The 55,974-nt window shown below is 60.0% G+C and carries 51 protein-coding genes and 2 tRNA genes (2 of these 53 only partly in view); 34 read left to right on the forward strand and 19 right to left on the reverse strand.

Features of this window, described 5'->3' with window-relative positions:
- Positions 1–180, forward strand: the 3' end of a protein-coding gene (gene gatB / locus NW812_RS01840; RefSeq protein WP_414393526.1) for an Asp-tRNA(Asn)/Glu-tRNA(Gln) amidotransferase subunit GatB. It extends 1,293 nt beyond the left edge of the window; the window shows 180 of its 1,473 coding nt (coding positions 1,294–1,473); the start codon falls outside the window, past its left edge; it ends in the stop codon at positions 178–180.
- Here the strand turns inward: gatB and NW812_RS01845 are convergent.
- A complete protein-coding gene (locus NW812_RS01845; RefSeq protein WP_414393528.1) occupies positions 177–770 on the reverse strand; it encodes a Maf family protein in 594 nt (197 codons plus the stop codon). The genes gatB and NW812_RS01845 overlap by 4 nt on opposite strands.
- Before the next feature lie 218 nt (positions 771–988).
- Here NW812_RS01845 and NW812_RS01850 point away from each other — a divergent pair, with 218 nt between their 5' ends.
- The 4 genes from NW812_RS01850 to NW812_RS01865 all read left to right on the forward strand — a co-directional run bounded on the left by NW812_RS01850 (position 989) and on the right by NW812_RS01865 (position 3,367).
- Positions 989–1,195 (forward strand): hypothetical protein, encoded by a 207-nt coding sequence (locus tag NW812_RS01850; RefSeq protein ID WP_414393529.1) that lies wholly within the window; start codon positions 989–991, stop codon positions 1,193–1,195.
- A complete protein-coding gene (locus tag NW812_RS01855; RefSeq protein WP_414393530.1) occupies positions 1,189–1,680 on the forward strand; it encodes a hypothetical protein in 492 nt (163 codons plus the stop codon). Before NW812_RS01850 ends, NW812_RS01855 begins: the two co-directional genes overlap by 7 nt.
- Before the next feature lie 80 nt (positions 1,681–1,760).
- Positions 1,761–2,171, forward strand: a complete 411-nt coding sequence (locus NW812_RS01860; protein ID WP_414393531.1) for a PH domain-containing protein — start codon at positions 1,761–1,763, stop codon at positions 2,169–2,171.
- 2 nt (positions 2,172–2,173) lie between these two features.
- Positions 2,174–3,367 (forward strand): glycosyltransferase, encoded by a 1,194-nt coding sequence (locus NW812_RS01865; RefSeq protein WP_414393533.1) that lies wholly within the window; start codon positions 2,174–2,176, stop codon positions 3,365–3,367.
- Here the strand turns inward: NW812_RS01865 and NW812_RS01870 are convergent.
- Positions 3,361–4,845, reverse strand: a complete 1,485-nt coding sequence (locus NW812_RS01870) for a hypothetical protein (protein ID WP_414393535.1) — start codon at positions 4,843–4,845, stop codon at positions 3,361–3,363. The genes NW812_RS01865 and NW812_RS01870 overlap by 7 nt on opposite strands.
- A 168-nt stretch (positions 4,846–5,013) precedes the next feature.
- Between NW812_RS01870 and NW812_RS01875 the strand changes: the two genes are divergently transcribed.
- Positions 5,014–5,424, forward strand: coding sequence for a hypothetical protein (locus NW812_RS01875; RefSeq protein ID WP_414393537.1), 411 nt, complete (start codon positions 5,014–5,016; stop codon positions 5,422–5,424).
- A gap of 18 nt (positions 5,425–5,442) precedes the next feature.
- On the opposite strand, the gene ssuE is transcribed toward NW812_RS01875, so the two are convergent.
- Positions 5,443–5,988 carry an NADPH-dependent FMN reductase gene (gene ssuE / locus NW812_RS01880; protein WP_414393539.1) on the reverse strand — a complete coding sequence of 182 codons (546 nt, stop codon included), beginning with the start codon at positions 5,986–5,988 and terminating at the stop codon, positions 5,443–5,445.
- Positions 5,989–6,066: 78 nt separating this feature from the next.
- Here ssuE and NW812_RS01885 point away from each other — a divergent pair.
- The 4 genes from NW812_RS01885 to NW812_RS01900 all read left to right on the forward strand — a co-directional run bounded on the left by NW812_RS01885 (position 6,067) and on the right by NW812_RS01900 (position 9,110).
- Positions 6,067–6,138: transfer RNA gene (locus tag NW812_RS01885), tRNA-Gly, on the forward strand.
- 227 nt (positions 6,139–6,365) lie between these two features.
- Positions 6,366–6,707: a hypothetical protein gene (locus tag NW812_RS01890; protein ID WP_414393541.1), complete on the forward strand. Its 342-nt coding sequence runs from the start codon at positions 6,366–6,368 to the stop codon at positions 6,705–6,707.
- Positions 6,708–6,893: 186 nt separating this feature from the next.
- Positions 6,894–8,723 (forward strand): BamA/TamA family outer membrane protein, encoded by a 1,830-nt coding sequence (locus tag NW812_RS01895; RefSeq protein WP_414393543.1) that lies wholly within the window; start codon positions 6,894–6,896, stop codon positions 8,721–8,723.
- Positions 8,724–8,768: 45 nt separating this feature from the next.
- Entirely contained in the window at positions 8,769–9,110 is a 342-nt protein-coding gene (locus tag NW812_RS01900; RefSeq protein ID WP_414393545.1) for a hypothetical protein, read from the forward strand.
- On the opposite strand, the gene NW812_RS01905 is transcribed toward NW812_RS01900, so the two are convergent.
- Positions 9,107–10,189 (reverse strand): Mrp/NBP35 family ATP-binding protein, encoded by a 1,083-nt coding sequence (locus NW812_RS01905; protein WP_414393547.1) that lies wholly within the window; start codon positions 10,187–10,189, stop codon positions 9,107–9,109. The genes NW812_RS01900 and NW812_RS01905 overlap by 4 nt on opposite strands.
- Positions 10,190–10,336: 147 nt before the next feature.
- Between NW812_RS01905 and NW812_RS01910 the strand changes: the two genes are divergently transcribed.
- Genes NW812_RS01910 through NW812_RS01920 form a run of 3 tightly spaced genes read left to right on the forward strand, consistent with a single transcriptional unit; the run spans position 10,337 to position 14,343 of the window.
- Complete coding sequence (locus NW812_RS01910; RefSeq protein ID WP_414393548.1) at positions 10,337–10,894, forward strand: N-acetyltransferase family protein; 558 nt, start codon at positions 10,337–10,339, stop codon at positions 10,892–10,894.
- 42 nt (positions 10,895–10,936) lie between these two features.
- Positions 10,937–12,277 carry a competence/damage-inducible protein A gene (locus NW812_RS01915; RefSeq protein ID WP_414393550.1) on the forward strand — a complete coding sequence of 447 codons (1,341 nt, stop codon included), beginning with the start codon at positions 10,937–10,939 and terminating at the stop codon, positions 12,275–12,277.
- Positions 12,274–14,343 (forward strand): M48 family metalloprotease, encoded by a 2,070-nt coding sequence (locus tag NW812_RS01920; protein ID WP_414393552.1) that lies wholly within the window; start codon positions 12,274–12,276, stop codon positions 14,341–14,343. The genes NW812_RS01915 and NW812_RS01920 overlap by 4 nt, the downstream gene beginning before the upstream one ends.
- Here the strand turns inward: NW812_RS01920 and typA are convergent.
- From typA to glpX, 4 genes are all read right to left on the reverse strand, one after another.
- Positions 14,340–16,157: a translational GTPase TypA gene (typA, locus tag NW812_RS01925; RefSeq protein ID WP_414393554.1), complete on the reverse strand. Its 1,818-nt coding sequence runs from the start codon at positions 16,155–16,157 to the stop codon at positions 14,340–14,342. The genes NW812_RS01920 and typA overlap by 4 nt on opposite strands.
- Positions 16,158–16,281: 124 nt before the next feature.
- The gene (gene psb30 / locus NW812_RS01930) at positions 16,282–16,389 is read right to left on the reverse strand and encodes a photosystem II reaction center protein Ycf12/Psb30 (protein ID WP_099812430.1); all 108 of its coding nucleotides are present in this window, start codon (positions 16,387–16,389) and stop codon (positions 16,282–16,284) included.
- Positions 16,390–16,472: 83 nt separating this feature from the next.
- Entirely contained in the window at positions 16,473–17,768 is a 1,296-nt protein-coding gene (locus NW812_RS01935; RefSeq protein ID WP_414393556.1) for a glutamyl-tRNA reductase, read from the reverse strand.
- Between the two features lie 311 nt (positions 17,769–18,079).
- Positions 18,080–19,123, reverse strand: coding sequence for a class II fructose-bisphosphatase (glpX, locus tag NW812_RS01940; protein WP_414393558.1), 1,044 nt, complete (start codon positions 19,121–19,123; stop codon positions 18,080–18,082).
- Between the two features lie 252 nt (positions 19,124–19,375).
- On the opposite strand from glpX, the gene NW812_RS01945 reads away from it, so the two are divergent.
- Positions 19,376–19,651 carry a DUF1830 domain-containing protein gene (locus NW812_RS01945; RefSeq protein WP_414393560.1) on the forward strand — a complete coding sequence of 92 codons (276 nt, stop codon included), beginning with the start codon at positions 19,376–19,378 and terminating at the stop codon, positions 19,649–19,651.
- A 117-nt stretch (positions 19,652–19,768) separates the two neighbouring features.
- On the forward strand, positions 19,769–20,377 hold the full coding sequence (locus NW812_RS01950) for a peroxiredoxin (RefSeq protein ID WP_414393562.1): 609 nt from the start codon (positions 19,769–19,771) through the stop codon (positions 20,375–20,377).
- A gap of 124 nt (positions 20,378–20,501) precedes the next feature.
- On the opposite strand, the gene NW812_RS01955 is transcribed toward NW812_RS01950, so the two are convergent.
- Positions 20,502–20,936, reverse strand: a complete 435-nt coding sequence (locus NW812_RS01955; protein ID WP_414393564.1) for a photosystem I reaction center subunit II PsaD — start codon at positions 20,934–20,936, stop codon at positions 20,502–20,504.
- Positions 20,937–21,093: 157 nt separating this feature from the next.
- A complete protein-coding gene (locus NW812_RS01960; RefSeq protein WP_414393565.1) occupies positions 21,094–22,068 on the reverse strand; it encodes an acetyl-CoA carboxylase carboxyltransferase subunit alpha in 975 nt (324 codons plus the stop codon).
- Between the two features lie 216 nt (positions 22,069–22,284).
- Between NW812_RS01960 and NW812_RS01965 the strand changes: the two genes are divergently transcribed.
- The 3 genes from NW812_RS01965 to NW812_RS01975 all read left to right on the forward strand — a co-directional run bounded on the left by NW812_RS01965 (position 22,285) and on the right by NW812_RS01975 (position 26,237).
- Positions 22,285–24,732, forward strand: coding sequence for a DUF3656 domain-containing U32 family peptidase (locus NW812_RS01965; RefSeq protein ID WP_414393566.1), 2,448 nt, complete (start codon positions 22,285–22,287; stop codon positions 24,730–24,732).
- A gap of 9 nt (positions 24,733–24,741) precedes the next feature.
- A complete protein-coding gene (locus tag NW812_RS01970) occupies positions 24,742–25,398 on the forward strand; it encodes a polysaccharide deacetylase family protein (protein ID WP_414393568.1) in 657 nt (218 codons plus the stop codon).
- 86 nt (positions 25,399–25,484) lie between these two features.
- Positions 25,485–26,237 carry a PspA/IM30 family protein gene (locus tag NW812_RS01975; RefSeq protein WP_414393570.1) on the forward strand — a complete coding sequence of 251 codons (753 nt, stop codon included), beginning with the start codon at positions 25,485–25,487 and terminating at the stop codon, positions 26,235–26,237.
- A gap of 25 nt (positions 26,238–26,262) precedes the next feature.
- Here NW812_RS01975 and secA read toward each other — a convergent pair whose 3' ends face one another.
- The gene (gene secA / locus NW812_RS01980; RefSeq protein WP_414393572.1) at positions 26,263–29,118 is read right to left on the reverse strand and encodes a preprotein translocase subunit SecA; all 2,856 of its coding nucleotides are present in this window, start codon (positions 29,116–29,118) and stop codon (positions 26,263–26,265) included.
- 194 nt (positions 29,119–29,312) lie between these two features.
- On the opposite strand from secA, the gene NW812_RS01985 reads away from it, so the two are divergent.
- From NW812_RS01985 to NW812_RS02010, 6 genes are all read left to right on the forward strand, one after another.
- Positions 29,313–29,651, forward strand: coding sequence for a TatA/E family twin arginine-targeting protein translocase (locus NW812_RS01985; protein ID WP_011429652.1), 339 nt, complete (start codon positions 29,313–29,315; stop codon positions 29,649–29,651).
- A gap of 297 nt (positions 29,652–29,948) precedes the next feature.
- Positions 29,949–30,806, forward strand: a complete 858-nt coding sequence (gene purU / locus NW812_RS01990; protein ID WP_414393574.1) for a formyltetrahydrofolate deformylase — start codon at positions 29,949–29,951, stop codon at positions 30,804–30,806.
- Positions 30,807–30,900: 94 nt separating this feature from the next.
- Complete coding sequence (gene ftsY / locus NW812_RS01995; protein WP_414393576.1) at positions 30,901–32,361, forward strand: signal recognition particle-docking protein FtsY; 1,461 nt, start codon at positions 30,901–30,903, stop codon at positions 32,359–32,361.
- 34 nt (positions 32,362–32,395) lie between these two features.
- Entirely contained in the window at positions 32,396–32,650 is a 255-nt protein-coding gene (locus NW812_RS02000) for a hypothetical protein (RefSeq protein WP_414393577.1), read from the forward strand.
- Entirely contained in the window at positions 32,622–34,031 is a 1,410-nt protein-coding gene (locus tag NW812_RS02005) for a DUF2254 family protein (RefSeq protein WP_414393579.1), read from the forward strand. Before NW812_RS02000 ends, NW812_RS02005 begins: the two co-directional genes overlap by 29 nt.
- A 79-nt stretch (positions 34,032–34,110) precedes the next feature.
- Positions 34,111–35,829: an ArnT family glycosyltransferase gene (locus tag NW812_RS02010; RefSeq protein ID WP_414393797.1), complete on the forward strand. Its 1,719-nt coding sequence runs from the start codon at positions 34,111–34,113 to the stop codon at positions 35,827–35,829.
- A gap of 57 nt (positions 35,830–35,886) precedes the next feature.
- Here NW812_RS02010 and NW812_RS02015 read toward each other — a convergent pair.
- Positions 35,887–35,966 (reverse strand) — tRNA-Leu (locus NW812_RS02015).
- Between the two features lie 214 nt (positions 35,967–36,180).
- Here NW812_RS02015 and NW812_RS02020 point away from each other — a divergent pair.
- Complete coding sequence (locus tag NW812_RS02020) at positions 36,181–36,432, forward strand: hypothetical protein (protein WP_414393580.1); 252 nt, start codon at positions 36,181–36,183, stop codon at positions 36,430–36,432.
- 106 nt (positions 36,433–36,538) lie between these two features.
- Positions 36,539–37,096, forward strand: coding sequence for a carboxymuconolactone decarboxylase family protein (locus NW812_RS02025; RefSeq protein ID WP_414393582.1), 558 nt, complete (start codon positions 36,539–36,541; stop codon positions 37,094–37,096).
- Positions 37,097–37,116: 20 nt separating this feature from the next.
- Here the strand turns inward: NW812_RS02025 and NW812_RS02030 are convergent, their stop codons facing one another.
- Positions 37,117–37,428, reverse strand: a complete 312-nt coding sequence (locus NW812_RS02030) for a DUF3288 family protein (protein WP_414393583.1) — start codon at positions 37,426–37,428, stop codon at positions 37,117–37,119.
- 142 nt (positions 37,429–37,570) lie between these two features.
- Here NW812_RS02030 and NW812_RS02035 point away from each other — a divergent pair, with 142 nt between their 5' ends.
- The 4 genes from NW812_RS02035 to ndhI all read left to right on the forward strand — a co-directional run bounded on the left by NW812_RS02035 (position 37,571) and on the right by ndhI (position 40,839).
- Positions 37,571–38,755, forward strand: coding sequence for an NAD(P)H-quinone oxidoreductase subunit H (locus NW812_RS02035; protein ID WP_414393799.1), 1,185 nt, complete (start codon positions 37,571–37,573; stop codon positions 38,753–38,755).
- Positions 38,756–38,784: 29 nt separating this feature from the next.
- A complete protein-coding gene (locus tag NW812_RS02040; RefSeq protein ID WP_414393585.1) occupies positions 38,785–38,988 on the forward strand; it encodes a hypothetical protein in 204 nt (67 codons plus the stop codon).
- A gap of 61 nt (positions 38,989–39,049) precedes the next feature.
- Positions 39,050–40,171, forward strand: a complete 1,122-nt coding sequence (nuoH, locus tag NW812_RS02045; protein ID WP_414393587.1) for an NADH-quinone oxidoreductase subunit NuoH — start codon at positions 39,050–39,052, stop codon at positions 40,169–40,171.
- 35 nt (positions 40,172–40,206) lie between these two features.
- Entirely contained in the window at positions 40,207–40,839 is a 633-nt protein-coding gene (gene ndhI / locus NW812_RS02050) for an NAD(P)H-quinone oxidoreductase subunit I (protein ID WP_414393588.1), read from the forward strand.
- 644 nt (positions 40,840–41,483) lie between these two features.
- On the opposite strand, the gene NW812_RS02055 is transcribed toward ndhI, so the two are convergent.
- The 3 genes from NW812_RS02055 to ppsA all read right to left on the reverse strand — a co-directional run bounded on the left by NW812_RS02055 (position 41,484) and on the right by ppsA (position 46,894).
- On the reverse strand, positions 41,484–42,653 hold the full coding sequence (locus NW812_RS02055) for a right-handed parallel beta-helix repeat-containing protein (protein WP_414393590.1): 1,170 nt from the start codon (positions 42,651–42,653) through the stop codon (positions 41,484–41,486).
- 437 nt (positions 42,654–43,090) lie between these two features.
- Positions 43,091–44,359 carry a dihydrolipoamide acetyltransferase family protein gene (locus NW812_RS02060; protein WP_414393592.1) on the reverse strand — a complete coding sequence of 423 codons (1,269 nt, stop codon included), beginning with the start codon at positions 44,357–44,359 and terminating at the stop codon, positions 43,091–43,093.
- Positions 44,360–44,428: 69 nt separating this feature from the next.
- Positions 44,429–46,894 (reverse strand): phosphoenolpyruvate synthase, encoded by a 2,466-nt coding sequence (gene ppsA, locus NW812_RS02065; protein ID WP_414393594.1) that lies wholly within the window; start codon positions 46,892–46,894, stop codon positions 44,429–44,431.
- Between the two features lie 312 nt (positions 46,895–47,206).
- On the opposite strand from ppsA, the gene NW812_RS02070 reads away from it, so the two are divergent.
- From NW812_RS02070 to NW812_RS02080, 3 genes are all read left to right on the forward strand, one after another.
- Entirely contained in the window at positions 47,207–48,160 is a 954-nt protein-coding gene (locus tag NW812_RS02070) for an RluA family pseudouridine synthase (RefSeq protein WP_414393595.1), read from the forward strand.
- Positions 48,161–48,338: 178 nt separating this feature from the next.
- A complete protein-coding gene (locus tag NW812_RS02075; RefSeq protein WP_414393596.1) occupies positions 48,339–48,800 on the forward strand; it encodes a PhoD-like phosphatase N-terminal domain-containing protein in 462 nt (153 codons plus the stop codon).
- Between the two features lie 291 nt (positions 48,801–49,091).
- Positions 49,092–49,511 (forward strand): hypothetical protein, encoded by a 420-nt coding sequence (locus NW812_RS02080; protein ID WP_414393597.1) that lies wholly within the window; start codon positions 49,092–49,094, stop codon positions 49,509–49,511.
- Here the strand turns inward: NW812_RS02080 and NW812_RS02085 are convergent.
- The 3 genes from NW812_RS02085 to NW812_RS02095 form a co-directional block, all read right to left on the reverse strand.
- Positions 49,508–51,802, reverse strand: a complete 2,295-nt coding sequence (locus NW812_RS02085) for a glycosyltransferase family 2 protein (protein ID WP_414393598.1) — start codon at positions 51,800–51,802, stop codon at positions 49,508–49,510. The two genes, NW812_RS02080 and NW812_RS02085, sit on opposite strands and share 4 nt — an antisense overlap.
- Positions 51,803–51,862: 60 nt before the next feature.
- Complete coding sequence (locus tag NW812_RS02090; RefSeq protein ID WP_414393600.1) at positions 51,863–53,797, reverse strand: cellulose biosynthesis cyclic di-GMP-binding regulatory protein BcsB; 1,935 nt, start codon at positions 53,795–53,797, stop codon at positions 51,863–51,865.
- 119 nt (positions 53,798–53,916) lie between these two features.
- Positions 53,917–54,318: a cupin domain-containing protein gene (locus tag NW812_RS02095; protein ID WP_414393601.1), complete on the reverse strand. Its 402-nt coding sequence runs from the start codon at positions 54,316–54,318 to the stop codon at positions 53,917–53,919.
- A gap of 276 nt (positions 54,319–54,594) precedes the next feature.
- Between NW812_RS02095 and NW812_RS02100 the strand changes: the two genes are divergently transcribed.
- Positions 54,595–55,974: the 5' portion of a hypothetical protein gene (locus NW812_RS02100; protein ID WP_414393603.1), read on the forward strand. It continues 240 nt past the right edge of the window; 1,380 of the gene's 1,620 nt are visible here — the first part of the coding sequence; it begins with the start codon at positions 54,595–54,597; its stop codon lies off the right edge, out of view.

Below are 55,974 nucleotides of genomic sequence, written 5' to 3' on the forward strand. Positions count from 1 at the left end.
CGCCTGCTGGAGCAGCTCATTGCCGAGGTGCTGGCGGAAAACCCCGAGCAACTGCAGCAGTATCGGGGGGGCAAAACCAAGCTCTTTGGCTACTTTGTTGGGCAGTTGATGAAAAAAACCCAAGGACGGGCCGATCCTAAGCTGGCCAACGAGCTGCTCAAGCGGCATCTAGATGGCTAGTTCCAGGCTTCGGTAAGGGAATAGCCCAACTCCTGCAGCATGCGCCGCAAGAGAGGAAGGCTTAGCCCAATTACGTTGCCTGGGCACCCTTCGATCCGCTCCACGAACAGGCTGCCACGGCCATCGATGGCAAAACAGCCGGCACAGTTCAGGGGCTCGCCGGTGGCTACGTAGGTGCGGATCTCCTCGTTGCTGGGCTTGGCAAAAAACACCCGCGTTACGGCGTAGTGGACGAGGCGGCGGTTTTGCTTCAGGTCAATCAAGGCATGGCCGGTGTAAAGTTCTCCCACCTCGCCCCGCATTTGGCGCAGGCGCCGCTCTGCCTCCAGGGCATTGGCCGGCTTACCCAGGATCTCCCCATTGAGGTAGAGGACAGAGTCCGCTCCGATAACCAAGACAGGCTCCCGCTGCTGGGCTGCCACCACTTCCGCTTTTGCCAAAGCCAGCTTCTGGACGAGCTCCACCGGATCTGAGCTTTTGATTTGGCTTTCGTCAAAATAGCTGGGTTGAACGCGAAAAGGAATCCGGGCAGCTTCCAGCAGTTGGCGCCGGGCAGGAGATTGCGAAGCCAGGACGATGGGAGGCAACATCGATTCAAAACTCAAGCCTAGAGTTTGCAGGATCAAAGTTCGCTCTACTACTAGTTTCCCTTAGCCTAGGCAAGGTAGGCCCGCTAGGCGCTGACAGGAAACAACTGGATCCAGCTCTCCTAGTCTCCTAGCCCCTCCTCAAGCCGAGCTTGTCCCTGCTTCCTTCGCAGGTGCGCCTTGGCCTAAAGCTGCTGATAGTGCTGAGGATCTCGAGGGTCGTGGCCCTCCTCCCTTGGCAGGTGGGAGAGCTAAAACCGGCACTGCAGGAGGCCTGCCCAGGCTGTGGCCTCTCCCAGCACGATGGGGATGCCCAGTTTTGTAAGCGCTGGGGCACGCTGCTCTACTCTCAGGCCGCTGGCCCATCTCCCCGTTGGGGGCAAAGCCAGGATAGGCTAGGACGGGATCCAGAGAACCTGGAATGTTAGCCATCCCTGGCAAGCTCAATGTAAAGGCAGGAGTGGCGATGCTGCTGGCAGCCATCGTCCTGGGCCTCATCCTTAGCCAAGTGCAGCCGTTGCCGCTGGCTCCGCCGGAGGCGTCAGGGATCCCTGCCCGGCCCCTCTCCTGGCAGGAGGTGCCCAAACAAAAGTACGCCTGGCACATTTGCTACGCCTTTTTGGGCAACATGGGGCTAGTCAACATTGGCGGCGGACTGGCCCTGGTGGCGCTGGGATCCCGCTTTACGGCTGGGCGACTGCTTTCCCAAATTCTCCTCTTGGGGGGAATGCTGCACCCTGCTTCTTGGGCCTTGGTGGCTCTGACGGGATTGGAGGGGTGGAATTGGCTGGGCAATATTGGGGCAGCCGCCGTGGCGCTGGTCGTGGTAACCCTGTTTGTTCACCTGCTCTGGGCCACCTACTGCTCAGGGCAAGCCCTTCAACGGCAAACCCGATCCCGCCTCTCCCGCTAACTTTCCGGGCAGTTGGGAAAAGCTGAGAAGCTGTTTAAGATTGTTAGAGTCGTCCCTGTTAACACTCAACTAGGCTAGGCATGGCTATCAAAGAGGAGGTTTTCTTCGAAGGCGGGCCTCATATAGGCGATCTAGTGCTGAACTCCTTTATCGGCCTTACCGTTGTTGGCTTGCCTCTATTTGTGGGGGCGCTGGTGCGCAGGCTGTGGGTTCACTACCGGATTACCAATCGCCGCATTACCGTCATTGGCGGCTGGGGGGGCAAGGAGCGCTCTGATGTCATTTACAAAGAAATTGCCAAGGTGGTAACGGTGCCACGGGGCCTGGGCACATGGGGCGATATGGTGCTCACCCTTAAAGACGGCAGCCGCCTAGAGATGCGGGCAGTGCCGCGCTTCCGGGAGATCTACGCCTACATTAGCGAGCGGCTGGACGAAAAAGCCAGACAGGTCAGCGGGCCCATTGGCAAAAGGCCTCCCGCCGCCTCCTAACCATGCCTGCTGGGGATCCCGCTTGGCCACAGCGCCTAGCGTTGGTGCATGAGTACCTCATCTGGCCGGGGGGATCGGAAAAGGTTTTGCAGGAGCTGCTGGCCTTTGCCCCGCAAGCCCCTCTCTACGTCAGCCTCTTCTGGGCGCACACGCTGCCGCCGAGCTGGCAGGATCGGCCGATCTACACCTCATTTTTGCAAAGCTGGGCCAAGGGGCTAGGGGTGTTGCGCCGCAACTACCATGGGCGCCTTAAGTACCTCCTGCCCTGGATGCCCTTGGCCTATGAGAGCTTCGATTTCTCCGCCTATGACTGCGTCATCTCCAGCAGCCATGCTTTCGCCAAAGGGATCCTGACAGGGCCTTCCACCCTGCACCTAAGCTACATCCACAGCCCGCCCCGCTACCTCTGGGAGAACCGGGAGCTCTATCTTGAGCGAGAGGGGTTGACAGGGATCCGCCCCCTTGCCGCCCTCAGCCGGTGGCTGATGCACCACCTGCGCCAGTGGGATTTTGTAGCAGCCCAGCGACCAGATCTCTTGATTGCCAACTCGCAGCACATCCGCCGGCGCATTGCCAAGCTCTACCGCCGCGAGGCCGTGGTTATCTATCCGCCGGTGCCGCTCCAGGGGTTTGAGCCGGTGGCCGCTCCCACAGCCGATTACGACCTGGTGGTGGGCCGGCTGGTGCCCTACAAGCGGGTGGATTTGGCCATTGCTGCCTGCAAGCAACTGGGCCGCCGTCTGGTGGTGGTGGGGGAAGGGCCGGAGCTGCCACGGCTAAAGCAACTGGCAGGGCCACAGGTGGAGTTTTTGCCCCACCAGCCTCTAGAGCGTCTCCAGGAACTGCTGGCCCATTGCCGGCTGCTGCTGTTTCCCTGGGAGGAAGATTTTGGCCTGGTGGCAGTAGAGGCCCAAGCGTGTGGTCGACCTGTCGTTGCCCTCAACCGAGGGGGCACTCGCGAGACCGTCCGCCACGGCCAGACTGGGATCCTCATCCCCGAAGCCAGTGTGGAAGCCCTGGTGGAAGGGCTGCGCCAAGCGGATCGCCGGGAATGGGATCCGCAGCAGATTCGCGCCCATGCTCTGCAGTTTGCGCCGGAGCGGTTTCATGCCCAACTGGGATCCCTGCTGCGCTGGGCCTGGCCTCGTTTTCAAGCTGGGGAGCCGCTGGATCCAAGAGGCTGGAGCGCTCAGTAGAGCCGTCGCTGCACAAAAGTTGGCAACTCGATGCGGCTGCGCTCACCACCTTCTCCGCTGCCGCGGCCAGTGGCCAAGAGAGAGCGCTTCAGCAGCCTCTCTGTGCGATCCTCCCCTTCCTTGAGGGTAAGGGGTGGGATCCCGCCGACGGGCGTTCTCTCCCTGGGGGACTCACCGCTGGTGGAGACGGCGGCCACCTCCGGGGAGGGAGCAGGCTGGGCAGGGAGGGCTTGCAGCCGTTCCTGATGGCGCCAGCAATGCGCAGCCCCAGTTGGATGGCTCGACCTGAGCTCGACCCCTGCCCGGCTTGGAGCTGACTGGCGCAGGGCAGCCAGTTGCTCCTCCAGCTCCCGGTTGCGCTGCTGCAACAGAGCCACCTCCTTTTCTTGCGCCTGCGCGTGGGCTTGAATTTGCGCACACTTAGCTTGTAGGGCCGCCACCTGCTGCTGCAGCTTCTCAATCTCTTTTTGGCCGAGTAGATAGCGGGCCTCCGCCACCTCCCGCGCCCGCTGGGCTTCTTCCAGCTTTTCCTGCGCCGGTCGCTGGGCCAGCTCTTGGAGGAGGTGATCCCGCTCAGCCCGCAGGGTGTCCACCTCACGGGAGAGAGCCTGCACCTGCTCCTCCAGGGCAAGATCTCTACCGCTGCCGGGTTCAGCTGGCGGCTGTTCAGAGCGCAGAGCCTGTAGCTGGGCCTCCAGTTGGGCAATTTGCTGAGCCTGCTCTGCCTGTTGCTGCCGGCTCTGCTGCAGTTCTTCCAGCAAGCTAGCCCGCTCCGCCTTGGCAAAGGAGGCCTGCTGGCGCAGATGCTCCAACTGGCGAAGCTGTTGCCAGGCCTTGTTCAGCTCAGCCTCGAGGTGGGCTTTTTCGCTCTCTAGCTGCGTCTTCAGGCTTTGCCATTCTGCCTCGGCCTGGCGGTGGGCAGCTTCCAGCTCCGCCCGCTGGGTTTCCAACTCCCGCACCTGCGCCTGCAACTGCTCCTTTTCTTTCTCCAACTCCTGGATGCGGAGCTGGAATTGGGCTTGCAAAAGCTGCACCTGGGGCAACTTGGCGGCGTACTCCCCCAGCTGGTTGGCTTGCTGTTTTAGCTCCCAGAGCTCCTGCTGCAGTTGATAGAACCGAGCTGGCTCGATGCGCCGCTGCAATTCTGCCTTGAGGGTTTCGATTTCCGCTTGGCTGGTTTGCAACTGCTGCTGCAGGAGCTGGTAGTGCTCTAGGGTGGGGCGACGCTCCATCTCCCAGAGGAGATTTTGGAGCTCCTCAATGTGCTGCTGCTGTTGCTGAAAAGCTTCCAGGGTAGGACGTTGTTCCAGCCGAGCCTTCTCTTCTTGACACGCTTGCAACGCTCGCTCTTGATCCTGCAGTTGCCGTTCCAGGCGCTGGATACACTCAATCTGCTGCAGCGACAGCGCCTCTGACTCGGCCACGGCCCGCTCCAAGTCACGCACGCGCGCCCGCAAAGTTTCTAGTTCCCCTTCCATAGCCGGGCTGCTCGAGAGGTTATGGGCCCTACTGTAGCAGATGCTGTGGGGGAAGATCCAGTGCAACCACCACATATAGCGTAAAAACTTTTGGGTTCTCGAGAACTGGCGCTAGAGATGTCCAGCTTGCCGCCTATACTGGGAGAGGGATTTTCAGGGGAAAGTCCAGTGGGATCCAAACTTTGGCAACTGACGTTGGCCCTGCTGGGAGTAGCCGTAGGGGGTTGCAGCAGCGCAGCTCTGGCTCCTAGCACCCCCTTGCCACCGCTAATCCTTAGCAGCGACATTCCTTCCGTAATTAGTCGAAGCGGATTTTTGGAGGTGGGGGTTGCGGTGTCAGTGCCAGGGCGGCTCCCGGCAGAGCTGGCGTTTCAGCTCTCGTGGTCCGGGATCGAGGTGCAAACCCTCTCGGCAGCCCAGGTAAACTGTGTTGCTGGCGAGGTATCCTGCACCACTCGCTTCCGGCTCCGCCCGCCTTCGAATCTAGCGCCCGGCTCGTACCTGCTCAGTTTGCGGGTCTTCGACCGGCTGGGACAAAGTACTGCTGTGAGCAAACCGGTGCTGCTGCGCGATTCCTAGGAGGGTCGGGACTGGCCTTTACTGCACTGCCTGGGCAAGGGCCTGGATCCCCGCCTGCAGGCGTTCGGCAATCTCATCTTCCAGCCGCAGGGTGCCGTCGGCCTCAAACTGAATCTGCGAGCTGAGGATGTAGATCCCTTTCAAAATGTGGGTTGCGCCCATCACAGCCAGCACTGGCTTCATGGCAAAGTCGATGGCCAGTAGGTGGGCCAGCGTTCCGCCAGTGGCGATGGGGAGAATCACTTTGCCAACAAAGGCATCCTGATCCAGTAAGTCCAGCAGCGCCTTGAACACGCCGGGATAGGAAGCCTTGTACACAGGAGCCGAGAGGACGATCCCAGCGGCTTGGGCCACCTTCTCTTGGATCTGCTTTAGGTGAGGGCTCTCAAAGTTAACCCGCACCAGGTCCTCCGCCGGCAAATCCCGCACCGAAGCAAACTCGCTGCTTAGCCCCAACTGGGATAGGATCCCGGCAACGTAGTGCAAAATTGCTTCCGACCGCGGCGGTGGGCCAGCAGACTCTCGAGGACCAGGGCTACCGGAGAGCAGAAGGATAGAGGGCATCGGCCAAAGGCAGAACGCTGCTTCTGTTGTACCAGGGATCCCGTCCAGAAAGTGCTAGTATAGTGTCTGGTGTTAACTGCGGGCGTAGTTCAGCGGTAGAACGCCAGCTTCCCAAGCTGGATGTCGTGAGTTCGAGTCTCATCGCCCGCTTCTTGAGAGCTACAAAGCTTTCCCCCTTTGCTCCTCCCCTGGGTCTGAGGCGGTGTTTGCTCAGGTAAAGACTCTGTCCTGCTGGCGCAAGCAGGATGAAAAGTCCGCCTTTTAGGGCGAATAAGTTTGCCCTGAGGCGCAGCCTTTTTTGCGGCAAGGGAGGAGAGCCTTTTCGGCGGGACAAGCTAAGGTGCTAGCATCCCACTGCTATGGGGAGAACGTTGAGGATGCTGGCCAAGCTCTTCCCTGCGGTAGCAGCTCTGTTCTGCCTAGGTCTAGCTCCAACCGCCCTGGCCCAGACCTTCTCTGCCCAGCAGACGGTGCTCCTCGACAGCAAACAGAACAGCGCCACCCCTTTCCAAAGCAATGTCCTGCAAAACCTCGTCTTCGTCGTGCCCAATCCCCCAATGCGGCCCTTCGCTGGCAGGTGGGGTTGGCACAGCAGCCCCTTACCGCCCCCTGCTCCCATCACAATTCTAATTCTCAACTCCCAAGCCAACCTGTCCGCCGAGCAGGTCGAGTCCCAGAGCTGTGGCCAGCGCTGCCAGGGATCCCTGCGCCTGCCCTGAGGAAAAAGCTGACCAAGGTCTGCAGTCCGGCCCGCGGCAAGGCTCGGATCCGCTAGGGAGGGAGTTGATATAATTCAGGCCAATTGTTCACGGCTGGGCGGAATCTTTTTCTCTTTAGGGGTGTGAGGGATGAGGAACCGTTCCAGGCAACTCGGGCTCCAGCTTACTGCCGCGCTCACTTGGGGGATGAGCCTGCTGGCGGGAACTGCAGCTTGGGCGCAACCCCAGCCGGGCACCCTGGATCTGCACACCGGTGGCACCACGCCCACCCCACCCTCCCCCACCCCTACCCCCGCTGCCAGCGAGCCAGAAGTTTTGGTGGCAGAGGTGGTGGTTGAAGGAACCGATGACCCAGAGCTGATCGATCAGGTTTACAAAGTCATTCGCACCCGCGCCGGCGAGGTCTCCACTCGATCCCAGTTGCGGGAAGACATCAACGCCGTGTTTGCCACCGGTTTCTTTGCCGATGTGCGGGCTGTGCCCTCCGATACCCCCCTGGGAGTGCGGGTTACCTTTGAGGTCAAGCCCAACCCCGTCCTCAAAGCCGTGCGCACAGAAGGGACAACAGTGTTGGATCTGGAGGTGCTCCGGAAGGCTTTTGCTGAGCAAGAAGGACGGGTGCTCAACTTTGGCAAACTGCAGGCGGCAGTGGAGGAGATCGAGCAATGGTACGCCGACAAAGGCTACGTGCTAGCCAAAGTTATTGATGTACGCACTTCCGAAGACGGCACCCTCACCCTGGAAATTGCTGAAGGGGAGATCGAGGACATTCGCGTGCAGGGCAACACCAAAACCCGCGACTTCATCATCACCCGCGAGCTCAAGACCAAGCCGGGGGATGTGTTTAACCGCAACCAGATCCAGGAAGATCTGCAGGCGGTTTTCAACCTTAACCTCTTTCAGGACGTGAATGTGGGCCTCAACCCTGGGCGGGATCCCAACAAAGTCGTGGTGGTGGTGAATGTGGAAGAGCGGCGCACCGGCACTTTGAGCGGGACCCTTGGCGTCAGCTCGGCCACAGGGGTCTTTGCCGGTCTCAGCGTCTCGGAAGAAAACCTGGGCGGCAACAACCAAAAGGCCAGCTTCAATGTGCAGGTGGGCACCAACGAAACTCTGTTCGACCTCAACTTCACCGACCCGCGCATTGCCACGCTGGAGATCCCCACCTCCTACAGTGTCAACATCTCCAACCAGCAGAGCTCCAGCTTTGTTTTCAACGAGGGATTGACTCTGCCCAACGGGGATCCCGTGCGCATCAACCGGCTGGGCGGCAGCATCACCTTCTCGCGCCCCCTTGGAGGGAATTGGCGGGCCAGCTTGGGTGCCCGCGTCCAATTTGTGGAAGCCCGCAACAGCAAAGGCGAGCAGGAGCGCTTTGATGTGCTGGGCAACCCGATTACCTTCAGCACAAGCGGCCAAGACAGCTATACCAGCCTGCGGTTGGGCCTCATCCACGACACTCGCGACAACCTCAACACCCCCAGCCAGGGATCCGTCTTTCGCCTCTTCACCGAGCAGTCGGTACGTCTGTTCCAGAACGGCCTGAACGCCAACCGCCTCGAGGCCAGCTACAGTCAGTTCATTCCCGTCAAGCTCTTTGAAACGCGCAGCGAGCGGCCCCAAGTGCTGGCTTTTGACGTGCGGGCGGGCACTACCCTTGGCGACTTGGCTCCCTACGACGCTTTCCCTATTGGCGGAGGCAACTCGGTGCGGGGATTTTTTGAGGGCGGCATCGGCTCCGGCCGCAGCTTTGCCACTGCGACGGCGGAATTGCGCTTTCCCCTTTTCGACCCGGTGGGGGTAGTGGTTTTTGCCGACTACGGCACCGATCTGGGCAGCGGCGCGGCGGTCATCGGCAATCCGGCGGCGGTGCGCAACAAGCCCGGCAGTGGCTTAGGGCTGGGGGCTGGTATCCGCATCCAATCTCCCCTGGGGCCGCTGCGGATCGACTACGCTGTTGGGCAAGGAGAGGCCGGCCGGGCTCAACTGCACTTTGGCATCGGGGAGAAGTTCTAGCTAGGGGCTTGCTATGGTGGGAGCAGCACTTGTGGGGAAAAATCCATGCGCGGCTCCTTACTCCTCTTGCTCTGCCTCAGCCTAGCCTTAGGTGGATGTAGCCAGTTGGCACGGCTAGGCCTTGGCATAACCCCCATTGCCCAGATTGAGCAGGATCCCTCCCGCTACGCCAATGTCTACGTCCGTGGCCGGGTGGTCAACCAAATAGGGGTGTTCGGGCAGGGTGTGTACGAGATCCAAGACCACAGCGGCTCCCTCTGGGTCCTCACGGACAAGGGGCTGCCAGCTATGAACAGCACCATAACTGTGCGCGGCAAGGTCCAGGAAGGGATCCTGTTGGCAGGGCGCCGCTTTGGCGTGTCGCTGGTAGAAGTCGAGCGCTTCTAGCCGGCCCCGAGAGCTACCATGGAGACTCGGCCCGCCAAGGCTTTGGCAATCTGCTGGAGCGCCTGGGCCGAGGCAGACTTGGGCTTGTCAACAACAATAGGCTTGCCCGCATCTCCACCCTGGCGCAGAGCAATCTCCAACGGGATTCGTCCTAGCAGCGGAACCCCCAGCTCGCGGGCGGTGGTCTCTCCCCCTGCCGAGCCAAAGATATCGTACTGGCGATCCGGTAGGTCGGGGGGAATGAAGTAGCTCATGTTCTCCACAATGCCGAGGATAGGCACCCCCAGTTGCCGGAACATGTTCAAGCCCTTGCGGCTGTCGAGGAGGGCCACCGACTGGGGGGTGGTGACGATGACAGCGCCCGCTAGCGGCACCGCTTGGGCCAAGGTCAACTGGGCATCACCAGTGCCGGGGGGCATGTCCACGAGGAGATAGTCCAACTCGCCCCACTGCACCTGGTAGAGAAACTGCCGGATGACGCCGTTGAGCATTGGCCCCCGCCAGATTACTGGCTGATCCCGTCCCACCAGGAGGCCCATCGACACCATCTTGACGCCGTAATTTTCTAGGGGAAGGATCTCTTCGCTGCCGTCTTCCCGTTTGCGCACCACCAGAGACCGATCCTGCAGCCCCAGCATCAGCGGCACATTGGGGCCGTAGATATCCGCATCCAGCAGCCCCACCTGCGCTCCGCTCTGGGCAAGGGCGACAGCTACATTGACCGCTACCGAGGTTTTGCCCACCCCTCCCTTGCCGCTGGAGATGGCGATGATGTTGCGCACGCCTGGGATGGGCTGCCGATTGGGCAGAGAGGGCGAGCGGGGGGTTTCTGCCGTAACGGTAACCTCGATGGTTTCAACGGGAGCCAGGCGGCGGATAGCAGCCTTGCACTCCTCGACGAGGAACTCCCGCAAGGGGCAGGCTGGCGTTGTCAGCACCAGAGTAAAGGCCACCCGCTCCGGCTCGACGCGGATATCCCGGATCATGTTCAGTTCCACCAGGCTGCGGCGTAGCTCCGGATCTTGAACCGGGCGCAAGGCTTCAAGGATAGCAGCAGCATCAAGGGTGGAGGTCGTCATGGGAGCTGAGGAGGTTGCTTCATATTCTTCACTCTAATCGGTTTTTCCAGCTCTTCTCGGCCAGCCCTCGGCCAACTGGCTGACCCAGGTCAGTTCTAGCTGTAGTCTGTTCTCGTGCCGGTATCTCAAGTTGTGAGGCTAGAAGGTATGGAAATCCGCCCTGCCAGGCCTGAAGATGCGCCCGCTTTGTTTAACCTCATCTGCGCCCTAGCCGAGTACGAGAAGCAGAGCCACTTGGTAACGGGATCCGCTGATCTATTGCGGCACCATTTGTTTGGCCCCGAAGCCTTTGCCTCGGCGTTGTTGGCAGAAGTGGAGGGGCAAGCGGTGGGGTTTGCTCTTTACTTTCGTCATTTTTCCACCTTCCTCACCCGGCCCGGCCTCTACCTGGAAGATCTGTTTGTGCTGCCCGAATTCCGCGGCAGGGGCATCGGCAAGGCGCTCTTGGCACGGGTGGCTCAGGAGGCGGTGGCCAAAGGATACGGGCGGCTGGAGTGGATGGTTTTGGACTGGAACCAGCCGGCAATGGAGTTCTATCGGCGCTTGGGCGCCAAACAGCACCCTGAGTGGATTCTCCACCGTCTCAGCGGCTCTGACCTGGAAGCGCTCGCCCAGGCAGCTGCGCCCCCTCTCCCTTCTGCTGGGGGATCAATTTACCGGATCCCTGAGTCCAAGGGAGGCCAAGACTTCTATACTTGCGGCTGAGCTGTTTGCGTCAGCGGTCTGAAGCCCTTGGTTAAACAGAACATGAGTTCACCCCAAACCCTCACCCCCCAAGGGGCCGAAATCCTCTGTGTTGGCACCGAGTTGCTTTTGGGAGAGATCGCCAACACCAACGCCCAATATCTGGCAGCCGAGCTGGCCAAGCTCGGGATCCCGCACTACTACCAAACGGTGGTGGGGGATAACGAAACCCGCATCCACCAGGCCCTGGAGGTGGCCTGCCAGCGCTCCAGCCTGCTGTTAATCACAGGAGGCCTGGGGCCAACCCCGGATGATCTGACCCATGCGGCGCTGGCTTCCTTTTTTGGAGTGGAGATGGTGGAGCACCCCCAGCTCTGGGAGGAGATTCTGCGAAAATACGGCCAGCGCGGCCTTGTGCCCTCGCCTAGCAACCGCAAGCAGGCTTTTCTGCCCCGGGGAGCCGCCATCCTGCCCAACCCCCTCGGCAGCGCCTGTGGCCTCATTTGGCAGCCCCGCCCCAACCTGCATGTTCTCACCTTTCCCGGCGTGCCGCAGGAGATGCAGCGCATGTGGCAGGAGACGGCTGTACCCTATTTGCGCTCCCTCGGCTGGGGCAAGGAGGTCTTCTACAGCCGCGTGCTGCGCTACTGGGGCATCCCCGAATCGACCTTGGCCGAGCGGGTGGCCCCCTGGCTGGCCGGGGAAAATCCCACGGTCGCTCCCTACGCCAGCCAAGGGGAGGTGCGCCTGCGAGTCACTGGACGCGCTCCCACGCGCGAGGCGGCGGAGGCCCTGATTGCTCCAGTGGTGGAGCAGATTTTGCAGATTTCTGGAGAAGACTACTTTGGCAGCGATGAGGCCACCTTGGCCAGCGTGGTGGGGGAGCTGCTCCTGCAGCGGCGGCAGACCCTGGCGGTAGCCGAATCCTGCACCGGCGGGCTACTGGGGCAGTTGGTAACCGGGATCCCAGGCAGCTCGCGCTATTTCCTGGGCGGCATCGTTGCCTACGACAACCGCTTCAAGGAGCAGCTTTTGCGGGTAGATCCCAAGACGCTGCAGCAGCATGGAGCAGTTAGTGAGCCGGTAGCTGCCCAGATGGCCCTGGGGGCCAAGCAGGTTTTTGGCTCCGACTGGGCCCTGAGCATTACTGGCATTGCCGGCCCGGAGGGGGGCACTGCTGCCAAGCCGGTTGGCTTGGTCTATCTGGGCTTAGCTTACCCGGAGGGGAAAGTGGAAGTGGTGGAGTACCGCTTGGGTAGCCTGCGCGGCCGAGAGGGCGTGCGCTGGTGGAGCGCCCAAGCGGCGCTGGACTGTCTGCGGCGGCGCTTGCTCCGCTACCCCCTTTCGGGGGGATCCCCAGAGCCTAAGCTAGAGGAGCAGGCAGATCTCGGAGCAGGCCGATGAACCCCGCGGAGGCGGGCAAGGAAGCCCTGCGGCAGGGCCGCTTTCAAGAAGCTATCCAACTTCTTGAGGACTATTTGGCCCAGGTTCATCACGGGGGCCAGGGAGGGGGGATCCCAGCAAGTAGGCAAGTCCTGGAAGCCCAGATGAATTTGGTGCGGGCCTACCATCAGCTAGGCCAAGCAGAGAAGGCGCGGGCGCTTTGTCTAAAACTGCTGCAGCATCCGGATCCTCAGGCGCGAGACTGGGCCCAAAAAATCCTGTCCCGTCTGCCCCAAACGGCGGAAAAACCCGCTGCTTCCCCCTCCTCCAGCCGCCAACGGGCCAGTCAAGTAGGCTTAAGGATCCCCTTGCCGGCGGAGGCCGGTTCTCTAGGATGGGCCAAGTGGGGATCCCTGGCTGTGGGCCTCCTCTTCCTCTGGTGGCTGAGTTTTGGGCTGGTGGGCAGCCACCTGGATTTTGGGCGGCTAAGTTTTCCACGGCAGCTTTGGTTTTTGCAGGGGTTGCTGCCCTGGCTGCGCAACGGCTTACGCTGGCTGGTGGCTGGCAGCCTGGCGGTTAACTTTGGCGTAGGCCTGCTCTTTTTTGCCCCCTGGCTCCTGGATCACCTGCACCAGCGGCTGCACAAGTTGCGCTGGGCCAGCCTAGGAGAACTCGAGCGCCATAGCCCCGAGGCAGCTCGCCTGCTGCAGCGCCTCTGCGCCCAGAAGCACCTCAAACTGCCGCGCCTGGGGGTGATTCCAGAAGGGGGACCGCTGGCCTTTGTCTACGGCACTTTTCCCGATGGCGGCCGCATCGTGGTCACCCAGGCCCTCTTGCAGCGGCTTGCTCCCGATGAGATTGCCGCCGTCTACGCCCAGGCCCTGGGGCGGATCGTTAACGGCGACATCCTGCTCATGACCCTGCTAGGATCCCCCCTGCAGTTGGTTTACCTAACCCTGGAGCAAGTGAGCCACCTGGGGAGCCAACGGCGGGATCTCATTGGACACGTGGCTCCCCTGCTCTACCTGATCTACACGGTGCTTTCCTACCCCCTGTTTTTCCTCTCCCGCCTGGGCACCTACCACGCCGATCACTTCGCGGTCGAGGCCACGGGCAACCCCAACGGGCTAATGGCCGCCCTGCTCAAGTCGGCTGCCGGCCTGCAGGAGGCTCACAAAAACGACCGCCGCCCCTCCTCGCTGTTGCACTGCACCCGCCTCTTTAGCCTCCTGGACTTCAAAACTACCGCTGCCGCCACTGCCGCTGTCCGCTTGCGGGATCCCGCCCAAGCCGGCCAGGTCTTCCGCTGGGAGCAGCTCAACCCCTGGGCCCGTTGGATGCAGCTCAATTCCAGCCATCCCCTGCTGGGACAGCGCTTTCAGGTTTTGGGGGAATACGCGCAGCGGCTGCGCCTTTTGCCGGAGCTGAGCCTAGTCAGGACAAAGGAGGAAGGGGCTCTTCAAAAGGCTCGCTTCTGGGCGGATCTGGCTATCTACGCTGCCGAAGTGGTCGGCATGGTTATAGGCTGGCTGGTGGGGCTAATCCTCTACTTAGGGCTGCGAGATCGCCTTGATCCCAAGATCATTGCCGCGGCTGCGGTGGTGGGCTATGGGATGGGCCTGTGGGCCAAGGCAGGGCTCATGTACCGAGGACCTCTGTTGCCCCAGCCCACTGCGGTGCTCAGCTTGCTGGCCGATCCGGACGCGGATCCCTGCCGCAGTCAGCCGGTGGAGCTGGAAGGCGAGCTGCTGGGATTGGGACCAACTGGCTACCAACTGGGAGCAGAGCTCAAGCTCCAGGATGCCACCGGCCTGATCCCCCTGCGCTTCACCTCTCCCCTGGGACCGCTGGGCAATGTCTTTTCCGGCCTAAAGCCCCTCCGCGCCCTCATGGGCCGGCAGGTCAAGGTGGTGGGCTGGTTCCGCCGCGGCAACACTGCCTGGGTGGATTTGGCCTATGTCCAGACAGGAGCAACTCGCCTCCACAGCCGTCCCCGCCTGTGGCTGCTGCTCCTTGGCCTGGGGTTTGTCCTCCTCGGCCTCTGGGGGGCCTTCTATTTCCCCAACCTGCGCTTTTACCTCCGCTAGCGGCGAGAGGGCACTAACTGGACCTTGCGCAGTCGCACCGACTGAGGGGTGACCTCCACCAGCTCGTCCTCGCCAATGTATTCTAGGGCTCGCTCCAGAGTCATCTCCACCGGCGCCTGTAGCTGCACTAGCTCTTCTCCCGTTGAGGCGCGATGGTTGGTTAGGTGTTTGGTCTTGCAGACGTTTAGCTCCAGATCCTGGGGTCGGTTGTGCTCACCCACAATCATGCCCTTGTAAACGCGGGTGCCCGGCTTAATGAAGAACACGCCGCGGTCCTCCGCATTCTTCAGGGCATAGGTGGTGGCCACTCCCTCTTCAAAGGCAATGAGCACGCCGTTGCGGCGAGTCTCCAGCCCTGAGGTGAGAGGACGGTACTCCAAAAAGCTATGGCTCATGATCCCTTCGCCGCGGGTGATGCGGACAAACTCGCTGCGAAAGCCAATGAGCCCCCGCGCCGGGATGACGAACTCCAACTGGGCCCGACCGTCCGCGCCCACTCTCATGTTCTGCATCTCTCCCCGCCGCTCTCCCAGCCGTTCGATGCAGGCGCCCACTGCCGCTTCCGGCACATCCAACACCAAAAGCTCATAGGGCTCGTAGGGCTGGCCGTTGACTTCGCGGAAGATCACCTTCGGCTGGCCAACCTGGAACTCGTAGCCCTCCCGCCGCATGGTTTCCAGCAAAATGCCCAGGTGCAGTTCGCCTCGCCCCGACACCAAAAAGCAATCTGGGGACTCGGTCTCCTCCACCCGTAGCGCCACGTTGGTTTCCAGCTCCCGCATCAGGCGCTCCCGCAATTGCCGCGAAGTAACAAAGGTGCCCTCCTGGCCGGCAAAGGGAGAGTCGTTGACGCAGATCCTCACCTGCAGCGTCGGCTCGTCCACCTTGATCAGCGGCAGGGCCTGGGGGTTTTCGGGAGAGGTGAGGGTGTGGCCAATGTGGGCCTCGGCAAACCCCGCCACGGCCACAATATTGCCGGCAGTGGCTTCTGTTAGCTCAATGCGCTCCAGGCCTTGGAAGCCAAACAGCTTGGTTACCTTGCCCCTGACAATCGACCCGTCTTCTTTGACCACCGCCAACTGATCCCCAACCCGAATGGTGCCGTTGTGGATCTTGCCAATCACAATCCGGCCCAGGTATTCCGAGTGCTCCAGTGTCGTGACTTGCAGTTGCAGCGGCTTGGCGGGATCCCCCACTGGCGGCGGCACGTATTTGAGGATGGCCTCAAAGAGAGGCCTCATGTCGAGAGGGCCGCTGTAGTTGCCTGCAAGGAAAGCTTTGAGGTCAGCTTCTTCCAGGGCAAAACCCCGTAGTCCCGAGGCAAATAGGTAGGGGAAGTCGCACTGGTCTTCGTCAGCGCCTAGCTCCAGAAACAGATCCAACACTTTGTCGATGACCTTGTAGGGCTCGGCCTGAGGCCGATCAATTTTGTTGACCACCACGATTGGGCGCAAGCCCTTCTCCAAGGCCTTACGCAACACAAAGCGGGTCTGAGGCATCGGGCCCTCGTTGGCATCCACAATCAGCAGACAGCCTTCCACCATGCCCAGCACCCGCTCCACCTCCCCGCCAAAGTCGGCGTGGCCGGGAGTATCGACGATGTTGATCAGGGTTTCGCCATAGCGAACGGCGGTGTTCTTTGCCAGGATGGTGATGCCCCGCTCCCGCTCTAGGGCGTTGCAATCCAGCACGCAGGCGGGAATGTCTCCTTCCGCCCGCAGGGCTCCTGCCTGGCGCAACAGGGCATCCACGAGGGTGGTTTTGCCGTGGTCAACGTGGGCAATGATGGCAATGTTGCGGATAGGGATCGGCATAGCCCTCAATCCGTAGAAAAACTTACCCCCAGCCTTTCCTGGGGGTGCCTCTACAACTCTAGCGCAAAGAAGTGTTACATCGCAGAGAGAGTTGCCCTGCCAGCGCTACCGGGCAACCCTTGCCTCACATATCAGCCCCGCGCAGGTAAAGCACCAAAATGACCGCCGGCCCTGCCAAGACAATCAAGGCAAGCAGCGCCAACTGCACGAACACTTCGTATTGCCCGAACATAGCCCCAAATCCCGTAGCCTACTTGTGTATCCTAAGGTCCGCTGTTGCCTGAAGATGAGGGGACTGTTGCAATTCTTTAAAACCTAGCGCTCCTGCTGGGCCTGAAAGGGCATGGGATCGAGGTTAAAGAGTTCCTGCAGAATTTGCATCGCCTTCCGTCGGGCCTCGATGTCCCGTTTGGCCCGCAGTTGCACCATAGGGTCATGCAGGATCTTGTTGACGATGCCACGGGTGAGGGCGTCGATGACCTCCAGGTGCTTCTCGGCAAAGTCCTTGCCCAGCCGGGAGAGAGCTTTCTCCATCTCCTGCTCGCGGATAGACTCCACCTTGTGGCGCAGGCTGGAAATGGTGGGCACTGTTTCCAGAGAACGCCACCACTCCATGAACTGCTCCACCTCTTCTTCGATCAAGGCCTCGGCAGCCAGGGCCAGCTTTTGCCGTTGGGCGCGGTTTTCTTCCACGACGCGAGAGAGGTGATCTACGTTGAACAGCCGCACCCCTCTGAGCTTTTCTACCTCGGGCTCGATGTTGCGGGGCACGGAGATATCCACCAACAGCAGCGGCTGATCCGGCTGCAGCACTTCCACTAGTTGGGCGTAGGTAAGGATGGGCTGGGTGGCGCTGGTGCTGGTGAAGACCAGATTGGACTCCGCCACGCTGTTGAGCAACGACTCCCAAGGCAGGACTTGGATTGGTTGCTCAAATTGCTGGGCTAGCGCTTCTGCCCGCTCTAAGGAGCGGTTGACTAGGGTAATATCCACCGCTCCCTTGGCCAGAAGATGCTGCAGCAAGAGGCGGGCCATTCTCCCTGCTCCCACGACGGTAACCTTGCCCTGGGAAAGCGATCCCTGCTCTTGCAGGGCCAGCTCCACGGCTGCCGAGCTAATGGACATGGCGCCGGTGCCGATCCCCGTCTCCGCGCGGACGCGCTTGCCGGCAGTGATGGCTGCCTTGAAGAGGCGGTTGAGGATGCGATCCGTGCCGTTGCAAGCCTGGCCCAGTTGTTGAGCCTTTTTCACTTGCGACAAGATCTGCCCCTCTCCCAGCACCAAGCTCTCCAGCCCGGCCGCCACCCGCATCAAGTGGGTCACCGCATCTTGGTAGAGCAGGGTAAACAGGTGGGGACGCAGTTGGGGCAGGGGGATCCCCTTTGCCTCGGCCAAAAACTGCATCGTCTGCCGCACCCCGCTTTCGGTTTCTGGCGTAACGATGTAGACCTCCAGCCGGTTACAGGTGCTGAGGATTGCTGCTTCCTCAATGTGGGGGTAGGCACGGAGCTGCCGGATCCTCTCTCCCACCTCGGCCTCCCCAATGCTGAGGCGCTCCCGGATCTCCACAGGAGCTGTGCGATGGCTAAGACCGACAACCGCGATAAACATGCCTCTCCGTCGTCTATAGACCACTGATTGTTAAATCTCTAAACAAAGGCAAACCTTGCCCGAAACAAGAATAGCCTAGAGCCTAGGCAAAGCGTCTTACCTGTCTTGGCTGCAGCAAGCTTAGGTAACTTTTCTCAGACTACCTAAACCCTAAGACCAGTATCGGATCGGTTTTGCCAGATTTTGCTGAAGAGTTATTACGTTTTTTCGGGGTCGGCCTTGATAGATTTTTTAACGTTCTCCCAAGCAGAAGGGCGACCTTCCCCAGGGAAAGCCGCCCTCGTCACTGGGAAGAGCTAGGAGGGGATCCGTCAGCGCAGTTGCAGGGCGGGGGGCTGCTGGCCCTCCTTCAGGTGGATGGTGTCCACAAAGCGCACGGTGCGGGATTGACTAGAAATCACCAGCGTTTCCGTACGCGCTCCACCTCCGAAGAAGCGCACTCCCCGTACCAGATCCCCATCGGTGATGCCGGTGGCCGCAAAGAGCAGCTCTTTGCCGCTGGCTAGCTCCTCACACTCCCATACCTTATCGGGATCCTCAATGCCCTTTTCTTTTAGTTCTCGCCGGGTCTCTTCTACCGGTGGCAGGTAGGTGCCCGCCTGCACCACTTCGGGATCGTAGATGAGCCGCCCTTGGAAGTGAGCGCCCAGACAGCGCAGCGCCGCTGCCGAGATCACTCCCTCGGGAGCCGCTCCAATCCCCATCAGGGCATGGATACCTGTGCCGCTGAACGCCACTGCCAGAGCTGCCGAGAGGTCGCCATCGGTAATTAGCTTCACCCGCGCCCCTGCCTCGCGGATTTGGCGAATGAGATCGGTGTGGCGCTTGCGATCCATGACCACTACCGTTAGGTCCGCCACTTCCCGACCCAGGCTTTCGGCGATGATCTTGAGGTTCTTTTCTGGCGGATAGTCCAGGTGAACCTTGCCCTTGGCCTGGGGCGGGGCCGCTAGTTTTTGCATGTAGATGTCCGGGGCGTTGAGAAGGCCGCCTTTCTCGGAGATGGCCAGCACCGCCATGGATCCGTTCTGGCCTTTGGCTACCAGGTTGGTGCCCTCGCAGGGATCCACAGCAATATCGATCTCCACCAGCTCTTCCACGCGACAGAACTGCTCGGCGTCGGGACGGGTGCAGATCCCCACTTCCTCCCCGATGTAGAGCATGGGGGCCTCGTCGCGGGTTCCCTCCCCAATGACGATTCGACCGCGCATGGGGATCTGGTTGAGTTTCTCCCGCATGGCTTCTACGGCTGCTTGGTCAGCGGCCTTGTTGTCCCCCTTGCCCATCCAGCGGGCGGCAGCAATGGCAGCCTGTTCCACCACTTCGATGATCTCGAGCCCCAACTTGTTGTCCACGGTATGCCCCCCTCGGAACGATGAAGGCCAACTTCAGTAAGGATCTCTTCAAACTCTCTCCCAGTTTACCAGGGCAGGCTTCTTCTCGAGATCTTTATCCCCACCTTGAATAACCTGAGAGAACAAATTGCCAAAAGTCAAGCGCAAAGGGCGATCCCCGTCCCAGCCGCTGGCTATTGTCGGCTGGGGATCAAGGATGATAGCCTGTCCTAAAGGGCAATAAGTTTTTCTTAAGGGAATTAAAAAACAGCAATGAAAAGATACGTTTATGTCAACCGCTCTGGCCGGGTTCAGGTAATCCGGACGATCCCTGGCCACTGGGAGCGCACCCTCTTCCCAGGCCAGTATGCCACTTTCGAGGCAGAACCCGACGACTACCTAGAAGTCTATAGCTGCTGCTGCGCCACTACCATCTTGGAAGAGCGCCGCCCCTGCCGCTGGTTGCTGGATTCTTCCCTTCCTGAAGTAGAAGCCCATCCTTGGCTGCCCCCCCATTTGGATACCTTGGCAGATACTGTAAATGGGTGAGGGACAAGAGGTTGTCGGGTCGGTTTAGCTTGCCTAACCCGCAAGACAAACTCATTATGAGTATGGTATGTTGATTTTAGTTTACATTTGCACCTTACCGGAAGGAGGGTCGACCTCATGTCTCAGCAAGGATGTCTGCGGGTGGGGCAGCTAGCTCCCGATTTTTCGGCCACGGCCGTTTACGACATGGAATTCAAGACGGTGAGGCTCTCTGACTACAGGGGCAAGAAGTATGTGGTGCTGCTCTTTTACCCCCTGGACTTTACCTTTGTCTGCCCGACCGAGATCACGGCTTTCAGCGATCGCTACGACGAGTTTGCCAAGTTGGACACGGAGATCCTCGGCATCTCGGTGGATAGCGAGTACTCTCACCTGGCCTGGATGCAAACCGACCGCAAAGCTGGCGGGGTGGGCGAGCTGAGGTATCCGCTGGTCTCCGACCTGAAGAAAGAGATCAGCGCCGCCTACAATGTCCTGGATCCGGCAACAGGGGTGGCGCTGCGCGGCCTGTTTATCATCGACAAGGAAGGGATCCTTCAGCACGCCACCATCAACAACCTGGCCTTTGGCCGCAGCGTGGATGAGACCCTGCGCACCCTGCAGGCTATCCAGTATGTCCAATCCCACCCCGATGAAGTTTGCCCAGCCAACTGGCAGCCCGGCCAGAGAACCCTAAAGCCCGACCCGGTCAAATCCAAGGAGTTCTTCGCGGCAGTTGCCAAGTAGACCAGGAATGCCAGACCTTGCGGCTCCGGCTCCAAGTGAGCTGGAGCTTTTTTAAAGAGGTGCAGACAGACAAAAGGGATCCCCTGAGCCTGGCAGGGGATCGGACAAGACCAAGACTGCCCAATTAGTCCCAGGGCTTGCCGTCGGTGAACTTGTAGGTAACGGGCTCGCGGTTTTTGCCGATGCTGTGATCTACCTTGCCGACGGGCTGGCGACCCTCGTTAACTTTTTCAGGGAAGACGCCATCTTTGGGATGCACCAGCTCCGGCTGTCCCCCTGCCGGAATGCGGAAGATCTGGTAGTCGTTGATCTTGTATTCAGATCTCAGCTGGGCCCCAAGAGCCAGGCACTGCTCCTTGCGGGCGAAGGTGAGGTAGTTCTTACCCTCCACCATCTCAGCAGCCCCGCCCGTGGGCATCTCAAACACCTGCCCTGGCTTGCCAGTCCAGGTGATGACGTATTTCTCTTCGGTCTCGGCTGCGCTCAACAGCCCTCCGGTAGATCCCCCGAAGAGGGGGAGCTTAGCGCCCTGCCGGGGATCGCCTTCCATCACAGCCATAGCCTCCCTTCTCGTTGTAGTTAGCGTTGTTTGGGCCGCGCTTGGGATAGCGCGCAGCACTTTGAATCTACCACTGACTTGATCTTTGACCTCAGAGCCGGCCAGGAACTGTAATTTTTCGTAGCAGAGCTAGCTTCGCTGAAGATAATTAGCTCTCCTAGGCCAGCTCCAGAAAAGCTCCCATGCGGCGAAACTTTTGGTAACGCTCTTCCCGCAACTCCCGCCCGCTCAGCCTGGAAAGTTCCTTGAGGTGTCTTAGGAGAGCCTCTTTGAGAGTTTGGGCAGCTTCCAAAGGGGCGCGGTGGGCACCCCCCACTGGCTCTGGCAGGATCTCGTCAATGACCTCCAGTTGCAGCAGATCTTGGGCAGTAATGCGCAGGGCTGCTGCCGCCTGGGGTGCTTTTTTGGCATCTTTCCAAAGGATGGCTGCACAGCCCTCTGGTGAGATTACCGAATAGACGGCGTGTTCAAACATCAGAATGCGGTTGCCCACCCCAATGGCCAAGGCCCCCCCGGATCCCCCTTCGCCAATCACCGTACAGATAATGGGGATCTCCAGCTGAAACAGCGTCCGCAAGTTGGTGGCAATGGCCTCCCCCTGGCCCTCAGCCTCTGCCTTAACTCCTGGGTAGGCCCCTGGCGTGTCGATAAAGGTCAAAAGGGGCAGACCAAAGCGGTGGGCATGCTCCATGAGCCGCAGGGCTTTGCGGTAGCCGGCAGGGTTGGGCATGCCGAAGTTGCGGTGGATGTTGTCTTTGGTGTCGCGGCCCTTTTGGTGGCCGAGGATCATCACCGGCTGATCCTCCAGCTTGGCTAGGCCGCCGACAATGGCCGGATCGTCCTGGCCGTGGCGATCCCCGTGCAGCTCAAACCAATCGTCGCAGATGGTCTGCACATAGTCCAAGGTGGTAGGGCGACGGGGATGGCGGGCCACCTGCAGCCGCTCGACAGGTGTGAGCTGCCTGAAAATCTCGCGGCGCAGCTCTTCGGCTTTGGCCTCCAGTTGGCGAATCTGCTCAGAAGCATCAATGTCGTTTTCTTCAGCCAAGGCCCGAATCTCCTGGATGCGCTGCTCGAGAGCGGCAACAGGCTGCTCAAACTCCAGCAGCAAGCGGTCGCTAGACTTGCTCATACCGTGTTGGCTAAACCTCGGGAGTCTGCTCAGAGATGGGGAGGTCAGGCTTTGATCTTCTCACATGCAGATCGGGTAGGCTAGAGGGAGTTACCCTGGGGGATCCTTTTGAATGGGAAAGGCTCCCTTGGGTTGGCGGGTTCTCTTCCCATGAAGGCTGTTGTCAGAGATGGGGGATCAACAGGCTGCCTTGGAGAGCAGTCTTTGCCAGCTCGGATGCCTCTCCTGCTAGCGCCGGCGGGGGACTGGGAGTGTGCCAAGGCAGCGGTGGAAAACGGAGCCGACGCCATCTACTTCGGACTGGAACGGTTCAATGCTCGCCTGCGCGCCCGCAACTTTACGGAGGCGGACCTACCAGAACTAATGGCCTGGCTGCACCAGCGCGGCGTGAGGGGCTACGTCACTTTAAATACCTTGGTCTTTCCTGAAGAGCTGGAGGAGGCGGAACGGTACATCCGCGCGATGACGGCAGCAGGGGTAGACGCGGTCATCGTGCAGGATGTCGGCATTGCGCGCCTGGTTCGACATCTTTCTCCCGACCTGCCCATCCACGCCTCAACGCAGATGACTATTACCAGCGGCGTGGGAGCGGAGTTTGCTGCCGAGCTGGGCTGTGAGGTGGTGGTGCTGGCGCGGGAGTGTTCCCTCAAGGAAATAGCCAAGATCCGCGCCCATCTGGAAGAGAGGGGATCCCCAATTGCTCTGGAGGTGTTTGTCCATGGGGCCCTGTGCGTGGCCTACTCCGGGCAATGCCTAACCAGCGAGGCGCTGGGGAGACGCTCGGCCAACCGCGGGGAGTGCGCCCAGGCCTGTCGCTTGCCCTACGAGCTGGTGGTGGACGGGGTTCGCCGCGATCTGGGAGAGAAGCGGTATCTACTTAGCCCCCAAGATTTAGCTGGCTTGGAAGTGTTGCCAGAGCTAGTCAAGCTAGGGATCCACTGCTTGAAAATTGAGGGCCGACTGAAATCCCCAGAGTATGTAGCCAGCGTAACGCGCATCTATCGGCGGGCCTTGGACGCCTTGGGGGCAGGGCAGGCGTGGCAGCCCTCAGCCCAGGAATGGTATGAGCTGGAGATGAGCTTTTCCCGCGGCCTGTACACCGGCTGGCTGCGAGGCATCAACAACAAGAAGCTGGTGCATGCCCGTTTTGGCAAAAAGCGCGGCGTTTACCTGGGGCAGGTGGTGAGGATCGAGGGGGATCAGGTGGGAGTGCGCCTAGAGGCCCCCCTCAAGGCGGGGGATGGCGTGGTGTTTGACCAGGGGGAGCCAGAGCTGCCGGAGCAGGGGGGACGAGTTTACCGCGTGCACCAGAAGCAGGGGTTGGCCTGGCTGAGCTTTGCCCAGGGGGCAATTGACCTCAAACGCCTGCGGGTAGGGGATCGCCTCTGGAAGACCAGCGACCCAGAGCTGGAAAAGCGCCTGCGCCAGAGCTATGCCGGGGATCAGCCGCGCTTCCGCCGCCCCGTCCACCTGGAAGTCCATGGCCAGGCCGGACTGCCCCTGACCCTCATCCTGCGCGATGAAGAGGGCCACGTGGTGCAGGTGGATTCCCCCATGCCTTTGCAGCCTGCTCGCCAGCAGCCCCTCACCGACGAGAAGCTGCGACAGCAACTGGGCCGCCTAGGAGGTACGCCCTTCCGGCTGGGATCCCTGCACAATGCCCTGGAGGGGGAGGTGATGCTGCCGGTCAGCGTCCTCAACCAAATGCGGCGCCAGGCAGTGGAGCAGTTGCAAGCGCTGCGGGCTCAGCCGCGCCGCTGGCAGCTCAATCCTGACGCCCACTGGCAAGACCTGCTGCCTCCCCTAGAGCCAGCCGAGCCGGGATTGCCCCAGCTGGTGGTGTTGGTGCGGGAGCCGGCCCAGTTGTCGGCGGCAATTGCCTGTGGCATCCGCCAGATCTACCTGGAGTTTGAGGATCCCCGCCGCTACCGGGAAGTTATCCGCGCTACCAAAGCTTCTCACCCCGAGGTGGAGCTGTGGGCGGCCCCGCCCCGCATCACTAAGCCGGGGGAAACTTGGATTCTAAAACAGGTGCTGGCGGCAGGAGCCGATGGCTATCTGGTGCGAAACTACGACCACCTGCGCTTTTTCGCCAACCAGCGCTGCATCGGCGATTTTTCCCTGAACGTGGCCAATCCCCTCACCGCCCACTATTTCAAAAGCCGCTACCGCCTGGAGCGCCTGACGGCCTCCTATGACCTCAACCATGAGCAACTGGGATCCCTGCTGCAGGCTGGCCCTGCCCATTGGTACGAGGTTACTATCCACCAGCACATGCCCATGTTCCACATGGAGCACTGCGTCTTCTGCGCCTTTTTGTCCAGTGGCACGGATTACACCAACTGTGGCCGCCCCTGCGAAAAGCACGAAGTAAGGCTGAGGGACAGGGCCAATGTGGAGCACATTTTGAAAGCCGATGCTGGCTGCCGCAACACCCTCTACAATGGCAAGGCCCAAACTGGGGCAGAATATGTGTCGCAGCTCCTGGCGCTGGGGTTGCGATATCTGCGCATTGAGTTCTTGCGGGAGTCTGCCGAGCAGGTTCAGCAAACCCTACGCTGCTATCAACAGCTCCTCCAGGGCCAGATGAGTGGCTCTCAACTGTGGCGGGAGCTAAAGCTGTACAGCCAGTTGGGGGTAACAAGGGGCTCTCTGGAAAGTTGAGGTCAATCTATGCCCTTTTGGCCGCCGCAGATCCTCCCCTCTGCCCTCTACCCCCTTCTGCAGCAGGGCCTCAAGACCCTTTTTCCTGAGGCTCTCTGGGACTTACCGCCAGATCCTCAGAAGCGACAGGTGGCCCTTACCTTTGACGATGGCCCTCACCCTGAATACACGCCGACCCTGTTGCAAGTTTTACAGGAGTTTCAGGTACCAGCCACCTTCTTTGTGTTGGGGGAACGGGTGCAGCGCTGGCCCCACCTGGCCCGGAAAATCCGCCAACAGAGCCACGGCATTGGCCTGCACGGCTGGCAGCACCGCTCGTTTACCCAGCTTAGCCGAGGCGAACTGCTACAGAGCTTGCGACGCAGCCAGGATACCCTCGTGGCTGCCTGTGGCGGCACCCCAGAAGAGTATCGGGCCGTGCGCCCCCCCAACGGTCTCTTCGCCCCGGACGCTAACCGACTTGCGCTCCTGGGGGTATCTACCGGTGATGTGGAGTGTAGTGCCGGAGGATTGGCTCTGCCCGCCGGTGGCCGTGGTGGTGGAGCGGGTGCTCAACCAAGTGCGGCCCGGCTCCCTGATTGTGCTCCACGACGGCGTCCAGGGGGGATCTCAGGCAGCCGAGGTAGTCCGCCGTTTGATCCCGGCCTTGGGGGAGCAAGGGTTTGACTTTGTCCGCTTGCCCCTTTCTGGCAATCTTCCCAGTTGCAGAGGAAATTGAATACAGTGAAAGGCAGCGATAGGGAGGGCAAGCCGTGGGCGTGCGCAAGATCATCTACGGCATTTTCGGGCAGCGAGCCGGCAGCCTCATCGTGGGCACGTGGAATTGGCTTTGGGGGCTGCCGGTGGAAAAAGGCGGGGCAGAGGCAGTGGCGGTGGCCGAAGAATCGGTGCGAACCATGCAGGAGACTGTGCAGCGTCTCACCGAAGCCGTCGCCACCCAGGTAGCTGCCTACCAGCGGGCCGAGCAAAAGTACGTGCAAAAGGTGCGGGAGTACCAGGCGCTGGAGAACAAGGCTCGCCTGGCTATGCAACGGGGGGATCAAGAAGCCGCTCGCCTAGCTATGGCCGAAGCCCTGCGCATTGAGGCCGCTCTTGGCCCGCTCAAGGAACGAGTGGAAACTGCTGAGCGCTATGTCAAGGCTGCCAAGGAAAAGCTGGCCCGGGAAAAAGAGCGTCTGGCCCTCTACAAGCGCGAGCTGAGCAACCTCAAAGACATCTACGAGGTGAACAAAGCCCTTGAACAGATGACCCGCGTTAACAACGCCTATAGCATTGACTCGGCCAAGTCCCAATTTGAGGCGGCCAAGAACGCCATCCAGGCTCGCCAGCTCAAGGTCCACGCCCTCAGCGAGCTCTCCGAGGATCGCAGCGAGCAACTTGCCGCCCAGCTTGACGAAATGGCTCTTGAGGACGAGATCTCCCGCCGCCTAGCTATGCTCAGTGGCCAGGGAGGCAGCACCGCCAAGCTGCCCTTGCCGGATCTGGACTTCGAGAAGCGCTCTTGATCACGTGTCCTAGCGAGGCTTTGCTTTATTCGTGGGTAAAGTCGGCTTCTGGCACCTGGCTTGTCTCGGAACCAGCAGCCACCGCTTGCAGGGGCACTGCCTGCGGCACTTGTACGATCTGGGGTGTAAAGACAAAGAGGTTGTACACGGTGTTGCGGCGGATGTTGTCCAGCATCTCTAGGAACAGCTCGTAGCCCTCGTTCTTGTATTCGATGAGGGGATCCCGCTGGCCATAGCCGCGCAGGCCCACCGCTTCCCGCAGCGCCTCCATCTGCTGCAGGTGCTCCCGCCAGAGAGTATCCACCTGCTGCAATAGGAAAAAGCGCTCAGCCTTCCGCATCAGGCCAGGCTCAAAGGTATCCAAGAAAGCCTCTTTGGCCTCGTAGGCCATCTCCGCCTGTTTGATCAGGTAGTCGAGGATTTCCTGATAGGAGAGATCCCGTAAGTCCTCAACCTTGAGGTTGTCTTTGAGCAGGGGAATGAACTCCTGCATCTTGGCCGTCAGCTTGTCGATTTCCCACTCCTCCGGCGGCAGCTCCGGGTTGACGTGGGCTTGCACGATCTCCTCAACGGTCTTGCGCACGTAGTCCAGGATCTTGGTCTTGAGGTTCTCCCCTTCCAGAATGCGCCGACGCTCCGAGTAGATAGCCCGCCGCTGGTTGTTGAGAACCTCGTCGTATTCAAACACCTGCTTACGCAGGTCAAAGTAGTACACCTCCACCTTGCGCTGGGCATTTTCCAGGCTCTTCGACAGGAGCGGGTGCTCGATGGGCATGTCTTCGTCTACCCGGAACATGTCCATCAGCTTGGCCACCCGTTCGCCACCGAAGATCTTGAGTAGGTTGTCTTCCAGGCTGAGGAAAAACCGCGAGGAGCCAGGGTCTCCTTGCCGTCCAGCGCGGCCGCGCAGCTGGTTGTCGATGCGGCGGGACTCGTGGCGCTCCGTGCCAATGACATGCAAGCCCCCCAGCCGCACCACCTCCTCGTGCTCGGCCTCCGTGACCTTTTCGTACTCGGCCTTGATGCTGTTGTAGACCTCTCGCAGTTGCAAGATCAGGGGATCCTGCACCGGCGCCTTCTCCGAGGCCACTGCGATGAGATCTTCCACTACCAGCTCCGGCAGGCGGTTTAACCCATACTTGGCCACTGCAGCGGCCACCACCTCCTCCAAAGCCTGGCTGGTGCGAGCTGAGAGCTCACAGGGGTAAAAGTTGGGGGAGACCACCGTCCAGGACTTTTTCGGCTTGGGCGAGGCTGGGCCAAACCCTTGACCGCCGCCGCGGCTTGTCGTGGAGGCCGATCCCAGGGGGTTGTCGGGATCCAGCTGTACCAGCTTGGGCATCAGCCGTTCCCGCAGTTTGAGGCGGGCCATGTATTCCGCGTTGCCACCCAAGATGATGTCCGTGCCCCGCCCAGCCATGTTGGTAGCAATGGTTACAGCACCTTTGCGACCCGCCTGAGCAATGATTTCCGCCTCCCGCTCTACGTTCTCCGGCTTGGCGTTGAGGAGGTTGTGGGGGATCCCTCTTTCCTTGAGCATGGCCGAGAGGCGTTCGGATTTTTCCACGCTGGTGGTTCCCACCAAAACGGGCCGCCCCTTGGCGTGCATGTAGGCAATCTCCTCGACCACCGCCTTCCACTTGGCGTTTTCAGTCTTGTACACCAGGTCAGGGGCATCTATGCGGCGAATGGGGCGGTTGGTGGGGATAACAGTCACTTCGAGGTTGTAGATTTTAACAAACTCTGCTTCCTCAGTGCGAGCTGTGCCCGTCATGCCGGCAAGCTTGGGATAGAGGCGGAAGAGGTTTTGGTAAGTAACGGTGGCTAGGGTTTGGCTCTCGCTTTGAATGGGCACCCCCTCTTTGGCTTCAATGGCCTGGTGCAGGCCATCCGACCAGCGGCGACCAGGGAGCACCCGCCCGGTGAACTCGTCCACGATCACCACCTCTTGGTTGCGGACGATGTAGTGGACATCCCGGATGAAGAGCTCCTTGGCCTTTACAGCGTTAAAGACAAAGTGCGCCCAGGGATCCTTAGGATCGAACAGATCCGAGACCCCCAGCAACCGCTCGGCAGCCTCAAAACCTTCGTCGGTGAGGATGATGTTGCGGGCTTTTTCATCCACCTCGTAGTGCTCGTCGCGGATCAGCTCCCGGGCCACCTGGGCTGCTTTGAGGTACTTCTCGGAGGGACGGGACACCTGGCCAGAGATGATCAAGGGGGTGCGGGCCTCGTCGATGAGGATGGAGTCCACCTCGTCAATAATGCAGTAATTAAAGGGCCGCTGCATCACTTCTCTGATATCGGTGGCCAGGTTGTCCCGCAGGTAGTCAAAGCCCAGTTCGCTGTTGGTGCAGTAAGTAATGTCGCAGTGGTAGCTGCGCCGCTTCTCGTCGGTGGACATGCCCTCTTGCACCAAGCCAACCGTCAGGCCCAGGAAGCGGTGCACCTGGCCCATCCACTCCGAGTCTCGCCGGGCCAAATAGCCGTTGACAGTAACGATGTGAACCCCCTTCCCCGTCAGGCCGTTTAAGTAGGCCGGTAGGGTGGCCACCAGGGTCTTCCCCTCCCCCGTTTTCATCTCGGCAATCTGGCCCTCGTGCAGCACCATGCCACCAATGAGCTGCACGTCGTAGTGGCGCATGTTGAGAACCCGCTTGGCCGCCTCTCGCACCACTGCAAAAGCCTCGGGCAGGAGTTCGTCGAGGGACTCTCCTCTGTCTAGGCGTTGGCGAAACTCGGTGGTCTTGGCCCTGAGCTCCGCATCGGAAAGGGAGGCAATCTCGATCTCCAGCGAGTTGATCAGCTTGACAACAGGCAGGTACTTGCGGATCTTGCGCTCGTTGGGATCCCCGAGAAGCTTCTGTAGGGCTTGGAGCATGGGAAGCCTAGGCCAATAGAACAGGTATAGCGCAATTTTATCATTCCCCTCCCCTGGGCTTGGGCGGCCGGAAAGGGCCTGACCTGGTAGCCCAGCCAAGACGGCAGCGGCAGTTTGCTGCAGCAGAGGCAAAAGCGCTTGCGGACAAGGGCAAGAAGATGTCAGGCTAGGGAAGCAAAGCGATCCCAGGGCTTATGAATTTCTTGGGCGTCGGACTGCCGGAAATGCTGGTTATCTTTGCAGTGGCTCTCCTAGTGTTTGGGCCACGCAAGCTACCAGAGATTGGTCGTGCCCTAGCCAAAACCTTGCGCAGCTTGCAGGATGCTGCCAGGGAGTTTGAGGCTCAGCTAAATCAGGAAGCCCAGGAGCTAGAAAGAGCCGCCCGCGCCTCTAGTCCCCAGACAGCCCCTGCAGCTCCGCTCAAAACCGACCCAGTTGCCACAGCCGATATGCCCACAAAGCCGGTTGTGGAGGCAGAGCCCAGGGCCGCCGCATCCCTGTCCGAGGGATCTTCAAGCGTGGATGCTGCCTAGCCCATGCCCCGCTTCGACCCGCTCTGTCTCGGCATAAGGACAATCCTAACTATGCCCTGGCGAATGCAAAAGCCTGGCTGCAGCAGCACGGCCAAAACCCCTCGAGTTATTCTCAGGAGCTGTCCCTCGCCGACTCCTCAGCGGTGATGTAATTCCCATCAACTTCAGGCGTTGGGACAGCCAGCCGGGGGGTTCTGGGTTGCTGCAAGAGCTCAAGACTGAAACCCCCTGGCCAGGGGCGCTTGCCCTCAGACCAATCCAAGTCCTAGGGTAAAGGGGCGAGCTCTTTGCACTTCTATGCCCACGGCTACCCTATTGGTGTCCTGTCCCGATCAAAAAGGCCTGGTAGCCAAGCTCTCCAACTTCATCTACAGCTACGACGGCAACATTCTTCACGCTGACCACCACACGGATCTCGAGGCAGGGTTGTTCCTAAGCCGCATCGAGTGGGATTTAGAGGGCTTTCGCCTGGAACGGTGGGAGATCGTCCCTGCCTTCTCCGGCATTGCCCGCGGGATCCAGGCCAACTGGGAGCTGCATTTTTCCGATACGCGCCGGCACATTGCGGTGTGGGTTAGCAAGCAACCCCACTGTCTGTTGGATCTCATCTGGCGGCAGAGGGCTGGGGAGCTGCCGGCGGAGATCCCTCTGATCATCAGCAACCACCCCGACTTGGAGCCGCTGGCCCGCTCTTTTGGCATCGACTACTACCACATCCCCGTTTCTCCAGAAAACAGAGCCGAGGCAGAGGCCCGACAACTGGCCTTGCTGCAGGAATATCGCATTGACTTGGTTGACTTGGTGGTGCTGGCCAAATACATGCAGGTCTTGAGCGGGTGGCTGCTCCGCCAGGCGCCCCCGGTGATCAACATTCACCACTCTACGCTGCCTGCTTTTGCCGGTGCTAACCCCTACCAGCGTGCCCACCAGCGGGGCGTCAAGATCATCGGCGCCACTGCCCACTACGCCACCGAGGAGCTGGATGAAGGGCCAATCATCGAGCAGGACGTAGTGCGGGTGAGTCACCGCGACACGGTAGCTGACCTCATCCGCAAAGGCCGCGACGTGGAGCGCCTGGTCCTAGCCCGGGCCGTGCGCTATCACCTAGAAAATCGCGTCCTGGTGTACTGCAACAAAACGGTGGTGTTTGCCTAGGGAAACTGTCCCTTCCTCTTTGGGTGCAAAGGCCGAGCTCTGGAAAAGAAGCTGCTTTGCCAAACTGGAAAAAAGTCAGGCTAGAGGTGGGATTATGGCCTTTGATTGGTTTCGCCGTCGCTACACCGACTCCAAGGGTGAAGCAGAGTCCTCTCCCCAAAAGGCCGAGTCGGCAACCCCCCCAGCGGCAGAGCCGGCTGCCATGTCGCCGGAAGACTATTTGGCCTTTGCTAAAGCCGCCTATGCCAACCTAAAAGCGCGGGCTGCCGCCAAAGCTACTCAAGCAGAGGTTGTCTCCCCAGCCGCCCCAGAACCCCCCGCAAGCGAGGGATCCCAGCCCTCTGCTCCAGCAGCTACAGCACCTGAAGCCGCCTCTCCCTCATCGTCTCCCGAGCAGCCGGCTGCTGTCCCCTCCTTTTTTGATCTGGCTCCTCGCGCTGCCGAGCGCCTGCAGGCCCTAAAGGCAAGCGCCGTGGAGGAAGCAGAGCCGATCCCTGCCAGCGTTGTTGCTCCTGCTGCCCCACCCCCAGAGTCGGCAGAGTCGGCGGCGGAAGAGCTGGTTTTCGACGAGGGCTTCCGCTGGTCAGCCGAGATCCTGGCGGCCCAAGGACGCAAGCCCGAAGAGATCTCCGTAGAAGAAATTTCCTGGCTGCAGAAGCTGCGGCGAAGTCTGGGCAAAACCCGCCTCAACCTGATCAACCAATTAAAGGCTCTAATGGGCCGGGGGCCTCTTGATCGGGAGGCGGTCGAAACCATTGAGACGATGCTGCTGCAGGCGGATGTGGGCGTTGAGGCCACCGAGCAGATCCTCCAGGCCCTGCAAAAACGCATGCGGGAGGAGGTGGTGCCTCCAGAGGAGGCGGTGAAGTACCTCAAGCAGCAGATGCGGCAGATGCTGACGGTAGGGGATCCCACCTTTGCGCCCCAGCGGGGCACGCTCAACATCTGGCTGATCGTGGGCGTGAATGGAGTGGGCAAGACCACCACCATCGGCAAAATTGCCCATGTGGCCCGCCAGTCCGGCTACCAGTGTCTAATTGCTGCTGCCGACACCTTCCGCGCTGCCGCCGTAGAGCAGCTCAAGATCTGGGCAGAGCGGGCGGGGGTGGAGGTCATCGCCAACCCTTCCCCTAACGCTGACCCGGCCGCCGTGGTGTTTGATGCCATCACCGCCGCCAAGGCCAGAGGCACCGAGTTGCTCTTGGTAGATACAGCAGGCCGCCTGCAGAACAAGAAGAACCTGATGGAGGAGCTGGCCAAGATCCGCCGCATCATCGACAAGAAAGCTCCCGAAGCCAAGGTGGAAAGCCTCTTGGTTTTGGATGCTACCCAAGGGCAAAACGGCCTGCGCCAGGCCCAGGTGTTTGCCGAAGTGGCCAAGCTAACCGGCGTCATCCTCACCAAGCTGGACAGCACCGCCAAAGGAGGGATCGCCCTAGCTATTACCCAGCAGATGAACCTGCCTATCCGCTTTATTGGAGCTGGCGAGGGGTTGGAGGATCTAAGGCCTTTTTCCAGCTACGAGTTTGTGGAGGCTCTTCTTAGCGAATATTGAGCTCCTATTGGGTAAGGTGGTGGGGGGAGAGGAGATGGGTTTAGCCGCAAACGCTGCCAAGCCTCGCTCTCAAGTTTGGCTTTGGAGTGCGGTGGGGGTGGTGGCAGGCCTAGCCTGGGCAGGGGGGGCGCACCGCTGGATCCAAGCCGGCTTGGCGTTGGCTCTTGCCCAACCCGTTCAGCAGCCAGGAGCGCTGCAGGAGTTTGTGGTCACCTTGGCCGAGGTGCTGTCGGGGATGCTAGGGCTTTACCCTCTCGGTGGTGGCCATTGTGGTGCAGTTGAGTGCTGATCGCTTCACCCCCAAAGTTACCGAGTTGTTTCTGCGGGAGAAGACCAATTTCTACCTCTTCTCGTTTTTGATTTTGGCGAATGTGGTCAGTTTGTGGAGCTCGGTGGCCCTGGGTTTCTACGAGGATCCCCAGCTCCTGATTGGGCTAAACCTACTGCTGGGTACGGCCTCGTTTTTGGTGCTCATCCCCTATTTCAGCTTTGTGTTTCACTTCCTGCAGCCGACTTCGATTATTCGCCGCATTGAGCAGCAGGTGCAGCAGGCGATCTTGGGATCCCTTGCCTCCAAATCCTCACGATCCAGATTAGAACAGCGGCAGCCCTCTGCACTACAACCTTGCGCTGCCGCCCATCAGCGCTGCCTCTCGGCCTTGGATGAAATCAAAAGTATTGCCATCAGCGCCCTGCGCCAACGGGAGGAGGTCATCCTCCTGGAAGCCTTGGATAGCCTAAAGGCCCTGTGGATGTTCTATGCCCAGCACAAGGCACACCTACCCCGCTCCTGGTTTCTCTGGACGCCAGCGCTGCGGCGAGATCCGGACTTTGCCTCAGTGGATGAGGGGCTGTTGCGCCAAGTCGAAGCGGAGGGATCCTGGCTGGAGCTGAAGATCCTGCGGCAGTATCAGGCCCTGTTTACTGAGGGCCTCAATGGCCTGCGGCAAGCAAGTACTCTGGTGGCCATTCACACGCGGGAGCTGGGGATCCGCGCCCTGCAAAGCCGGGAGCTCCGGCTGGTCGGCTGGGTGATTAAGTTCTTCAACACCTACTTGCGGGCGGTGATCAACGCGCGGGATATCCGCAGCGGCTACAACCTGCTCAAGCAGTACCGTTTGCTGGCCGAGGCCGCTTTGCGCCATCAGCAGTCGGCGTTGGTCTTGGAGATGGTCGGCCATTTTCGCTACTACAGCCTAGTGGCCTACAAGGCCGGCTTACTTTTCCTTTCTGAAGCCTTTGGCTTTGACCTAGGGGTGCTGGCCCAACTCAGCTGCGCGCTGCAGTCAGAGACAACGGAGGCCATCCTACAAGTCCTGCTCCACCTGGACCAAGACCCGGAAAGCGAGCAGCAGGAAATGACCCTGCGCGGGATCCGGAAAACCCAGGCGCGGCTAGCAGCCTATTTCCTCAGCCGTGGGCGGGAGGATTTGGCCAGGCTGATCTATGAGGATATGCAACAGGAGCCTTTGGCCCGACTGCAGATCATCCGCCAGGAACTTCACTCCACTGCTTCTGAGTTTTGGGAGTTTACAGATCGGGCGGAGAACTTCTACTACCTGGAGCCTGCCCTTCGACCCTATGCCGAGCAGTTTTTCAGCTGGTTTCAGGGACTAACCTCTCTGCCAGCCAGCCTGGAGGGCGTTCCTGGATCCCTGGAGCTTCCGTAAAAAGAAAAGGCCAGATCTCCTTCTGCAGAGTCTAGTCTGGTTAGAGCCGCCACTTGGTGCCGTTCCAGAGGGCTTGTTCATGCGTCCCTTCGGCAACCCCAACCGTTTGGGCAGTGCTCCTCGCCGGGGATCCCTGCCCCCAGCCAGCTCTTTTGTCCAGTTTCGCCGCGACCCGCATCTGTTTTCCTTTTGGGCTTTGAGCCTATTGATCGTGGGCCTGGCAGTGCCGCTGTTTGTGCTCTCGGGAGCGGATCCCAGTTTGGCTGGTTGTGACGAGAGCTTTTACGCCCAGATGGCTCGCGAGCTGCTGCGGGGAGGCAACTGGCTGGGGCCAACTTTTCTGGGAGAGCCTTTTTTTGAGAAGCCTCCCCTACTTACCTGGAGCGTGGCCCTCAGCTTTGCCCTTTATGGCGTAAACGAGTGGGCGGCGCGGCTGCCCGGGATCCTGGCGGCTTTGCTTTCCATCCCCCTCATCGGCTGGATTGGGCGGGCCTTTTTGCCAAGCCGGGCGGCCCTCTTGGGAATGGCAGTTTTGCCCCTGTGCTACCTCTGGGTGCAGCAGGGGCGGCTGGTGGGCCAGGATGTGCCTCTAACCTGCCTGGAGCTCCTGGGGATCCTAGGCCTAGTGAACGGCATCCGCGGCCACCGGCGCTGGTTCTGGTTGGCGGGAGTGGCCTTTGGACTGGGCCTTTTGATGAAGAGCGCCATGATCCTGCTGCCGGCGGTGGCTTTGATCCCCTACCTGTGGCAGCAGCGGCGGCACTGGCTGGGATCTGCCCAATTTTGGCTGGCAATTGGCCTGGGCTTGGGGATCTTTGGCCTGTGGCTAGTGCCGGCTGTAGGGGTGCACGGCCCAAAGGTGTTAGCTGCTTTGGTGGGGAAGGTGTGGGATCTGGGGCAAGAACCCTTCCATGCCGATGCCACCGGCTGGTATTACTTTTGGCACATCCCGATCCATGGCTTCCCCTGGACGGTTTTGGCCTTGGTGGGAGGCTGGCTGCTGCTGCGGCAAAAGCCGGGATCCACCCTGCTGGTTTGGTCTTTCCCCCTGCTGTTGTTTTTGCTCTTGCAGCTCTATCCCACCAAAACGCCCTACTACACGGTACAGCTCTATCCCTGGCTAGCTCTCCTAGCGGGGGTGGTTCTGGATCAAGCTCTGCCCTTTCCGCTCCGCTCCGCCTTGCCGGCAACAGTAGGACGAGGCTCTCGCCGCGACAGACCCCATGTGGCCCAGGTGCTCTCTTGGGGGCTGGCGGCGGTGGGAACCCTGCTTTTGGGTTTGGGGCTGGCCCTCAAGCGGGACGTCGAGGGACTGGGTCTGCTCCAACCCCACGCTTGGCCATTGATGGCGATCGGCCTGTTGTATCTGCTCTTGCCAGCGATCTGGAGCTGGCGGCGGGTGCTGCACTATGCCGGCGAACTCTGGGTGGGCACGCTTCTAGCTGCCAGCCTCCTCGCCGTGGTCAGCATTGTCCTGCGGCCTGACTTCGGCAATTTCAATCCCGCCTTTGCCCAGATGGACTGGAAACAGATGCTGGGCTCTGCAGACTCTGATTTTCCCACAGTGGACATTGGCCGCAGCGGCCTAGCGGACGTCTGTCAGGCCCAGGCCCTTGCCTTCTACACCCCCAACCCAGGACGGTGGGTGGATAACCAGGCCCTGCAAGCAGGGAAACATGGGGATTACCTGTGGGTCTCTCCTGTCCAAGCTCAGCAGATATCGATCCAGAATCTGGGGCTGCAGCCTTTGGCCGAGGTGGAGGGCTGGCAACTGGTGCGCCGCTTGAAAGCGGGGTAGTGGAGGTGAACTCTGCTGCTAGCTGCAGGTCGTGGAAGCAGGCAGGTCACTTTGCCATGGGCAAGGTCGGATTCGAACCGACACGGTTTCCCGCCGCATTTTGAGTGCGGTGCGTCTACCAGTTCCGCCACTCGCCCAGCTAGATCCATTATCGTACTGAAGGAACAGAGGCCCGTCAACTTTGCTGCCCCAACCCGGCTGACAACTGGGAGCCAACGGGATCCATGCCCCTAGAGACCTGTTGAGGTTGCTCTTACTTTCTTCGTGGGGAGAGGGCTCCTAGCCTTCTGATACTCGTCGCTCTTTTGGGGCATTCTAGGTCTAGAACTAGCGGTTTGCAAGGGATCCCCTATGATTCGACTTTTGGTGGCTGCTGCCGTGGTGCTGGTGGGCTTTCTGCTGGTCAACCGCCTCTACCGCAACCCCTTGAGCTCGGAGCCAAGGCCGGAACAGGCCAGTCCCGAGGCCGCCCAGCAAGGGATCCCGCAGGGAGGGCCGCTGCAGATCTACCAGTCGCGGGATCAACTGCAACAAACCCTCAACCAAGGAGCCACCGCTACCCAGCAGCAAGTGGAAGCCATTGAGCAGTCCTTGGGCAATTGAACTGGGGCTTGCGAAGAGAAAGCAGCCAGGACAGGAGGGTGGAAGGCTTGGGCAGATCTCCCAAACGCGCTAAAGTCGAGAATGCGGCAATTGCTATAGACAGTCCATGCGGATCCCTCCTGTTACTCCAGAGAAAGCCGATAAGCAACTGCAGAAGGTTTACGAAAGCCTGGAAAAAACCTACGGCACTGCCCTGAACCCCTTGCAGGTAATGGCCCACAAGCCTCAACTGATGCGGGCGGTGATGAACCTCTATGGGGCGCTACACACGCAAAATCCCAACCTGCCTGAGGAGCTAAAAGAACTGATCAGCATCCGCATTGCCCAGATCAACGGCTGCCGCCACTACTGCCTGCCCTACCACACCCTGCAGGCGCAAAAACTGGGGGTCCCCCCAGCCAAAATTGCAGCGGTGGCGCAGGCCCGCACCAGCTCCCTCTACACTGAAGCCGAGAAGCTAGCCATCGAGTACGCCGAGCGCATGACCGTGCCCAGCATGGTGGTGACCGACAGCTTCTTTGCCCGCCTCAAAGCTATTTGGTCAGACGAAGATCTGGTGGAGCTCTCGGCCTGGATTGGCTTCATGAACTTCTGGACCAAGGTCATCGCCGCTTTGGATGTGCCTCTGGATCCCGTTTTTGCCGAGCAACTCCAGGCCTCCTAGCTGGCCGCTAGAAGTCTCCCCTAAGCCCAATCGTCTCGGGTGGTAAAGCTGCGGTTGTACACCTGGCCGAGGGCGTGGATTTGGCGAGTGCGGGTGAATAGCTCTTCTTCGCTGAGGCCCCACTGCTCCAGGATCTGATCCAAATCTCTCTGTAGATCCCAGGCGCCGGGGAAACCATGGTAACGGATGCGCAGACGGGCCACTTCCGCCAGCGCCCAATCGGAGGGAGGGCCCTCCTGGGCCATCAGCTCGTTGAGGAGAGCTCGATCGATGTGGTATTGCGGGTGTTGCTGCTCGCGTCGAGAGGAGCCATTGGCAGAAGAACCGGTCATCGCCCTCCCTCCTTTTTTAGCCAAGCCCAATGGCGAGGATTGGGATCCTTGATGTCTAAAGCCATCGAGGAAAAGTGGGAAAGCCGCTATACTGCAATTGTTGCAGAGTATGAACCTCATTGCGGAGGTGGTGGCCATGCCCATGCCTATGATCGAGACTCGTACCGATCGGATGCTGCTCAACTTTGGGCCGCACCACCCTTCCATGCACGGGGTCTTGCGCCTGCTGGTCACCCTCGATGGTGAAAACATCGTCGACTGCGAGCCCGTGATTGGCTATCTGCACCGCGGCATGGAAAAAATTGCCGAAAACCGCACCGTGGTGCAATACTTGCCCTACGTCTCCCGCTGGGACTATGGGGCTGGCATGTTCAACGAGGCCATTACTGTCAACGCCGTCGAGAAGCTGGCCGGGATCAGCGTGCCCAAGCGGGCTAGCTACCTGCGGGTGATCATGCTGGAGCTAACCCGCATCACCAATCACCTACTTTGGTTTGGCCCTTTCTTGGCGGACTTGGGCGCCCAAACCCCCTTCCTCTACGCCATGCGGGAGCGGGAGTGGATTCTAGACCTGTTTGAAGCCGTCACCGGCATGCGCCTCATCAACAACAACTACTTCCGCGTCGGGGGCGTGGCGGTGGACTTGCCCTACGGCTGGACGGAAAAGTGTTTGGACTTTTGCGAGTACTTCCTGCCCAAAGTGGATGAGTACGAACGGTTGGTTACCGACAACCCCATCTTCCGGCGGCGGCTGGAAGGGGTGGGGGTCATTTCCAAGGAGGATGCCATCAACTGGGGCCTCTCTGGACCCATGCTGCGGGCCTGCGGCGTCAACTGGGATCTGCGCAAAGTAGACCACTACGAGTGCTACGACGACTTCGACTGGGAGGTGGCCGTTTACCCCGAAGGGGACTGCCTGGCCCGCTATCGGGTGCGCATGAAGGAGATGCGCGAGTCCTGCAAAATTGTCCAGCAGGCAGTGAAGGCCCTGCCCGGCGGCCCCTTTGAAAATCTGGAAGCCAAACGCATGCTGGAGGGGCCAAAGTCGGAGTGGAATCAACTGGACTACCAGTTCATCAGCAAGAAGCCCTCGGCCAACTTCAAGATCCCCAAAGGGGAGGCCTACGTGCGGGTGGAGAGCGCCAAAGGGGAGCTGGGGATTTACATTGTTGGCGACGACAATGTCTGTCCTTGGCGCTGGAAGATTCGTCCGCCTGGCTTTGTCAACCTCCAGGTGTTGCCTCAGCTGGTTCGCGGCATGAAGGTGGCCGATATGATTGCCATTCTGGGCAGCATCGACATCATCATGGGGGAGGTGGATCGCTAAGATACTCTAGGAAAGCGAGGACAAAGGCGATGGCCTGGGCGATCTTGGTTCTGCCGCTTTTAATTGTTGTAACCATTGCCGCAATTATTGGCCCCAAGCAATGGGCCAAGTACCAAGAAGAAAGGCGTCGCCGTGCCGAAGAGTTATCCGATGCCCGCCTCCAGGCCATCATTCAACAGGAGCTACGCCGCCGCCACCGCCCTCCCCAGTCGGATCCCAACGGCAAGACCTAACTAGCAGCATAGGATCGAGAGTTTTTTGCAATCCACTGTCTTTAGGGAGCTACTTGACTCCATGACCACTGCTGGCATCGACTTGCAGCACAGCTTTGAGACGGCCCTGCAAAACTTGGGCCTAAGCCCAGGCGCTGCCCACGCTCTATGGGTACCTCTGCCCATGGTGCTCATGGTTATCGCCGCCACCTTGGGAGTGATGGTCATGACCTGGCTGGAGCGCAAGATCTCGGCGGCGGCCCAACAGCGGATTGGCCCCAACATGGCTGGGCCCCACGGGGTACTGATCCCGATTGCCGATGGCATCAAGCTCTTAACGAAGGAAGATGTACTGCCTAGCCTAGCTGACCCAGTTTTGTTCACGCTGGGTCCCATCCTGGTTTTTCTGCCCGTCTTTCTGTGCTATCTGGTGGTTCCCTTCGGCCAAAACCTACTGATCTCCAACATCGCCATCGGCGTCCTTTTTCTGATCGCCACCTCCAGCGTGCAGCCCATTGGCTTGTTGATGTCCGGCTACGGCTCCAACAACAAGTATTCCCTGCTGGGGGGTCTGCGAGCGGCGGCCCAATCGATTAGCTACGAGCTGCCCTTGGCCCTGTCGGTGCTGGCGGTGGTGCTGATGAGCAACGGCCTAGACACTGTGGGGATCGTGGAGCAGCAAAGTGGCCTGGGGATCCTTAGTTGGAACGTCTGGCGGCAGCCGATTGGCTTTGTCATTTTCTTGATCTCGGCGCTGGCAGAGACGGAGCGGATTCCCTTTGACCTACCGGAGGCCGAGGAAGAGCTGGTGGCTGGCTACCACACCGAGTACTCCGGCATCAAGTTTGCCCTGTTTTATCTAGGCTCCTACGCCAACCTGCTGCTGGCCTCCCTAATTGCGGCAGTGCTGTACCTGGGGGGCTGGTCCTTCGTGGTGCCGGTGGAAGCTATTGCGGCGTGGATGGGGATCCCGCTAGACAATCCCTTTTTGCAGATTGCAGCCGCAGCCTTGGGCATTGTTATGACGATGGTCAAGGCCTTTATCTTTGTGTTTTTGGCTATCCTCTTGCGCTGGACCGTGCCGCGGGTGCGCATTGACCAGCTCTTGGACTTGGGGTGGAAATTTCTGCTGCCCGTCTCGTTTGTCAATTTGCTGTTGACGGCAGCTTTGAAGCTGGCCTTCCCAACCTTTTTCGGGGGTTAATGAAAGTAGAAGCAGCAAGGGAGAGGAAATAGGTCATGACTTTTCTAAAGCGCGTTGGCGAATACGTAAGCGATGCCTTCAAGGCTGCTAAGTACATTGGCCAGGGGATGGGGGTCGTCTTCGACCACATGAACCGCCGGCCCGTGACTGTTCAGTACCCCTTTGAGAAGCTGATCCCCTCTGAGCGCTTTCGGGGACGTATCCATTTTGAGTTTGATAAATGCATCGCCTGTGAAATCTGTGTTCGGGTTTGCCCCATCGACCTGCCCGTGGTGGACTGGGTCTACAACACCGAGCTGAAGAAAAAAGAGCTCTACAGCTACAGCATCGATTTTGGAGTATGCATTTTCTGCGCCAACTGCGTAGAGTTTTGCCCCACCAATTGCCTCTCGGTTACCGAAGATTATGAGCTAGCCACCTACGACCGCCACGAGCTGAACTACCATCAGGTGGCGCTAGGTCGCCTGCCTTCCAAAGTAACAGAGGATCCAATGGTGACACCTCTGCGGGAGTTTGCCTACCTGCCCAAGGGGGTGATCGATCCCCACGACTTGCCTGCTGGATCCCAGCGAGCTGGCAAACGACCGGAGGAGATTCTGGCGGAAATGAGAGCGGCCAAAGCTGCTAAGGAAGCCGAAGCGAAAGCAGCCAAGGCTGCTGCGGAATAGCGTGACATACTCCCGCACTCATGCTGACGCAAAGCGCTCCGCGCCGCTGTCCGCCACCCCTAGCCCCTTTCCCAGGGGATGTGACTGTTTGAACTTGTGGGACTGCTTTCCAGCATCGCCCGCTGCCGCAAGGTGATGGCCAGAAAAAGCGTCGAGGCCGCGAAGTTGGAGCTGTCCTTAGTGGGAAGGAGATGCCTGGGGCGCAGAAATAAGGTCTTCTGAACCCTGTGATCTGCAATCAAAGATCTGAGTATGAGTATAGGTGTGGTGTCCTAGTCTGAACCAAAATGGCCATACGTGGGCAGGGCAGATGGCTGCCAGCCTTGGCTAACTTCAGGGGAAGGAAAACGTAAACTCACCCGCCAAGCCAGGGGATGTGGCCGAGCCGCTAAAAGTCTGCACGACGTTTCCGCTCCTGCGAACCGTTACGGTAAAGGGAATGGGATCAGTTGATTCGGAGCAGCGAGCGTACAATATCACCTTGATGAGGTATGTCCCCTCGGGCGGGGTGGAAGTCAAAAAGACATTCTCCACAGGATTTTCGGTTACGTCAAGACAGAAGGCATTGGCGTCCCTATCTCTAGCAAAATTATACCCATTGGGCCCACTAACACGCAGGTCAAGGTCATCGATGGTGTTCCAACTCAAAATTGAAGGGCTGGAGGAGTGGGGGTGGGAGTTGGCGTCGGTGTAGGAGTGGGAGTGGGAGAGGGTGTCGGTGTAGGAGTGGGAGAGAGTGTCGGTTCAGGAGTTGGCGTGGGCGCAGGTTCCACAGTGACCCTCTGAGCAAGGTTTCCTTGGAAAGTATTGCCAGCCAGGTAGGCTGCAACTACCGCATCTGGGGTGCCGGGGGCCGCCTGAATTGCCACTCCCACGCCCTCGCCCCGAGCTAGGAACGTATTCCCAGAAATGGTGCGGGCCTGGGTTCCCTGCAAAATACGAATGCCGACACTGCCGGCTATCCTGCCCACGCCGATCTGGTTGGATTGAATGGATGGAATTGAGCCTGCCCCATCCAGCTGAATCCCGGTAGTGCCACTCGTACCTGCTTGCCGCGCCTGCAGTACCAAGCCGGCTCCAGCTGTGGGTGGATCCCCTTCGATTTGGTTGTTGCGGAAGGTCCCGCCGGAGTTGTCACCATAGCGAACGGCCAAAGCCCCCAAAGCCTGCAGGAGAATTGTGTTGTTTTCAAGGGTGGGATCGCTGCCCGGCACAGTGCCTATGCCCACCCCACCCGTTTTACTGACCATCAGCGAGACACGGCTGACCCGGCCATTCCCAGAGATCTGCACACAGGGATCCAAAAATTGCTGGCACAAAATCTCGGCTCCCTCTAGAACCGCAGCATTGCCGTTGACCAAGATGGTGGAGCGAGGGTCGTTGAGGGTGACCTTGCGCGGCTGAAAAGTGCCGTTGTTCACCTGCACCCGTCCACCCCCCAGCACCACATCTACTCCCTGCAGGCTGGTTTGGCTGGCTACAATCACGTCAAAGGGCCCGGTCAGGATCTCATAGGCGGTGGAGCTGGTGATGCGAATGCGACCGCCGTTGGTGCCATCGCCGCCATCCAGGGCCAGGTTGCTTTGTTGCAAAGTTTCCCTGCCCGTCCCCAAAATCTCGATCAGCACCTCCAGGCCGGCTGTGGCAGTCTGAAGTCGCTGCGCCTCTGCAACTGCGTCTGCCAGTCTGGTAAAGGGGCCCCTGGCCGGATCCACTTGCAGGACGACAGATCCACTACCTGGCGACGGCAGAGGGGGAGAGTTGCCTGTGCCTCCTCCACAGCCAAAAGCGATCCCTGCCAACAGAGTCAGCAAAGCAGAGCCTCCTAAAGGGGATCTTGGCAGAGGGTCTGCAATCAGTAGGGAAATTTGAAGTTCTAGCGTTGTCGGCCAACCACGACCACTTGCAAGCAGCCCAGAGCAGATGCTGAGCCGGTATATCCTAGGAACGGATCCAGATAAGTTACAGGTCAGCCATGTTCTCTTTCATTCGCCCGGTCGCGCGCAACAGCTGGCTGCCCGCTTAAGAGATCCTGGGGCTGCCCCGCTGCAACTCATCGATGTGCGAGAACCGGTAGAGCCAGAGCTAGCCAACCTCAGTGCCCTTGGCTTTAGTACCGAGAGTAGCGCGAGCGGATTCTGGCGGAGCTTGACCGAGATTGCTCAGCTCTCGTCCTCTGCACCCACAACATTAGCGTCGGCATCCACGCCTAGGCTCTTGAGGTAGATCCCAGCCTGCCCCTTATTGAGTTCTACAGCGTCAGGGATTCCACCTTTTGCTCCAACAACTGGGCTAGATCTTGCAAGAAGGCCGCAGCGTGGGCGCCGTAAATGACGCGGTGGTCGCAGGTGAGGTTAACCTGCATTTGGGAGCGAATGGCAATGGCTTTTTCCGGCGTAGCCACCACGGTGGGGCGAGCAGCGCCAACGGCCAAGATAGCCCCTTGGTTGGGGGGCAGGATGGCGTCGAAGCGATCCACCCCAAACATGCCCAGGTTGGAGAGGGTGAAGGTGCCACTGTTGTACTCTTCTGGCTGCAGTTGCTTGCGCCGCGCTCGCTCCACCAGCTCCTTCCAACGCCGTGAGAGTTCGTACAGGTCAACTCGGTTGGCTTGCTTGAGCACAGGGGTAATTAGGCCCCCATCCTCCATGGCCACCGCCACGGCAATGTTGATGTCCGCTTTGTAGTGGATCCCGTTTTCTGTGTAGCTGGCATTGAGGAGGGGGTGCTTTTCTAGAGTGAGGGCCACAGCTTTAACCAAAAGGGCCGTCAGCGTTACCCCCTTGGGCTTCACCTGTTGGTAAAGCTGATCCAAGCTGTCGGTTGTGATGGTGTAGCCGACGTGGAACACTGGCACACCCAGGCTGGCGTTCATGTTGTGCACCACCGCCGCCTGCAGGGTGCTCAAGGGAACCACTTCTCCCAAGGGCGCAGAGACAGGGGGAGGAGCAGCCGAGGAAAAAGCTGCCGCCGGGGCAGAGGCAGCCTGAGCTGCGGCCCGCTCCACATCTTCCGCTACGATGCGGCCCCCTGGGCCAGAGCCGCGCACAGTGCTCAGGTCAACCCCCAAGCTCTCTGCCAGTTTCTTTGCCCGTGGGGAAGCCAGGATCCGCTGGGATCCGGCCCCGTCGGAGCCAGTTGGGGGTGCGGAGGTGGAGATCGCTGCAGGGGCAGAGGCTGGCCGTTGCACTGGGGGGACAGAGGCTGCACTAGGCGTAGCTAGTGGCGCAGCACCCTTAGAGAGGGCCTTAGCTCTCTCTTGAGCCTCGGCCACCTCTGCTTCGGTTTCGGCAATGAGGGCAATGGGCGTGCCCACCGGCGCCGATTCCCCTGCCGGTACCAGGATGCTGGCCAGAATGCCGCTGTGGAAGGACTCCACATCCATGTCCGCCTTGTCCGACTCCACCACCAGGATGTTTTCCCCTTTCTCCACCCGGTCGCCGGGGTTTTTCAGCCAGGCAACGATCTTGCCCGTTTCCATGGTGGAGCTGAGGGCCGGCATGGAGAGTTCGTGGATCATGGCGGGGATGGCAACACAGCAGAGAAGATTGTAACCCAGCCAACGCGATCCCAGCGCAGCCCCCTGAGCCTATTGGGTACCATCGCCTTCCGCCTCAGCCACCACCAACAGAGTTTTCAGCAGGGAATCCGGGTTGAGGCTAATGGAGTCGATCCCTTGCTGCACTAGGAAGCGGGCAAAGTCAGGGTAGTCGCTGGGGGCCTGGCCACAGATGCCAATCTTGCGCCCGTGGCTTTTCACGGTCTGGATTACCCGGGCGATCATCCGCTTGACCGCCTCGTGGCGCTCGTCAAAAAGATGAGCCACCAGGGCGGAGTCGCGATCCAACCCCAGGGTGAGCTGGGTGAGGTCGTTGGAGCCGATGGAAAAGCCGTCGAAGATCTGGCAGAACTCGTCGGCCAGGATGACGTTGCTGGGGAGCTCGCACATGACGTACACCTGCAGGCCGTTTTCCCCTCGCACCAGGCCGTGGCGGGCCATCTCCTCCAGCACCTTGTGCCCTTCTTCGGGGGTGCGGCAGAAGGGAATCATCAAGATGACGTTGGTCAGGCCCATCTCGTCCCGCACCCGTTTCATGGCCCGGCACTCAAGGGCAAAGCCGTCGCGATAGCGGGGATCGGTGTAGCGGGAGGCCCCCCGCCAGCCAATCATGGGGTTTTCCTCGTGAGGCTCGTAGCGGGATCCACCCAGCAGGTGGGCGTATTCGTTGCTCTTGAAGTCCGATAGCCGCACGATCACCGGCTTGGGGTAGAAGGCAGCGGCGATGGTGGCCACTCCCTGGGCCAGCTTGTCCACAAAGTACTCCGGCTTGTCAGAATACTGGGCGGTGAGCTCTGCCAGGCGCGGCTCCTCCTTGACCGCCTCCTCGTAGTGAACCAACGCTAGAGGGTGCACCTGGATGTGGTTGGCGATGATGAACTCCAGCCGCGCCAGACCTACGCCATCGCAAGGGATCTCGCTGAGGCCAAAGGCTTTTTCCGGGTTGCCCACGTTCATCATCAGTTGGGTGCGGGGGCGGGGCAGCTTCTCGAGGGGGATCTCTGTAACTTCATAGGACAGCAAGCCAGGATAGACGCGCCCTTCCTCCCCTTCGGCACAGGAGACGGTGATAGGATCGCCGGAGCGGAGTACTTGCGTGGCGTTGCCGCAGCCAACAATGGCCGGGATCCCCAGCTCGCGGGCGATGATGGCCGCATGGCAGGTGCGCCCCCCTTGGTTGGTGACGATGGCGCTGGCCTTTTTCATGATCGGCTCCCAGTCGGGATCTGTTTTCTCCGTCACCAGCACCTCGCCCGCTTGGAACTGATCCGAGCGGCGCACATCCAAAATGACCCGAGCTGTGCCCTGGCCAATGGCCTCCCCCACTGCTCGTCCCCGAACCAGGGGTTCTGGGCGCGCCTGTGGCTGCGTCAAGCGATAGGTCTTGAGGCGGTTGGCCGCCTTTTGGGACTGCACCGTCTCGGGGCGGGCCTGGACGATGAACAGCTCGCCCGTGATCCCATCTTTGGCCCACTCGATGTCCATGGGAGTGAAGCGGCCCCGCAGCGCCGAGTAGTGCTCTTCGATAAGGCAGGCCCAGCGAGCCAACTCCAGGATCTCGTCGTCCTTGAGGGCATATTGCCGGCGCAGGCTTTCGGGGACGGGTACGTTTTTGGTGAAACGGGATCCCTCCTCGTCGTAGACCAGCTTCAGGGCCTTGCTGCCCAGCTTGCGCGAGAGGATGGGCCGCAGCCCCTGCTTCAGGGTAGGCTTAAAGACCACGTATTCGTCGGGGTTGACGATCCCTTGCACCACGTTTTCCCCCAGGCCATAGGCCGCGGTGATCAGCACCGCATCTTTGAAGCCGGTTTCTGGGTCGATGGAGAACATCACCCCCGAACAGGCCAAGTCCGAGCGCACCATCTTCTGTACCCCCACCGAGAGGGCCACCTGAAAGTGGTCAAAGCCCTTGATCTGGCGGTAGGAGATGGCCCGGTCGGTAAACAGGCTGGCAAAGCAGCGGTGGCAGGCATTCAGCACCGCCTTTACTCCGTGCACGTTGAGGTAGGTCTCCTGCTGGCCGGCAAAGCTGGCGTCGGGCAGGTCTTCCGCCGTGGCGCTGGAGCGCACCGCCACATCGGTGTCAGGGCCGTAGCGCTCGCACAGCTTCTGGTAGGCTTCGGCAATGGCCTGCTCTAACTCCAGTGGGAAAGGTGTCTGCAGGATCAAGGTGCGGGCAGCTTTGCCCCGCTCGCGCAGGTTCCGCACATCCTCGATGTCTAGGTCCTTGAAGATCTCCCGCAGCTTCTCCTCGAGGCCGCCAGCGGCAATGAACTGGCGGTAGGCATGGGCAGTGGTGGCAAACCCCAGGGGCACGCGGATCCCTTTGGGGGCTAACTGCTGCAGCATTTCTCCCAAGGAGGCGTTTTTCCCGCCTACCTGAGCAATATCCCGCAGGCCCACCTCTGTGAGAGACAAAACCAAGGGCGGCTCTGAGCCAAGCTGGCGTTGAGGGGGTTGCTGAAGCGGGGACCCCAGCGCTGCTCCATCCAACATGCCTTGCCTCCTTGTACCCAGCGGACCAACTGTGTAATAAGTGTTGCAACACTTGCGTGTAGCAAGAAACTTTCCCCAGCCAGAATCTGGCCCGGCTTTAAGGAGCTATACCCCCACTGTACTGAGGGTTTTTCTCTGGTTAAAGTCCCGGCACAGCCCCCTAGAGAAACCTGAGAAGGAGATGACACAAAGCCAATCCTGCCAAGATCCTGCTGAGAAAGCTGACACAAATCTTCGACCTTTTTTACCTAATGCAAAAGTAACCGCTCTGCCACAATGTTTTCAAAGCAGCAGTTTGCGGAAACAAGGCAAATGGAAGACCCCAGAGATCCAGTGGCAGAAATTCGCCGGGTGACGGTGACGGAGAAACAGCAGGGCTTGCGGCTGGATCGCGGGTTGGCAGAACAACTGCCCGATCTATCTCGCTCGCGCCTGCAGCAGCTCATCCGCCAGGGCCAGGTTTGGCTCAATGGTCAGCCCTGCCTGGATAAGGATCGCCCCCTGCAAGCGGGGGATCAGATCGAGGTGCGGATCCCGCCAGCCACCCCAACCTCGTTGCAGCCGGAACCGATCCCCTTGGACATCCTCTACGAAGACGAGGATCTCCTCGTCCTCAACAAGCCGCGCGGCCTGGTGGTGCATCCTGCTCCCGGACACGCCAGCGGCACCCTGGTGCATGCGCTGCTGGCCCATTGTCCTCACCTTTCGGGGATCAACGGCGAACTGCGTCCGGGGATTGTCCATCGCCTGGACAAAGACACCACCGGCGCCTTGGTGATTGCCAAGCACGATCAGGCTCACCAGCACCTGCAGGCCCAAATTCAAGCCAAAACTGCCCGGCGCATCTACCTGGGAGTGGTGTTCGGGCGTCCTGCCCAGAGCCAAGGCACTATCTCTGCCCCCATTGGGAGGCACCCGGTGGATCGGCAGAAGATGGCCGTCCTGCCCCCCGGCCAAGGGCGAGCAGCGGTAACCCACTGGCAGGTGCTGGAGCGCCTGGGCAACTACACCCTAATGCAGTTTGAGCTGGAGACCGGTCGCACCCATCAGATTCGGGTGCATGCCGCCCACCTGCACCTGCCCATTGTTGGGGATCCCCTCTACACCCGGAGCAAAACCAGCCCCGTCAAGCTAAGCGGCCAAGCTCTCCACGCCTGGAAGCTCTCCTTTGTTCACCCACGCACTGGCCAGCCACTGCAGTTTACCGCTCCCTTGCCAGAGGAGCTTGAGCGGCTGCTGCGGCAGTTGCGCAGCCAGGTTGGCTAAGGGAGAGGCAAGCAGGATTGCAAAAAGCTAGGGCACGGAGCTCGGCGTTCTTAAACAGAAGCTAACCCAGCTTTCACCAATCCACAACCTCCGTTCGGGGGCAAAAGTGCTTGACTAAAGGCAACTAGCCATTGTTGCGGATCCCTTTACATTTGCCGGCGTCGCTGAGGTTAGCCTTATGAGTTCCCTGAGCTCCCGTCGCTTTTTCCTGCAGTTGTTGATGTTTGGGGGTGGGGCAGCTGCCCTGGCCGCCTGTGGGGGCACCTCCAGTTCTTCTATCCCGCCGCTGGGGGAGCCGGGATTTCCCCAGGGGGTGTTTGCCGGGGATCCTACCCCCGAAGGGGCGGTGCTCTCGACGCGGGTGGTGCCGGCTAGCAGCGTGGATACGGTGGCGGTGACGCTGCAGGTGGCGGAAAATGCTGGGTTCAGCCCCATTCTGCAGCAGGTTTCCCTCACTGCCTGCCGCGTGGCCGGTCGCAACTACCGCACCGAGCCAGGCGACTACATTGTCCGCACCGTCGTCACCGGCCTAAGACCGGCGCAGCGCTATTTCTACCGTTTTGTTAGCGAGGGGTTTACCAGCCCCGTGGGCCAGTTCCGCACCCTGCCAGCTCCAAAGGCCCCACCGGCAGTGTTCTGACCGATCCCCTGGGACGCCGCGGAGAACTGATTCTGCCCCAGTGAGGAGCTAGACAGCTCCGGCCTAGAAAAATAGAGGGCTTTAGGCAGATTTTATCCACCCTACTCTGATCGAAATCAAGGGATCCCCGCTCTGGTCGGGATCCCTTTTTTGCGATTTTCAACATGGGATCCTTAACGTGATCTGGATCATTCGGGAGAAACAGAGTTGGCTGCTAGAGTGTGGGTGTTGAGGTGGATCCCTGTAGCCAAATCCATTCTTTCTCCGTTCTTCAGTAAGGAGGGCATTCCTATGGCTTCGGTGCGGGGCTGGTTGATGGCAAGCCTGATAGGGGCAGCCGCGGTTGTCGGGGGTGCTGCCGCCTGGGCTCAGAGCCGTAGTTTGTGGCTTCTTAATGGACAATCGACCGTAGTTACAGGCTACTTCTACCAAGGTGAAAACATCTGGGCGCAGTGTGATCGGGATTGCTTCGATGTGGATCTGGTGCTTTACGATGCCAGTGGTCAAGTGTTGGCTACAGACGAACTCTTGGACGATTTCCCCATTGTGCAAGCACCCTACGAGGGAAACTTTGCCGTTAAGGTGATTATGGCTAGCTGTCTCCACCCGCGTGGTTGCGCTGTGATTGTAATTCGGACTACAGCTTCTAAAGGGGCGCCGGCTGTCCTTAACTTCGCCCCCACGGCTTGGAAAGCCAAGTCAGCAGCCTAGCCTGCTTTTTGGGTGGCTTCTTGCACTTTGGCGTGGGTAAACTTGCTTATGCCATGGACGGTCTTCTCCCAGTAGAAGGGCTTGGTAAAAAGCTGCCACAGGGCCATATAGGCTGCGATGGAGTGGAGCTGCCAATAGATGGGGTTGAGCAGGGCATAGAAGGCCAGATCGTAGTAGCCGCGTCGGAAGACAGCCACCAAGTTTAGGTAGATCCCGATGGCATTTCCTACCAGGAGATTGAACAAGCCTAGGTAGATCAGCCAACTCGGGAAAATGTTTTGCAGCCAATGAGCACGGGTGAGCAGCCAGTAGAAAAAGAGCAGCCACATAATGGGGCTGGTGAGGAAGGTGAAGAAGCTGCCCCCGATGAAAAATTGGTAGGCCAGCCAGTTTTTGAGGCCCAGTTTGCGCAACGAGCGCAGGGGGTGGCGGTTGTGGACTAGCCAAGTCTGAATGTAGCCCTTGATCCAGCGAGAGCGCTGCCGGATCCAGTTTTTGAGGGCACAGTTGGCCTCTTCGTAGGTGGTGGAGTTGATCACCCCCACCGTGTAGCCGTGCTGGCTAGCGCGGATGCCTAGATCGGCGTCTTCGGTAACGTTAAAGGGATCCCACCCCTGCAATTCCCGCAGGCGGTCGGTGCGGAAATGGTTGCTCGTGCCTCCCAGGGGGATGGGCATTTTCAGAGTTTCCAAGCCTGGCAGGAGGTAGTCAAACCAGTAGGAATACTCCAGCGTAAACATGCGGGTGAGGAAGTTCTCGTTGCGGTTGAAATAGTTGAGGGCGGCCTGGACGCAGACCAAGCTGGGATCCCCTTTTTTGAAGGCGATGATCGCTTTTTTGAGTTGGTCAGGGTCGGGGATATCCTCAGCGTCGTAGATGGTGAGGTATTCGCCGCGGGCAAAGGCCAGCCCATAGTTGCAGGCTTTGGGCTTGGTCTTGGGCTTGCTATCTGGCACGATGAGTAGGCGCACGTAGCGGGGGGGCTTGGCGGCCCGAGCGGCTTCGATGGTGGCCTGGTCGTTTTCCTCCAGTAAGATGATCACATCCAAGCGCTCGTGGGGGTAGTCCAGCTTGGAGAGGGAGTTGATGAGAATCGGGATGACTTCTGGCTCTTTGTAGACCGGCACCAGGATGGTGTAGATGGGCAAAGTGCGGTCATCGAGGGCAGCCACTTCCTCATCGGAGATCTGGTGGAAGCGATCGGCGGATCCCACCAGGCTGAGCACGAACTTAAAGAAGATCGAGGCTACATAGAAGAGATTGACCAACAACACCAAAATCGTCAGGGTTGTCCAAGGAGCACTGGCCAACCCCCACAGCAGCAGCACCAGCAGGCCGTAGCCTACCGCAATTTGGGAGGGGGTAAACACCCGCGAGGCCGATTCCTCCGGCAGACGGGTCAGCAGCTTGTAGACTGCCTCTTGGCTGAAGCGGGATCCCTGGTCTTGGCTGAGAAGCTGCGTGATATCCTGCTCGGTGCCCAGAACTTTTTCAATACGCAAGCCTGGCCGCCAACTGTAGAGCAGCTCATCCACCGCCCAGTCCAGTGGGTCATTGACCATCACGGTGAGGGTGTTCTCATCCGTCCAGTTCAAGGGGTAGAAGAGGTGGCGCATCATCAGCTCGGGCTCGAACTGGCGGCTCAAGCTCTCGTCGCGGTAAAGCAGCCCTGTCCCCATCAGCTCCGAGACGGAAGGATAGCCCAGCAGATGGGCCAGGATGCTGAGATACTCGGGAGTCGAGAGATAGCTCAGACGGGTCAGCACTTGCCCCAGGTTGGATCCAGTGCGGCGGCGGATGTCCAAAGCCTGCTGCCACTGCTCTAAGGTAAGACGGCTGCCCAGCAGATCGGCGGCCAGCTTGCGTTCGAGGATAACTGTCAGGATCTGCTTTTCAGTGGCCGGGATCTCCCAGAGTTTTTCTGCTTCCGGGCACAGGCGTTTCACAGCCTGCCAAACGCCGGGGTAGCCCGGCTCTTCAGTGGCCACGACAACGGTTTGCGGGTTGAGCCAGCCACAGGGCAAAAAGCGCACCGGCACCAGATCGATAGGCTCGATCAGCCAAGGCAGCTCTAGGTCGAGGGGATGCTCGAGCAACCAGCTCCTCAGCTTGGGCCGATCCAAGATCTGACAGCAGAGGCGAGCAAACTGACGGGGGTGCATGGCCCGCAAGCTCCAAAGAGCCCTGGGCAAGGAGCAGCCCACTGCTTCGCGGTACTCCTCGGCTTCCGCCAGTTGCTGCCGGGTGAGGTAGCCTGTCTGCACCAGCCAGGACTTAATCGACTGCAGCATGGCCTCGAAGTTTGGGTTTGGCTTCAGTCTGGCTCAAGCAGAAGTCGATGACTGGCCCCCCTAGGAGAGGGTCGGGGATTCGGGGCGGCGGGCCAAGCGTTGGTAGGTATTCCAGGCCCCTACTGCCAGCAGGAGAGCCAGCACTAGCACCAGCCAGTAGCGGTACTGCCACAACAGGAGCTGCCAACTGAAGCGACCGGGGTAGCGCACTCGATAGCCTTGAGGAGTGAGATCCCAGCTCTGTACCTGGGTGAGCTGGGGGGTGGCAGCGTAGGCAGTGAGCACGTTTCCCTGTAGCTGGTTGGCCAGGCGGGTGCGCGGATCGGCAAGGCCGCGGCTGAGGCGCTCTGCCAAAGCTGGATCGGATCCCCACCAAGACAGCCACAGGGTGGGCTTGCCCTGAACCAAAAAGTACTGCAGCAGGCCAAGGTTTTCTTGTGGTTGAGCAGCCAGGGCCACCTGCTGGTTTAAGGGATTGAGGATCTCAAACTGGGATCCCAGCCGAATGGGGCTATTCAGCTCCACCTGCTCCGGGGCGGCTACCAGGATTTGCCAAGCGAAGTTTCCGCTCTCCAGTTTGCCTCCCTCTTTGGGCAGAAACTTCACGGCGGGCAAAAGCGGTCGGGCAGCCAGCCGGCTGAGGGCACCGACCAGGTAGGCGGCAGCCGGCAGCAACTGCGGATCCCCCAGCCACACTTGGCCCGATCCCCGCAGCACTGCTGGAATCTCTTGCAGCTCCCCAGTGGGAGCTTGGTAGCCGCTCCAGAGAAGGCCAGAGCTATCGGAACGCACTTGCAAAGTCAGCGGGGTCAGGAATCCTCGACAATTGCCCGGGCTGGCCCCGTAGTCAAGGCGCAGCTCCAGTTGGTTGAAGCGGCGCAGCAGGCGGGTGGGCAGAGTAACAGTCTCGTTGAGCTGGGTGCGGCCTGTCAGGTTGTAGGTGCGCAGCAGAACGCCGTTCAAGAACACGTAGCCCGTCAGGCGATCTCCCACTCGGCCATCCACCGGGTTCATGATCACATCCAGTTGCGCTGCCAGATCCCGCGGGCGCCCCCCCAGTTGAGATAGGTTGAAGTTGAACACCAACGACTGGCTGCCAAACCCCCGCAGCAGGGGATCCACAATCCCCAGCTCACGGAAGCTGAGGCGGTTGGCCCTGAGAGCCTTCTCCAAATCGGATACTGCCACCACCTGGATCCCTCGGCTCACCAGACCTGCCCGCTTCCATTCTTCATAGAGAGCAAGAATAGCTTCCCGGCGGGCGGCCACTCGCAGGCGGGATCCCTCGGGGGTAATTTCATGCTGCAGGTGGGGGGTGAAGTTGGCCGGTTCTAGGGTAACCTGAGCTCCTGCAACCGGGCGGTTGCTCCAGAGAATAGGGGTCTGGGGAAAGAGGTGGGAAAGCAAGCTATAGAGCCAAAGGGCCGCTTCTGCGGCTTCAGGAGTGAGGTTGGCTGGCACCACCAGAGTAAGCTGAGGGTATACCAGGCGCAGAAAGCCAGCCACCGTGGTATCCGGAACGCGGGGCACCAGCTCAAAGAAACTGTCCCGCCCCACCGTCAGCAACAGATTGCCGGTGTTGAGATCGGCGCAGATGTCATCGCTGATGCTCAAAAAAGGCTGGACGGAGACAGTAATAAAGCGCTCCCCAGGGGGCAGAGCTGGGATCGGCACCCGCACCACTGGCTCCTGCCGCAAATCTCCCACCAGAAAGATCCCAGCCAGTTCGTCGTTAATGAGCACCCGCACGGTGGAAGTAGGCTTCAGCACTGGCGAGGGCTCCAGCCGCAACTGCACAAAGCTAGCTTCAGGATCAACGCCATTGATAGGGGCAGGGACGGTAACATCGAGGCGCGGGTTGGATCCCTGCAGCAGCACCGAGCGCTCGTAGCCTAGCCTTTGGAACGAAAGAGGCTCTGCTTGTCCTGCCTCTACCGGCACGCAGCACAGCAAACTGGCAACGAGCAGCGCCCATCGTCTTCTCCTCTGGCTCACCTTTTTGTTTGGATCCCTAGACATGCACAGACAAAGCCCAGCTCTAAGGTGGGAGCAGCCGTCCAGGCTTCAGAAGTTATTAGCCGGCCACAAGAGAGCCCTTTTGTCTTGGGCCTACCCTATGTGCGAGCGTAGTCGTCCTCGAAGCGTACAATATCGTCCTCTCCCAAATATTCCCCGTTCTGCACCTCGATGACGACCAAAGGGGTAGTGCCAGGGTTTTCCAGGCGGTGCTTGGTACAGGGGGGGATGTAGGTGGACTCGTTGGAGTTGAGTAGCATCACCTCTTCGCCCCGCGTGACCCGCGCCGTACCCCGCACCACAATCCAGTGCTCGCTGCGGTGGTAGTGCATCTGCAGGCTGAGGCGATGGCCAGGCTTGACCTCGATGCGCTTGATCTTATACATCGGCCCTTCATCCAAGACCCAGAAGGCTCCCCAGGGTCGGACTTCTGCCTGGGAGGGCAAAAGCTCCAGCGTTGGAATTGCCGCGTTGTCCCTGTCCCGCGCAGACTGTAGCATTGAGGTCACACCCTGTTCCCGTTCAAAGACCTTCCTATCTTCACCTGCAGCCCGCCAACTTTTCATCGACCATTTTGCTGAACCCAATACGCCAAAATGCGTAGAAGAAACGCCTCGAAAATACGGCTCTGCAGGGATCCCCAAAAACACCCACCCATCACCCAATGGTTTTTCTGAAGCTTGTTGGCATCCAGTCGCTTTTGGGATTCCCTAGAGGATCCAAGTCTCCCAGCTCAATTGTTAAGTTTAGTAGTTGAATTTGTTTACGAAGCATCTATGTTTGCAACTCAGCTTAAAGCCTTCTGGAGGCTCTTTGCGCCCATCGGGATCCCGTTGCTGCTCCTAGCTGGCCTTTTGTGGGGGCTCAAGGAAGGCTGGGGCTGGGTGAGCTTGGAGATGCAGTTTCTTGGCTACAAGGGATCCGTAGCCGCCCTGGGGCCGGATCCGCGCCTGCCCATTGTCGGCACCACTTTCCCCCCCTCCCTGGTGCTGGCCACGGCCATTTTGGGGCGATCGCCGCTGTTGCTGCAGGCCATTTTGGGAGCCCTGTTGTTGGGCTGGATGGGGCAACAGTTGCGCCGTCTGCCCGCCGGCCTGGGGTGGCGCTGGCTGTGGGGCTTGTTGCTGCTGCTGCAGCCAGCTTTGATCCTGATGCTGCTGCGTAGCCCCGCCTGGACAGCTACCTCGCTTTTGCTGGGGGTGAACATGGCCTTGTTGTTTCCCCTGGCCGATGAGAAACAAGCAGCGGAGAAGGATGAGCTGCCCGTTACGCTGCGGCTGCTGCTCATTGGCCTGACCTTGGGGCCTCTGATGGTGCTGCGCTGGGAAAGTAGCTGGCTGCTGCCCTGGCTGGCGATAGCGCTGCTATTGGCTTTTCGCCGCGAATCCTGGGGTTTTCGGCTGGCTTCGCTTTTGGTGGCAGGCTTTGTCAGTCTGGCCTTGATCCTGAGCTGGCTGTACGTCAACTGGCTGTCGGTGGGGGATCCCTGGGCCTTTACCTTTCAGGTGGGCAGTGGCCTGCGGCTGCCCCAGTTGCGGGAAGACTTACAGCAGGTAGGTGGCTGGCGGGGGCTGCTTGAAGCGGGGAAGTGGCTGGCGCTGCTGGCTCCTGCCTATTTGCTGTTGGGGATGGGATCCCTGTTGGGTCACGGTTTGGGCCGTCGCGTCTGGATCTTGATCTGGGGGATGCCGCTAGGGCTCCTCTTGGCTTCCCTAGGGCAAGGGCTGTTTCTGCCAGAGCTATGCCGTTTTGCTGTTTTCTGGGCACTCTTGCCTCTTGGGATGAGCGCCTACCTCGCTCGTGGAGCTGGTCCCTGTTGGGCTAAGTGCTTGTTGATCACTGCTCTCTTGGGGCTGAACTGCTTGACCGCCGGCTATGGGCTAAGCCAAGAGTCGGGTTTTTGGGCGCCCTTGGTAGCCGAAGAGCGGGATCTCTGGGAGCGACTGGTGGCAGAGGTAGCACCCATAAGCCCCCAGTTGGAAGCTGCCCAAGACCTGTACGAAGTAACTCCTAGCGGGCAAGCTCTAGAAACATGGCGAAGACAGCGGCAGGAAAAGCGCCAGGTTGGGCAGTATCTCTATCGCCACCTGTTGCCCGGACAAAAAGTGCTGGTGGACGACGACATCCACTTTGAGGCTATCTTTTGGGCAAGGGAT

This window comes from Synechococcus sp. O70.2, from assembly GCF_047462135.1.
GTDB lineage: Bacteria > Cyanobacteriota > Cyanobacteriia > Thermostichales > Thermostichaceae > Thermostichus.

Bases quoted from the DNA above. Each gene is read 5' to 3' on its own strand.
- NW812_RS01845 (WP_414393528.1), bottom strand. From the start codon at position 770: ATGTTGCCTCCCATCGTCCTGGCTTCGCAATCTCCTGCCCGGCGCCAA.
- NW812_RS01855 (WP_414393530.1), top strand. From the start codon at position 1,189: ATGTTAGCCATCCCTGGCAAGCTCAATGTAAAGGCAGGAGTGGCGATG.
- NW812_RS01860 (WP_414393531.1), top strand. From the start codon at position 1,761: ATGGCTATCAAAGAGGAGGTTTTCTTCGAAGGCGGGCCTCATATAGGC.
- NW812_RS01865 (WP_414393533.1), top strand. From the start codon at position 2,174: ATGCCTGCTGGGGATCCCGCTTGGCCACAGCGCCTAGCGTTGGTGCAT.
- NW812_RS01870 (WP_414393535.1), bottom strand. From the start codon at position 4,845: ATGGAAGGGGAACTAGAAACTTTGCGGGCGCGCGTGCGTGACTTGGAG.
- ssuE (WP_414393539.1), bottom strand. From the start codon at position 5,988: ATGCCCTCTATCCTTCTGCTCTCCGGTAGCCCTGGTCCTCGAGAGTCT.
- NW812_RS01890 (WP_414393541.1), top strand. From the start codon at position 6,366: ATGCTGGCCAAGCTCTTCCCTGCGGTAGCAGCTCTGTTCTGCCTAGGT.
- NW812_RS01895 (WP_414393543.1), top strand. From the start codon at position 6,894: ATGAGCCTGCTGGCGGGAACTGCAGCTTGGGCGCAACCCCAGCCGGGC.
- NW812_RS01900 (WP_414393545.1), top strand. From the start codon at position 8,769: ATGCGCGGCTCCTTACTCCTCTTGCTCTGCCTCAGCCTAGCCTTAGGT.
- NW812_RS01905 (WP_414393547.1), bottom strand. From the start codon at position 10,189: ATGACGACCTCCACCCTTGATGCTGCTGCTATCCTTGAAGCCTTGCGC.
- NW812_RS01910 (WP_414393548.1), top strand. From the start codon at position 10,337: ATGGAAATCCGCCCTGCCAGGCCTGAAGATGCGCCCGCTTTGTTTAAC.
- NW812_RS01915 (WP_414393550.1), top strand. From the start codon at position 10,937: ATGAGTTCACCCCAAACCCTCACCCCCCAAGGGGCCGAAATCCTCTGT.
- NW812_RS01920 (WP_414393552.1), top strand. From the start codon at position 12,274: ATGAACCCCGCGGAGGCGGGCAAGGAAGCCCTGCGGCAGGGCCGCTTT.
- typA (WP_414393554.1), bottom strand. From the start codon at position 16,157: ATGCCGATCCCTATCCGCAACATTGCCATCATTGCCCACGTTGACCAC.
- psb30 (WP_099812430.1), bottom strand. From the start codon at position 16,389: ATGTTCGGGCAATACGAAGTGTTCGTGCAGTTGGCGCTGCTTGCCTTG.
- NW812_RS01935 (WP_414393556.1), bottom strand. From the start codon at position 17,768: ATGTTTATCGCGGTTGTCGGTCTTAGCCATCGCACAGCTCCTGTGGAG.
- NW812_RS01945 (WP_414393560.1), top strand. From the start codon at position 19,376: ATGAAAAGATACGTTTATGTCAACCGCTCTGGCCGGGTTCAGGTAATC.
- NW812_RS01950 (WP_414393562.1), top strand. From the start codon at position 19,769: ATGTCTCAGCAAGGATGTCTGCGGGTGGGGCAGCTAGCTCCCGATTTT.
- NW812_RS01955 (WP_414393564.1), bottom strand. From the start codon at position 20,936: ATGGCTGTGATGGAAGGCGATCCCCGGCAGGGCGCTAAGCTCCCCCTC.
- NW812_RS01960 (WP_414393565.1), bottom strand. From the start codon at position 22,068: ATGAGCAAGTCTAGCGACCGCTTGCTGCTGGAGTTTGAGCAGCCTGTT.
- NW812_RS01965 (WP_414393566.1), top strand. From the start codon at position 22,285: ATGCCTCTCCTGCTAGCGCCGGCGGGGGACTGGGAGTGTGCCAAGGCA.
- NW812_RS01970 (WP_414393568.1), top strand. From the start codon at position 24,742: ATGCCCTTTTGGCCGCCGCAGATCCTCCCCTCTGCCCTCTACCCCCTT.
- secA (WP_414393572.1), bottom strand. From the start codon at position 29,118: ATGCTCCAAGCCCTACAGAAGCTTCTCGGGGATCCCAACGAGCGCAAG.
- NW812_RS01985 (WP_011429652.1), top strand. From the start codon at position 29,313: ATGAATTTCTTGGGCGTCGGACTGCCGGAAATGCTGGTTATCTTTGCA.
- purU (WP_414393574.1), top strand. From the start codon at position 29,949: ATGCCCACGGCTACCCTATTGGTGTCCTGTCCCGATCAAAAAGGCCTG.
- ftsY (WP_414393576.1), top strand. From the start codon at position 30,901: ATGGCCTTTGATTGGTTTCGCCGTCGCTACACCGACTCCAAGGGTGAA.
- NW812_RS02000 (WP_414393577.1), top strand. From the start codon at position 32,396: ATGGGTTTAGCCGCAAACGCTGCCAAGCCTCGCTCTCAAGTTTGGCTT.
- NW812_RS02010 (WP_414393797.1), top strand. From the start codon at position 34,111: ATGCGTCCCTTCGGCAACCCCAACCGTTTGGGCAGTGCTCCTCGCCGG.
- NW812_RS02020 (WP_414393580.1), top strand. From the start codon at position 36,181: ATGATTCGACTTTTGGTGGCTGCTGCCGTGGTGCTGGTGGGCTTTCTG.
- NW812_RS02025 (WP_414393582.1), top strand. From the start codon at position 36,539: ATGCGGATCCCTCCTGTTACTCCAGAGAAAGCCGATAAGCAACTGCAG.
- NW812_RS02030 (WP_414393583.1), bottom strand. From the start codon at position 37,428: ATGACCGGTTCTTCTGCCAATGGCTCCTCTCGACGCGAGCAGCAACAC.
- NW812_RS02035 (WP_414393799.1), top strand. From the start codon at position 37,571: ATGCCTATGATCGAGACTCGTACCGATCGGATGCTGCTCAACTTTGGG.
- NW812_RS02040 (WP_414393585.1), top strand. From the start codon at position 38,785: ATGGCCTGGGCGATCTTGGTTCTGCCGCTTTTAATTGTTGTAACCATT.
- nuoH (WP_414393587.1), top strand. From the start codon at position 39,050: ATGACCACTGCTGGCATCGACTTGCAGCACAGCTTTGAGACGGCCCTG.
- ndhI (WP_414393588.1), top strand. From the start codon at position 40,207: ATGACTTTTCTAAAGCGCGTTGGCGAATACGTAAGCGATGCCTTCAAG.
- NW812_RS02060 (WP_414393592.1), bottom strand. From the start codon at position 44,359: ATGATCCACGAACTCTCCATGCCGGCCCTCAGCTCCACCATGGAAACG.
- ppsA (WP_414393594.1), bottom strand. From the start codon at position 46,894: ATGTTGGATGGAGCAGCGCTGGGGTCCCCGCTTCAGCAACCCCCTCAA.
- NW812_RS02070 (WP_414393595.1), top strand. From the start codon at position 47,207: ATGGAAGACCCCAGAGATCCAGTGGCAGAAATTCGCCGGGTGACGGTG.
- NW812_RS02075 (WP_414393596.1), top strand. From the start codon at position 48,339: ATGAGTTCCCTGAGCTCCCGTCGCTTTTTCCTGCAGTTGTTGATGTTT.
- NW812_RS02080 (WP_414393597.1), top strand. From the start codon at position 49,092: ATGGCTTCGGTGCGGGGCTGGTTGATGGCAAGCCTGATAGGGGCAGCC.
- NW812_RS02085 (WP_414393598.1), bottom strand. From the start codon at position 51,802: ATGCTGCAGTCGATTAAGTCCTGGCTGGTGCAGACAGGCTACCTCACC.
- NW812_RS02095 (WP_414393601.1), bottom strand. From the start codon at position 54,318: ATGCTACAGTCTGCGCGGGACAGGGACAACGCGGCAATTCCAACGCTG.